This window comes from Bacillus sp. 123MFChir2, from assembly GCF_000383235.1.
Lineage (GTDB): Bacteria > Bacillota > Bacilli > Bacillales > Bacillaceae_G > Bacillus_A.
On the sequence record NZ_KB910947.1, the window covers coordinates 1 to 57,671 of the forward strand.

At 35.3% G+C, this 57,671-nt stretch carries 42 protein-coding genes and 3 pseudogenes; 34 read left to right on the forward strand and 11 right to left on the reverse strand.

Features of this window, described 5'->3' with window-relative positions:
• The first annotated feature begins 554 nt into the window (after nucleotides 1–554).
• Nucleotides 555–1,160 carry an SAM-dependent methyltransferase gene (locus H280_RS0113355; protein WP_020061636.1) on the forward strand — a complete coding sequence of 202 codons (606 nt, stop codon included), beginning with the start codon at nucleotides 555–557 and terminating at the stop codon, nucleotides 1,158–1,160.
• 212 nt (nucleotides 1,161–1,372) lie between these two features.
• On the opposite strand, the gene H280_RS0113360 is transcribed toward H280_RS0113355, so the two are convergent.
• Nucleotides 1,373–2,533: an MFS transporter gene (locus tag H280_RS0113360; protein ID WP_020061637.1), complete on the reverse strand. Its 1,161-nt coding sequence runs from the start codon at nucleotides 2,531–2,533 to the stop codon at nucleotides 1,373–1,375.
• A gap of 82 nt (nucleotides 2,534–2,615) precedes the next feature.
• Here H280_RS0113360 and yeiL point away from each other — a divergent pair, with 82 nt between their 5' ends.
• From yeiL to H280_RS0113400, 8 genes are all read left to right on the forward strand, one after another.
• On the forward strand, nucleotides 2,616–3,287 hold the full coding sequence (yeiL, locus tag H280_RS0113365; protein WP_020061638.1) for a transcriptional regulator YeiL: 672 nt from the start codon (nucleotides 2,616–2,618) through the stop codon (nucleotides 3,285–3,287).
• 157 nt (nucleotides 3,288–3,444) lie between these two features.
• The gene (gene adhP, locus H280_RS0113370) at nucleotides 3,445–4,488 is read left to right on the forward strand and encodes an alcohol dehydrogenase AdhP (protein WP_020061639.1); all 1,044 of its coding nucleotides are present in this window, start codon (nucleotides 3,445–3,447) and stop codon (nucleotides 4,486–4,488) included.
• Between the two features lie 582 nt (nucleotides 4,489–5,070).
• A complete protein-coding gene (locus H280_RS0113375) occupies nucleotides 5,071–5,604 on the forward strand; it encodes a sigma-70 family RNA polymerase sigma factor (RefSeq protein ID WP_020061640.1) in 534 nt (177 codons plus the stop codon).
• Between the two features lie 4 nt (nucleotides 5,605–5,608).
• Nucleotides 5,609–6,016, forward strand: coding sequence for a PadR family transcriptional regulator (locus H280_RS0113380; RefSeq protein ID WP_020061641.1), 408 nt, complete (start codon nucleotides 5,609–5,611; stop codon nucleotides 6,014–6,016).
• 7 nt (nucleotides 6,017–6,023) lie between these two features.
• Nucleotides 6,024–7,289, forward strand: a complete 1,266-nt coding sequence (locus tag H280_RS0113385; RefSeq protein ID WP_020061642.1) for an FtsW/RodA/SpoVE family cell cycle protein — start codon at nucleotides 6,024–6,026, stop codon at nucleotides 7,287–7,289.
• Between the two features lie 326 nt (nucleotides 7,290–7,615).
• Entirely contained in the window at nucleotides 7,616–8,260 is a 645-nt protein-coding gene (locus H280_RS0113390) for a LytTR family DNA-binding domain-containing protein (protein ID WP_020061643.1), read from the forward strand.
• A gap of 127 nt (nucleotides 8,261–8,387) precedes the next feature.
• Entirely contained in the window at nucleotides 8,388–9,902 is a 1,515-nt protein-coding gene (locus H280_RS0113395) for an acetyl-CoA hydrolase/transferase family protein (protein ID WP_020061644.1), read from the forward strand.
• Nucleotides 9,903–10,241: 339 nt separating this feature from the next.
• Nucleotides 10,242–11,723 carry a WD40/YVTN/BNR-like repeat-containing protein gene (locus tag H280_RS0113400; protein ID WP_028411230.1) on the forward strand — a complete coding sequence of 494 codons (1,482 nt, stop codon included), beginning with the start codon at nucleotides 10,242–10,244 and terminating at the stop codon, nucleotides 11,721–11,723.
• A 73-nt stretch (nucleotides 11,724–11,796) separates the two neighbouring features.
• On the opposite strand, the gene ahpF is transcribed toward H280_RS0113400, so the two are convergent.
• On the reverse strand, nucleotides 11,797–13,323 hold the full coding sequence (gene ahpF / locus H280_RS0113405; RefSeq protein ID WP_020061646.1) for an alkyl hydroperoxide reductase subunit F: 1,527 nt from the start codon (nucleotides 13,321–13,323) through the stop codon (nucleotides 11,797–11,799).
• 14 nt (nucleotides 13,324–13,337) lie between these two features.
• Nucleotides 13,338–13,901 (reverse strand): alkyl hydroperoxide reductase subunit C, encoded by a 564-nt coding sequence (gene ahpC / locus H280_RS0113410; protein ID WP_020061647.1) that lies wholly within the window; start codon nucleotides 13,899–13,901, stop codon nucleotides 13,338–13,340.
• 254 nt (nucleotides 13,902–14,155) lie between these two features.
• Here ahpC and H280_RS0113415 point away from each other — a divergent pair, with 254 nt between their 5' ends.
• The 3 genes from H280_RS0113415 to H280_RS0113425 all read left to right on the forward strand — a co-directional run bounded on the left by H280_RS0113415 (nucleotide 14,156) and on the right by H280_RS0113425 (nucleotide 17,342).
• Nucleotides 14,156–14,386 carry an excisionase family DNA-binding protein gene (locus H280_RS0113415; RefSeq protein ID WP_028411231.1) on the forward strand — a complete coding sequence of 77 codons (231 nt, stop codon included), beginning with the start codon at nucleotides 14,156–14,158 and terminating at the stop codon, nucleotides 14,384–14,386.
• Between the two features lie 474 nt (nucleotides 14,387–14,860).
• Nucleotides 14,861–16,093: an ATP-binding protein gene (locus H280_RS0113420; protein WP_020061649.1), complete on the forward strand. Its 1,233-nt coding sequence runs from the start codon at nucleotides 14,861–14,863 to the stop codon at nucleotides 16,091–16,093.
• Nucleotides 16,094–16,229: 136 nt separating this feature from the next.
• Complete coding sequence (locus tag H280_RS0113425) at nucleotides 16,230–17,342, forward strand: PRK06851 family protein (RefSeq protein WP_020061650.1); 1,113 nt, start codon at nucleotides 16,230–16,232, stop codon at nucleotides 17,340–17,342.
• A 27-nt stretch (nucleotides 17,343–17,369) separates the two neighbouring features.
• On the opposite strand, the gene H280_RS0113430 is transcribed toward H280_RS0113425, so the two are convergent.
• Nucleotides 17,370–18,587 (reverse strand): NAD(P)/FAD-dependent oxidoreductase, encoded by a 1,218-nt coding sequence (locus H280_RS0113430; protein WP_020061651.1) that lies wholly within the window; start codon nucleotides 18,585–18,587, stop codon nucleotides 17,370–17,372.
• A 145-nt stretch (nucleotides 18,588–18,732) separates the two neighbouring features.
• On the opposite strand from H280_RS0113430, the gene H280_RS0113435 reads away from it, so the two are divergent.
• Nucleotides 18,733–19,506 (forward strand): nucleotidyltransferase domain-containing protein, encoded by a 774-nt coding sequence (locus H280_RS0113435; RefSeq protein ID WP_020061652.1) that lies wholly within the window; start codon nucleotides 18,733–18,735, stop codon nucleotides 19,504–19,506.
• 217 nt (nucleotides 19,507–19,723) lie between these two features.
• Here H280_RS0113435 and H280_RS0113440 read toward each other — a convergent pair whose 3' ends face one another.
• On the reverse strand, nucleotides 19,724–21,250 hold the full coding sequence (locus tag H280_RS0113440; RefSeq protein ID WP_020061653.1) for an FAD-dependent oxidoreductase: 1,527 nt from the start codon (nucleotides 21,248–21,250) through the stop codon (nucleotides 19,724–19,726).
• Between the two features lie 542 nt (nucleotides 21,251–21,792).
• On the opposite strand from H280_RS0113440, the gene H280_RS0113445 reads away from it, so the two are divergent.
• Complete coding sequence (locus H280_RS0113445; protein WP_020061654.1) at nucleotides 21,793–22,872, forward strand: fatty acid desaturase family protein; 1,080 nt, start codon at nucleotides 21,793–21,795, stop codon at nucleotides 22,870–22,872.
• 183 nt (nucleotides 22,873–23,055) lie between these two features.
• Here the strand turns inward: H280_RS0113445 and H280_RS0113450 are convergent, their stop codons facing one another.
• The 3 genes from H280_RS0113450 to H280_RS0113460 form a co-directional block, all read right to left on the reverse strand.
• Nucleotides 23,056–23,742: an amino acid ABC transporter permease gene (locus tag H280_RS0113450; protein WP_020061655.1), complete on the reverse strand. Its 687-nt coding sequence runs from the start codon at nucleotides 23,740–23,742 to the stop codon at nucleotides 23,056–23,058.
• An 87-nt stretch (nucleotides 23,743–23,829) separates the two neighbouring features.
• Complete coding sequence (locus tag H280_RS0113455; protein ID WP_020061656.1) at nucleotides 23,830–24,615, reverse strand: ABC transporter substrate-binding protein; 786 nt, start codon at nucleotides 24,613–24,615, stop codon at nucleotides 23,830–23,832.
• A 17-nt stretch (nucleotides 24,616–24,632) separates the two neighbouring features.
• Nucleotides 24,633–25,355, reverse strand: a complete 723-nt coding sequence (locus H280_RS0113460; protein ID WP_020061657.1) for an amino acid ABC transporter ATP-binding protein — start codon at nucleotides 25,353–25,355, stop codon at nucleotides 24,633–24,635.
• A gap of 723 nt (nucleotides 25,356–26,078) precedes the next feature.
• Here H280_RS0113460 and H280_RS27030 point away from each other — a divergent pair.
• The 13 genes and pseudogenes from H280_RS27030 to H280_RS0113535 form a co-directional block, all read left to right on the forward strand.
• Nucleotides 26,079–26,381: pseudogene (locus H280_RS27030) on the forward strand (HAMP domain-containing protein); the annotation flags it as partial.
• 15 nt (nucleotides 26,382–26,396) lie between these two features.
• Nucleotides 26,397–27,323 (forward strand): methyl-accepting chemotaxis protein, encoded by a 927-nt coding sequence (locus tag H280_RS0113465; protein WP_442852824.1) that lies wholly within the window; start codon nucleotides 26,397–26,399, stop codon nucleotides 27,321–27,323.
• Nucleotides 27,324–27,475: 152 nt separating this feature from the next.
• The gene (gene argR, locus H280_RS0113470) at nucleotides 27,476–27,925 is read left to right on the forward strand and encodes an arginine repressor (protein ID WP_020061659.1); all 450 of its coding nucleotides are present in this window, start codon (nucleotides 27,476–27,478) and stop codon (nucleotides 27,923–27,925) included.
• A 638-nt stretch (nucleotides 27,926–28,563) separates the two neighbouring features.
• The gene (arcA, locus tag H280_RS0113475) at nucleotides 28,564–29,796 is read left to right on the forward strand and encodes an arginine deiminase (protein WP_020061660.1); all 1,233 of its coding nucleotides are present in this window, start codon (nucleotides 28,564–28,566) and stop codon (nucleotides 29,794–29,796) included.
• A gap of 30 nt (nucleotides 29,797–29,826) precedes the next feature.
• On the forward strand, nucleotides 29,827–30,825 hold the full coding sequence (gene argF / locus H280_RS0113480) for an ornithine carbamoyltransferase (RefSeq protein ID WP_020061661.1): 999 nt from the start codon (nucleotides 29,827–29,829) through the stop codon (nucleotides 30,823–30,825).
• 105 nt (nucleotides 30,826–30,930) lie between these two features.
• Nucleotides 30,931–32,346, forward strand: coding sequence for an arginine-ornithine antiporter (gene arcD / locus H280_RS0113485; protein ID WP_020061662.1), 1,416 nt, complete (start codon nucleotides 30,931–30,933; stop codon nucleotides 32,344–32,346).
• Nucleotides 32,347–32,381: 35 nt separating this feature from the next.
• A complete protein-coding gene (gene arcC / locus H280_RS0113490) occupies nucleotides 32,382–33,323 on the forward strand; it encodes a carbamate kinase (RefSeq protein ID WP_020061663.1) in 942 nt (313 codons plus the stop codon).
• Nucleotides 33,324–33,839: 516 nt separating this feature from the next.
• Nucleotides 33,840–34,529, forward strand: a complete 690-nt coding sequence (locus tag H280_RS0113500) for a Crp/Fnr family transcriptional regulator (RefSeq protein ID WP_020061665.1) — start codon at nucleotides 33,840–33,842, stop codon at nucleotides 34,527–34,529.
• A gap of 420 nt (nucleotides 34,530–34,949) precedes the next feature.
• Nucleotides 34,950–36,614, forward strand: a complete 1,665-nt coding sequence (locus tag H280_RS0113515) for a glycoside hydrolase family 13 protein (protein ID WP_020061668.1) — start codon at nucleotides 34,950–34,952, stop codon at nucleotides 36,612–36,614.
• 195 nt (nucleotides 36,615–36,809) lie between these two features.
• The gene (locus H280_RS0113520; protein ID WP_020061669.1) at nucleotides 36,810–38,453 is read left to right on the forward strand and encodes a PTS transporter subunit IIBC; all 1,644 of its coding nucleotides are present in this window, start codon (nucleotides 36,810–36,812) and stop codon (nucleotides 38,451–38,453) included.
• A gap of 3 nt (nucleotides 38,454–38,456) precedes the next feature.
• The gene (locus tag H280_RS0113525) at nucleotides 38,457–39,248 is read left to right on the forward strand and encodes an endonuclease/exonuclease/phosphatase family protein (protein ID WP_020061670.1); all 792 of its coding nucleotides are present in this window, start codon (nucleotides 38,457–38,459) and stop codon (nucleotides 39,246–39,248) included.
• Between the two features lie 395 nt (nucleotides 39,249–39,643).
• Nucleotides 39,644–42,286 (forward strand): YhgE/Pip domain-containing protein, encoded by a 2,643-nt coding sequence (locus tag H280_RS0113530; RefSeq protein ID WP_020061671.1) that lies wholly within the window; start codon nucleotides 39,644–39,646, stop codon nucleotides 42,284–42,286.
• Nucleotides 42,287–42,396: 110 nt separating this feature from the next.
• Nucleotides 42,397–42,864 (forward strand): annotated as a pseudogene (locus tag H280_RS0113535) (transposase); the annotation flags it as partial.
• Between the two features lie 44 nt (nucleotides 42,865–42,908).
• Here H280_RS0113535 and H280_RS0113540 read toward each other — a convergent pair.
• Entirely contained in the window at nucleotides 42,909–43,943 is a 1,035-nt protein-coding gene (locus H280_RS0113540) for a YdcF family protein (protein WP_020061673.1), read from the reverse strand.
• Between the two features lie 1,221 nt (nucleotides 43,944–45,164).
• On the opposite strand from H280_RS0113540, the pseudogene H280_RS23610 reads away from it, so the two are divergent.
• From H280_RS23610 to H280_RS0113570, 6 genes and pseudogenes are all read left to right on the forward strand, one after another.
• Nucleotides 45,165–45,445 (forward strand): annotated as a pseudogene (locus tag H280_RS23610) (DUF4179 domain-containing protein); the annotation flags it as partial.
• 265 nt (nucleotides 45,446–45,710) lie between these two features.
• Nucleotides 45,711–47,900 carry a DNA topoisomerase III gene (gene topB, locus H280_RS0113550; RefSeq protein ID WP_020061674.1) on the forward strand — a complete coding sequence of 730 codons (2,190 nt, stop codon included), beginning with the start codon at nucleotides 45,711–45,713 and terminating at the stop codon, nucleotides 47,898–47,900.
• Between the two features lie 471 nt (nucleotides 47,901–48,371).
• Nucleotides 48,372–49,139, forward strand: a complete 768-nt coding sequence (locus tag H280_RS0113555) for an ABC transporter ATP-binding protein (protein ID WP_020061675.1) — start codon at nucleotides 48,372–48,374, stop codon at nucleotides 49,137–49,139.
• Nucleotides 49,129–51,114 carry an FtsX-like permease family protein gene (locus H280_RS0113560; protein WP_020061676.1) on the forward strand — a complete coding sequence of 662 codons (1,986 nt, stop codon included), beginning with the start codon at nucleotides 49,129–49,131 and terminating at the stop codon, nucleotides 51,112–51,114. Before H280_RS0113555 ends, H280_RS0113560 begins: the two co-directional genes overlap by 11 nt.
• A 254-nt stretch (nucleotides 51,115–51,368) precedes the next feature.
• A complete protein-coding gene (locus H280_RS0113565; RefSeq protein ID WP_020061677.1) occupies nucleotides 51,369–52,040 on the forward strand; it encodes a response regulator transcription factor in 672 nt (223 codons plus the stop codon).
• Nucleotides 52,037–53,059: a sensor histidine kinase gene (locus tag H280_RS0113570; protein ID WP_020061678.1), complete on the forward strand. Its 1,023-nt coding sequence runs from the start codon at nucleotides 52,037–52,039 to the stop codon at nucleotides 53,057–53,059. Before H280_RS0113565 ends, H280_RS0113570 begins: the two co-directional genes overlap by 4 nt.
• A gap of 584 nt (nucleotides 53,060–53,643) precedes the next feature.
• Here H280_RS0113570 and H280_RS0113575 read toward each other — a convergent pair.
• Nucleotides 53,644–55,494 (reverse strand): ABC transporter permease, encoded by a 1,851-nt coding sequence (locus H280_RS0113575; protein WP_020061679.1) that lies wholly within the window; start codon nucleotides 55,492–55,494, stop codon nucleotides 53,644–53,646.
• Between the two features lie 16 nt (nucleotides 55,495–55,510).
• Nucleotides 55,511–56,272 carry an ABC transporter ATP-binding protein gene (locus H280_RS0113580; RefSeq protein WP_020061680.1) on the reverse strand — a complete coding sequence of 254 codons (762 nt, stop codon included), beginning with the start codon at nucleotides 56,270–56,272 and terminating at the stop codon, nucleotides 55,511–55,513.
• Between the two features lie 909 nt (nucleotides 56,273–57,181).
• On the opposite strand from H280_RS0113580, the gene H280_RS0113585 reads away from it, so the two are divergent.
• Nucleotides 57,182–57,535 (forward strand): YxeA family protein, encoded by a 354-nt coding sequence (locus tag H280_RS0113585; RefSeq protein ID WP_081625665.1) that lies wholly within the window; start codon nucleotides 57,182–57,184, stop codon nucleotides 57,533–57,535.
• Nucleotides 57,536–57,671 lie beyond the last annotated feature (136 nt).

The following is a 57,671-nucleotide window of genomic DNA, read 5'->3' on the forward strand; positions in this document are numbered from 1 at the left end:
AAGAGCTTTTAAAAGCAGTAATGTAAGTTTATTATTCCGCAATTATTTATAAAAATTATCATACAAATGATCTGTATATGAAAGATAAATAGATGTACAGAGCAGAGGAGGAAATCATATGGAAATCGCAATGGCAGTTTTAAAATTTATAGGTGGAATACTTCCATTCGTAGAAGAGCTTTTAAAAGCAGTAATGTAAGTTTATTATTCCGCAATTATTTATAAAAATTATCATACAAATGATCTGTATACCAAATATAAATTGATGTACAGATCATTTGTGTGAGCAAAGTCCCTTTAGTATAATGAAGGGACTTTTTTTAGGTTTCTATATACTTTTCTTGCTAATAAGTTTGATTATGGTAGTAAGATAAAATTATATTCTCAAAACAAAAAAATTATCTTTCCATATTTTTTCGTTTTGGGGGATTTAATTTCGTTAGGTTAATGGCAAGATGGTGGTCTTACTGCCCGTTAATACGGGATAAAAAACGGAAAATCAAAAAGAGCCTCGATTGTATCAAGATTCTTTTTGTAGAGAGTAGGATAAATACATGAACGAACAATATTACGACGCGGTGTTACATATAAAAACAGTAGGAGAGCAAAAAGAGTTCTACAAGTCTTTGCATTATCATCGTTATGAACCAACACCATATCATGCACTCGAAACATTATTTGCTCAATATGACTTAAAAAGCAGTGACCGAGTTGTTGATTTTGGATGCGGGAAAGGACGATTAAATTTCTATATTCATCATTTCTATCATGCGTCGGTTGTGGGGATAGAAATGAATGAAACATTTTATAAAGAAGCGATGGAAAATCGAGATCGCTATATAAAGAAGGAGAAAAAAGGTAGAGATAAAATCCACTTTCAATGTTGCTTAGCGCAAGAGTACAAGATTGATCCGCTTGATAATAAATTTTACTTCTTTAATCCGTTTTCGGTGCAAGTATTTATGAATGTTATTAATAATATATTATTCTCAGTAGAACAAGTGGAACGGGAAGTAGAGCTGATTTTATATTATCCATCGGAAGATTATATTTATTTTTTAGATAATCAAACCTCGTTTGAATTGAAAGAGGAAGTGAGATTGCCGGGATTGTATGAGCGGAATTCGAATGAGCGGTTTTTGGTGTATCAGTTGGGGTAGTAGTTAGAATTAATTATGCAGAACCGGACCATAAATAAATGAGTTTTTTCATACACAGCAAAGTTTTACTACAAAATGACTAGGCTTATCCAAAACGGATAAGCCTAGTCATTTTGTAATAGCTCTATGTTTCGGCGAGGATATGTAAATATGCCTTAATTTTTGAGTGAAGATTTACTCAGCTTTTTTAGATAAAAGAAGTAAATAGAAATTTAAATTTCTTTTCTAAGTTCCAGTTTTCTATATAAAAGTGCAAGTAGCATGGATGGAATGGTACAAACAATCATTCCGATAAAGGCATATCTTGGCTCAATTTCGTATAAATAGGCACCGAAAATTGTAAATACGGCAGTGCTCCAGCTTAGAGCCAACGCTGAATATATGCCTTGTGCTTTCGGAATCTGTGTATGTGAAATGTTTTTGACTAGGTATTTCATAAAGGCATAATGCCCCATAGCAAATGAGCATGCATGCAACGTTTGCGCGATACAGAAAACAATTACATTAGGAAAGGCAAATACTAATATCCAACGTACGGAAGAACCAAGTGCTGCCAGTGCGAGTAAGGATCCTACTGAAAAGTTATGAAACTTCCGGTCTGCGATTGAGAAAAAAATGATTTCCGCGATTACGGCAATGTTAATAATTACACCTATTAAATATTTGGGTGCATGGATTTCTTGTAAAAAGAGATAACCATAATTGTAATAAGAAGCGTGTGCCGCTTGCAGTAAAATTACTATAATGAGTACCAAACTAAAGTGCTTGATATGAAATAATTTTAACATGCCTTCTTTTTGTACTTGGTCTGATTGAGGCTTTTTAGATAGAATGACAGGTGCACGCATAAAACCAAGACACACGAATATCACTGTGCCAAGTAACAGGGCCCATAAAATCATTTCATCTCCAAGCATCCCTGTAAAGATAGATAAAATCATGCCGGCTAGGACGAATCCGATGGATCCCCATTGACGGCTTCTCCCGTAATCTTTTAATTGGTTACTTTGTACGAGTACGCCAGCAGCGCTATCTAAAGCAGGCATCAATGTTGGATAAAAAAAGTGGAATGCTAATGTGACTATAAGTAAGCTAGTAAAGGAACTTGCCGGAATATAACACAGAATAGCAATCAGCGTACTGATTCCCGCCCCATTTAATAAGGTTTTACTACTAAATTTCCCTGATAAATAAGGAAATGCAAATAATGTGGAAAGGCCTCTTGCAACTAAACCTAAGCTCATAATCAAGCTAGCTTGAGGGACCGTAATTCCTTTTGTATGAATCATCCACCCTGTCCAATAGGGTAGAAAAATTCCCCATGTCATAAAAAAACTAAAAAACTGTATACTCATCCAGCGATGTGTGTTCATGCTGTATCCCCTCCATAGTTTGCATGTTATCATGTAAATACGTAAAAATAATATGAGATATCTCATATTTTTGAGGTGGATTATGGAAATCTACAAAGGTGAGAAAAAGCGAATGCAGTTGAAGAAGAGCTCTATTAGGCATTTATTTTCTTTTCCAGTTGAAGAGTTTATGGAAGTGCACGAGTATGAACGGGATGAGTGGATTATTCAAGAAGGCATGAGAACAGATTTTCTATTTTATGTTATTGAAGGGAAAGCAAAGATATATGTAACACATCAAAATGGAAAAGTTTCCTTAATTAATTTTATCAACACAAATGAGTACATTGGTGAAATGGAATTATTTAATGAGGTGTACTATACAAAAGGAATTCAAGCATCAATGAAGACCATTTGTTTTGCTCTTCCTATTCATCGCTGCCGCACACAATTGATGGAAGATGCAAAATTTCTACGTGAATTAACTAAGTTTTTAAGTATAAAGGCAACACTTATGGCTGCAAAGTATTCACAAAGCCTTGCCTTTCCGCTTGAAAACCGGCTTGCAGATTTTATTTTGCAAACAGCTTATGAAGGGGTCTATAAGGAGAAACATGTAACGGTTTGTGATTATTTAGGTGTATCCTATCGTCACTTATTGCATGTACTAACACAATTTTGCGATAAAGGGTATTTGCAAAAGGAAGGGCGATACTATCAAATTGAACAGTACCATTCTTTATATGAACTTGCAGAGATGTTGAAGAATAAGTAACCATTTAGATAAAAGAATGACGATAGAAGATATCCCCTTTGCATAATATTTCAAAAATTGTTCGATATTTCATAATTGATGTTTCAAATTCCATGTTATGATTAATTGGTAAAGATTGACTTGTATGAATTTTGGAACATTAAAGGGGAGATCACATATGAAAGCAGTAGTGGTTAATAAAAACAGCAAAGCAAACATTGAAGTTATTGAAAAAGAATTACGTCCGTTACGCTCAGGTGAAGCACTAGTAGATGTAGAGTATTGTGGAGTTTGCCACACTGACTTACACGTTGCGAACCATGATTTTGGTAACACAGATGGCCGCATCCTTGGTCACGAGGGTGTAGGTATTGTTACTGAAATTGCAGATGATGTTACTTCACTTAAGGTTGGTGACCGTGTAAGTATCGCATGGATGTTCCAATCTTGTGGCCGTTGTGAGTATTGTGTAACTGGTAGAGAAACATTCTGTCGTGAAGTTAAGAATGCTGGTTATTCAGTAGATGGTGGCATGGCTGAACAATGTATCGTTACTGCTGATTATGCGGTAAAAGTACCAGAAGGATTAGACCCTGTTCAAGCATCATCAATTACATGTGCAGGCGTAACTACATACAAAGCTATTAAAGTATCAGACATTAAACCAAGTCAACCTATCGTAATCTACGGTTGTGGTGGGTTAGGTAACCTAGCTATTCAATACGCTAAGAAGGTATTTTGTGCGAAGGTAATTGCGGTAGATATCAATGACGATAAATTAGCATTAGCTAAAGAAGTTGGCGCTGATATGACTATTAACCCAATTACGCAAGGTCCTGCTGAAAAGATTGTACAAGAGGTGTTTGGTGGCGCTTATGCTGCTGTAGTAACAGCGGTTTCTAAAGTAGCCTTCAACTCAGCAGTTGATGCAGTACGTGCTTGCGGTAAAGTAGTTGCGGTAGGCTTACCAGTAGAAACGATGGACTTAAACATTCCACGACTTGTACTAGATGGAATTGAAGTAGTTGGTTCTCTAGTTGGTACTCGTAAGGATCTAGAGGAGGCATTTATGTTCGGTGCAGAAGGCAAAGTAGTGCCGGTTGTTCAAACTTGCTCACTAGATGAAGTGCAAGATGTATTCGAAGAAATGGAACAAGGTAAGATTCAAGGTCGTATGGTAATTGATTTTAAACAACACAAGTGTAATTGCGGGTGTAAATAACTTGTAACTACTCCGTTACTTTCTATAGATAATAAGGAGCATATTTTCGCTGGTATGATTCTCTTAATAAATATTAAAAGGTAGCTTCTTGGGAATGAGTTCAGTATTGAACTGAACTCATTCATTAAGAAGATTGGCGAAAATAACAATCGAGTTTGGGCTAGTCGTGATAGCCTATAACTTTCTCAAAAATAATAAAACCCACGTAGAAATTAAATTTTCTCTGTGGGTTTTATTCATTTAAAGGGGCTTTTGTGATAACCTCTTTTTCATCTCAGAAATATTAGGAATTCTATTTTTGGGTATTTAAAATGAATATCATGTAAATACATTTGGAAATTTATATAATAAATAATGAAGTTTATATTGTATAATGCGGAAAATATGGAAATTTTTATTTTAGCTAATTTCATGCAAGGAGAAACACAAAATTTTTGAAGATATATTGCCTTTAATGTGATCTTGAAATAAAGACAGGTTTAACAAAAACGGTATGGACATTTCCAACCGTTTTTCTTTTAAGGAATTTAAAAAACTTTTCAATGGAGTACGTCGTCTAATCAATTGAAAGGAGGAACTGATGTGGATGAATTAACAGCAGAGGTGTTTGAAGTAGAAGATAAAGAGGTACTTATAGATGAGATAATGAACAAGTATGGACAGGAGATTTTACAACTTGTTTATTCATATGTAAATAACAAAGAGGTCGCTGAGGACTTGACGCAAGATATATTTGTTAAATGTTATAAATCTCTTCATACATACAAGGGGAAATCGAAGTTAAGAACATGGTTGTGGAGAATTGCTATTAATCATTGTAAGGACTATATAAAAAGTTGGTATAACAAAAAGGTAATCGTTACAGAAAATGAATTTACTTATACTGGGGTTCAAAAAGAAAGCGTTGAACAGACTGTTATTCAAAATGATGAGGATCATAGGCTGGCTTCTGCAGTAATGAACTTACCAATAAAATATCGAGAAGTGATTTATCTCTTTTATTTTGAAGAATTGTCAATCAAAGATATTGCTATGGTAATAGAAGTGAAGGAAAACACTATTAAAACAAGACTTAAAAGAGCAAAGGAACTCTTGAAGATAGGATTGGAGGAATAATCAAATGGAAGATCGATTAAAAGGGCTACGAAAATCAATGGAGAAAACAACCTTTAAACATTTGAGTTTTTCTGATCAGCATCGAAAGCAGGTACACGAAGAAATCAATAAATCATACGAAAATGAAGAAGATATCTTTTTAGCAGTTTTACAGCTTCTCATTTATGAAAAAACAGGATACGAATTGGCACAGCTATTACGGGGGAGAGGGATTCAAAAATTCGAAGGAAATGAAGGGTTTTTATACACCTTATTACATCGCCTGGAACAGAATCATTTTATCCAATCAAGTTGGGATCATTCAGGAGCTAAATATTATCAATTAAATGACAAGGGAAGAAAGATGCTACGAAAGGTAGAAAAATCTTCTACAAAGAAACAATTTATACTAAAAGAATTGATACAGGAGTGAGGCGAAATTGAACAAAAGAGGGGATCGCTTTTTAAAAGAAGTTACCAATCATATTAAATCAAAAGAAGCAAAGAGCTTTGTGGCAACTGAACTAGATTTTCACTTGAAGCAGGCGAAGAATATGTGGATAGAGAAAGGGTTAAGTGAGGAAGTTGCTGAAGACAAAGCTGTTGAACAAATGGGAAGTCCAATCAAACTTGGACAAGAACTTAACAAACTTCATAAGCCAAAGGTTGATTGGTTCATTATTATTTTATTAGTGGCTGCTATGGGGCTAGGTTTTTTGCCGGTTGTAGCTTTTGGACATACGAATGATTTACTAATAAATAAGGTGATATTTGTTATTCTTGGTGTTGTAACAGCTTTTGGGATGATGCTGATTGATTATCGGAAATTAGAGAGACTGGGATGGCTGTTTTACATAATTGGAGTACTCATCTTGTTAATGATAAGCTATTTTCCAAACGCTATGCGCAGTGGAGAACCTTTGATACGAATTGGCCCCCTTACAATTGGAAGTTTAATGGCTGTACCATTCTTTTTTCTAGCTTGGGCTTCTTTTTTCAATAATAGTAGGTTAAAGGTTTGGTATCTTGGGATTTTGTGCTTATTTTCTTTATATCTATTCTTAACTATACCAAATCTCTCAGAAACCTTTATCTATACCATGATGGTATTCGTTATGCTTTGGTGGAGTAAGTTAGGTAAGAAAAAGGCACTGATCATTACAGTTGTATCAATTTGTTTATCTATCATCGGTGGATTATTTTTCTGGTCCTCAGTCAACGCATACCGGATGGATAGAATTTTAGGGTTTTTAAACCCAGAAAATTACGCAGGTGGTCCGGGTTATATGTATGTACGTTTAAAAGAGTTAATGTCGTCAGCAGGGTGGTTTGGTACATCTGGAAATATGGAGTTCACTCCTGCTGCACGTACCGATTTTGTGTTTGCAAGTCTGACTTACTATTATGGGTACTTACTTGCGTTGATCCTTGTCTTAATTCTTTCCCTTTTTGTAGTAAGGATAATGGTCACATCTCATAAAATAAATGATCGTTACGGTAAATTGCTTCTTGTTGGTGGAGTGACGCTTTTTGTAGTCCAGTTCATTTATAACGTTGGAATGATCCTAGGTTTATTACCGATCGCTTCTATATCTTTGCCTTTTATTAGCTACGGACTGATGCCAACTCTGTTTAATGCATTTTTAATGGGTATCGTGTTAAGTGTGTATCGACGTAAAAATTTGATATTAAGTAGTTGCATTTAAAGGTTGAATGAACGGTTTTTTGTGTATCGGCTTTGGGATTCATTGCGCAGAATTGTATCATGAGTAAATGTAAAAAGAAGGAGCACATGTTCATCATGCACTCCTTCTTTTTCGTACTGTTTGCTTCACTACTCAGGCATTAATGGGCAGTGTTAATACGGGATAAAAATGGACCTAGATCTCTTTGTTTTAAAACTTTGCGCGTGACAGAAAAGGGCCCTGACCGCCTATGCATGGCTAGATACCCTTGTCCACCGAAAAAGAATGGTTTTATGACGGTTTCGTATTAATAATAGTAGTATAATAGTGACTGAGGTGTTGAAAATATGGAAGATATAACCTTAGGATTACTACTGGATGTCGTTGGTGAATTATTTTCAGATGAAATCTCAATTGCCGTTTCGAATATAGAAGAATATATCTACTATCGGCCAAGTAAACGAATTGATTTAAAAATTAGCACCGGGGACCCAATAAAGGAAGGGACGATTGCCCATAAGGCGATTGTGACGAAGCAAAAGGTTTCTGAGTTTATTGACCGGGATGTTTTTGGTATTCCTTATCATGGAATGGCCGTACCATTTTTTAATAACGGGAAGCTTGAAGGCTGCGTGACGGCAATTTATCCGGCTTTAACGGATGGAAAGTCGGTCGTTACCTTAAAAACAACGGACGGCTGGGTCCCGATTCCTTTTTCAAAGGTCATTTATTTAGAGGCCAAAGATAAAAAGACGTATGTGAATTCAGAAGAGTTATCAGGAACACATAAATATTCGCTACAAGAATTTGAATATTTGCTTCCGAAGGATTCGTTTATTAGGTGTCACCGCTCATTTATTGTAAATGTCAATCATATTAAAGCGATTTATCCTGATACTCATTCTACTTTTTTGCTTTCGATGGATAATGGTGAGAGGGTACCAGTTAGTCAATCATACGCCAGTTATTTTCGTAAACTTCTAGGATTCTAGATTTTTCTGCTTCAGAGCCTAGATTCGCTCCTTTATCTGAATTTTCGGTATCGTATACCAAAATCCCTATTTTAATAGTGTTAATGTGTAAAATAATTATGAATATTCATTAAGAGAGGGATTACATATGGAGAACAATTTGGATAGAATCAGGGACCATCGTCTGAAGGACCGAGTAGTTACACCTGAAGAAGCGGCTTCCTGGATTGAGAGTGGAATGACTTTAGGTTTAAGTGGGTTTACACGTGCAGGTGATGTGAAAGCAGTCCCATTTGCGCTTGTGAATCGCGTTAAGGATGATAAATCATTTAAAGTAAATGTTTATACTGGAGCTTCGTTAGGTTCGGATGTGGATAAATTATTTGCTGAAGCAGGAATTTTAGGGAAAAGATTGCCTTTCCAAGCCGATCCAACTATGCGAAAGGGAATTAATGATGGAGACCTTTTATTTGTAGATCAGCATTTATCTCATACAGCGGAGCTACTCCGTGCTGATGTTATGGATATAGATGTTGCTATTTTGGAAGCGGTTGCAATTTCTGAGGACGGAATGCTTATTCCAACCACTTCAATTGGAAATTCCTTAGCATTTGCTCTAAATGCCAAGTCCATTATTATTGAAATGAATATGGCTCAATCGTCGCAACTAGAGGGGTTGCATGATTTATATGAACCTGGAAAGCAAGGGGAAAGATCTCCAATTCCGCTCGTGAAATCAGATGATCGGATTGGAACGATCGGTATTCCGATTGATGTTGAAAAAGTGAAGGGTATTGTGTTTACGAACCAACTTGATTCGCCATCGACGATTGTTCCTCCAGATGAAGAAACTGTTATTATGGCACAGCATTTAATAGAGTTCCTTCGAAAAGAAGTAAAAGTAGGCCGATTAACGAATAGTTTAGCGCCATTACAATCGGGAATTGGTTCAGTGGCCAATGCAGTGCTGCATGGAATGTTAGATTCGGAGTTTGAGGATCTAGAAGTTTATTCCGAGGTATTACAGGATGCGGTCTTTGATCTTATGGATGCTGGGAAAGTCCATTTTGCTTCTTGTTGCTCCATCACGCTTTCTGAAGAGAAAATGCAACAGGTATTTGCCAATTTTGAAAAATATCGCGACAAATTAATGATGCGCCCACAAGAGATTTCCAATCATCCTGAAATCATTCGCCGTCTTGGATTAATTTCAATTAATACTGCTTTAGAATTAGATATATACGGAAATGTCAATTCTACTCACGTATTAGGTACAAAAATGATGAACGGTATTGGTGGTTCTGGTGATTTTGCAAGAAATGCACGCTTAGCTATTTTTGTTACGAAATCAATTGCGAAAGGCGGTAATATTTCAAGTATCGTTCCTTTCGTCTCTCACGTAGACCATACGGAACACGATGTCGATGTAATCGTAACAGAACAGGGGTATGCTGACTTAAGAGGGCTGGCGCCAAGAGAAAGAGTGGAACTAATTATTGAGAATTGCGCGCATCCAATGTATCGTGACCAGCTACGAGCTTATTACGAAGAAGCACAAACAAGGGGTGGACAAACTCCTCATGTTTTAGAAAAAGCTTTCTCTTGGCATACGAATTATGCTAAAAATGGAACAATGATTGAAAAGGTACTGGAAACTGTATAAGCAAGTAATAATAAACCACAAACAGGGGATTCCATTTCATATTAAAGAATTGAAGTTAAGAGTTATAAACCATACATCTTCTATTCATATACAAGGACAGGCTTACTTAAGTGAGCTTGTCTTTTTTATTTACTTTTCATCCCTATATAGATGCAAACTGAAAAACTAACATAAAAACCCTTTTCTTTTTCAGTGGGCGAGAGCAACTGACCATGCATAGCAGCGACTTATATGTTAAAAAATCAACTTGTATTTATCTATATCAATGCCGATTCAAGGGTTATACAAATATTTGGTAAAACAAAGTATACTTAATGTCATGAATACATTTAATTGGGAGTGATTTCTATATTTAGGGAAAATGCAAAAAGGATATTTATATCATTATTAACAAATCCAATATTAATAATTGGATACGGGATTTTTTGTTATGAGTTAGCTTTATACTGTAAGTATGGAAGAATGAATTATAATATTTATATTTTGTTATTATGTATAGTGCTTTTTATATCCATAGCTACATTTACTACAATGCGAGTGATAAAAGATAGAGAATATGAATCTGAAAAATTAACTAATTCAACTGCATGGAAATACATTTCTATTATCATTATTGTTGTAATTACATCATTTTATGGATTACAGATTTATAAAAGTGCAATAAATTTAGATGGCAAACTGGCATGGTTTATAGAAAGATTAAAACACGAAAGGTCAGTTAAACTTAAACATAATAATATATATGAATCTGGAGTAGAAGGTATTTTTGGAGATATAAATAAAAAGTATCCTTTGCCAAAGAAATTATATATGGCAACTGATTTTGATCTTACATTTCATTCAGATGGAACAATTACAGCGTTTGGTACATTTGTTTATGGGAAAAATGCTGATGGGAAAGTGGAAACTTATTTAATATCTTATAATAAGAAGAAATCAGAAGATATTACTATAATACGAGATGGGTATGCAAATCCTGATTATGATGATGATAAATTAGTAGAGCCTCTAATTAAAACGGTTAAGGCTATTCCAGTTAAGCGAACGGTTAGTAAGTGGGATGAGAGTGAGTATGGATTGATTTATTATGGGAAAAGGGATTGGGGATACAATACAGAGGGAATTATTAATATTACTGAGGATGGTAAGGAGCATAGCCCTAAAGAAGCAGCTTCTGAAATCATTGGATATACTGTATCTATATTTGTCCCTGGAAAAGAGAAAGAGTTAGTACCTGCTAGATATAACTTAATATGTGACGCAAATTGGAGTAAATCAAAGACTCCTCCAAATAAAGATAGGTTTAAAGAGAAGAAACAAGATTTAACAAATGAAAAGGAACAGTTTTTCCTATCAAAAGAAGTTGGTTATAAACTAAATATGACAGATAAAGCATTAGGTAGTGCTTTTTATTCACTAAGCAAGACGATTGATGGAGGGAAAACATGGGAGGTTATCAATCCAGACCCATTCAACAGAGGAATTGGTAGTGTATCAGGAATAACCTTTATAAGTGATAAACTTGGATTTTTAGCAGCAGTTAGACCTTCTGGTAATGAGGGAGAGCTATATCGTACAGATGATGGGGGCCTGTCTTTCAAAAAGGTAGATTATCCGCCTCACGAAGTGAAGTTAGATCATACACAGTCTATAATAAGACCTTTTGATTCTCCAGGTATGCCATATGAGAAAGATGGAGTTTTCAATATGTTAGTTGGACAAGGAGCAGATGGAGACTACAATGGCGATAGTAGTGCACTTTATCAATCAAAGGATAAAGGAGAGACATGGGAATTTGTAGAGGAAGTTAAAAAGAAATAACGAGAATGGAATTGTTTTTTTCAAAAAAAGAAAGCCGCTACACTACCAATTAGGTAGCGGCTTTCTTTTTTTATTAATTGCGGATTAGATAATCAAATGCACCTAAAGCTGCATTAGCTCCTGATCCCATAGAAATAATGATTTGTTTATATGGGTTATTTGTACAGTCACCTGCAGCAAATACGCCCGGTACGTTTGTAGCGCCGTGCTTGTCTGTTACGATCTCACCGCGATTACGTTCAACTGTATCGCCTAACCAGTCTGTGTTTGGTACAAGACCGATTTGAACGAATACACCTTGAAGTTCAATGTGATGAACTTCTTCTGTTTCACGATCGATGTAAGAAATACCGTCTACTTTGTCAGTACCAGTGATTTCTTTCGTTTGTACGTTCTTTAGAACCGTTACATTCGGTAAGCTGTAAAGACGTTCTTGTAATACAGCATCCGCTTTTAGTTCTGGCATGAATTCAAGAACAGTTACGTGTTTTACGATACCTGCTAAGTCAATTGCTGCTTCAATACCAGAGTTACCGCCGCCGATAACTGCTACGTGTTTTCCTGTGAATAATGGACCGTCACAGTGAGGGCAGTATGCTACCCCTTTGTTTTTGAACTCAGCTTCACCTGGTACGCCAACATTGCGCCAACGAGCACCTGTTGAAATGATTACGCTCTTACTTTTTAGAACAGCGCCGTTTTCCAGTTCCACTTCAATAAGTTCTTTCTTTTCTAAACGTTTTGCACGTTGTAAGTTCATAACATCAATGTCGTATTCTTTTACGTGTTCTTCAAGGCTTGCTACGAGTTTAGGGCCTTCAGTGTGTTTTACGCTAATAAAGTTCTCGATACCCATCGTATCCATTACTTGACCGCCGAAGCGTTCTGCAACGATACCTGTGCGAATGCCTTTACGCGCTGCATAAATTGCTGCACTTGCACCAGCTGGGCCGCCGCCAACAACAAGAACATCGTATGGATCTTTATTAGAAAGCTCTGATGCATCAGGACCGTTACCCATCTTAGCAAGAATTTCTTCAAGTGTCATACGACCGCTGCTTAAGAATTCACCGTTTAAGTAAACAGATGGTACTGCCATGATGTCTTTGCTTTCTACCTCTTCTTTAAATGCAGCGCCGTCAATCATAGTATGTGTAATACCAGGATTTAGAACGCTCATTACGTTCAAGGCTTGCACAACATCAGGACAGTTATGACAGCTTAAGCTGATGTAAGATTCAAAATGATATGCACCTTGAATGTTTTTTACTTGATCAATTACTTTTTGTTCAACTTTTGGAGCTCTTCCGCTAACTTGTAGTAAAGCTAACACTAATGAAGTAAATTCATGTCCTAGAGGGATACCAGCAAACGTTACGCCAGTGTTCTCACCGATACGATTTACACTGAAGCTTGGTGTTCTCTCCAATTGTGTTTTTTCTACTGTAATTTTAGAAGACATAGTTGCTAGCTCGTCAACTAGAGCTAGCATGTCTTTTGATACGTTATCGGATCCTGCACTTACTTTAAGGAGTACATCGTTCTCCATTAGTTGAAGATATTGGGCTAATTGTGCTTTTATATCTGCATCTAGTATCATTTTGAGTATGCTCCTTAAATTTTGCCTACAAGGTCAAGGCTTGGTTTAAGTGTTGCAGCACCTTCTTGCCATTTAGCTGGGCAAACTTCACCTGGATTGTTGCGAACGTATTGTGCAGCTTTGATTTTGTTAACAAGGATGCTTGCATCACGGCCGATACCGTCTGCATTAATTTCCATAGATTGGATAACGCCATCTGGATCGATGATGAATGTACCACGAGCAGCAAGACCTTCTGATTCAACTAATACGTTGAAGTTAGTAGAGATTGTGCGTGTTGGGTCACCAATCATAATATACTCGATTTTACCGATTGTTTCTGAGCTATCGTGCCATGCTTTATGTGTAAAGTGAGTGTCTGTTGAAACAGAATACACTTCAACTCCTAATTCTTTTAAAGCAGCGTATTGGTTTTGTAAGTCTTCAAGTTCAGTTGGGCACACGAATGTGAAGTCAGCTGGGTAGAAGCAAACTACGCTCCATTTGCCTTTGAAGTTCTCTTCAGTAACCTGAATAAATTCACCGTTGTGGTAAGCTGACGCATTGAATGGTAATACTTCTGTTCCAATTAATAACATAATAAATTCCTCCTAAGTATATGTTCTGAGAATCATAGATTACTCAGTATGTTGTTTGGTTAAAATATAATAATTCTAATTCAATATTCATTATCATATAAAAGTTTTTATTTTGTCAAGAGAAATGTTTGATGCATGACTAGCTCCTCAGTATACAAAGTATGTGGTAAAGTTGATATAGATGGAAATTGAATCGATTCGTAAAAGGAGTAATTTCATTTACTCCTTTTATTATTAAGAAAGGACTGAACACATTGTATTTAACGATAAAAGAAGCAGCTGAATTTCTAAGTATGCCAGAAGCGTATATCGAAAGCTTAATTCAACAAAAACGCATACGTGCCGTTCATGACGGGAAGCAGTATTTATTGAATAAAGAGCAGTTTAATACACATTTAGAACAAATGGAGAAATATAAAAGGTTAGTAGAAGAAATATTAAATGAACCAATTCCAGAAGATATGGATGTGAAAGATGAAGACTAGGAAGTATTTCCTAGTCTTTATTTATATGTATAACTAAAAAAACATAAAACCCCTTTCTTTTAGAGGAGGACGAGAGCAACTGGCCGTGCATAGGAGCGGTCAGGGCCTTTTCCTGCCACATGCAAAGTTTAAAACAAAGATAGACAGCAAGTAGCGGCCATGTTTTGTTCTGCATAGCAGCGACTTAGATGTTAAAAAACGACATAAAACCTCTTTCTTTTAGAGGAGGACGAGAGCAACTGGCCGTGCATAGGAGCGGTCAGAGCTTTTTCCTGCCACATGCAAGGTTTAAAATAAAATGACAAAGCGAGTGCAAGTCATGTTTCGTTCTGCATAACGGCGACTTATATGACGGAAAATTAAAATGGATATATAGGTAAACTGTTTATTATTTTTTAATATAGGATTGTAGGTTACAGGTATATCGCTATAATGAAAATGATGGAAATTTTTTATAATCAAAGGAGTTTTAAAATGAACAAAGCTCATACACTTATACAAGAAGAAGTGAAAGCATTAAAGCTTTTTTTAAGTTTATTTTATATAATCTTCTTCTTAAGTGACATCCTGTATTATTATTTTGATCCAAAAGTACGAATGGGAGATAGCTGTATAGGTTTTCCGGAAGGTAGTTTAGGATTATGGATGTATGCTTTTATGTTTTTATTGTTATTAATCTCTATCTATTTTACAAAAAAGAAACATGTATATTTAGTAAAGTATATTATTTTTATAGGATATGTTTTTATTGATTTGATTAATAATATACTAATTTATTATGGAAATACAAAACCATTTGCTGATGGTAATACAGTAGAATCGTTTTTACTATTATTTTCTCCTATTTTTGTGAATAAACGATATTTTTGGATAGTGTCCCTTGGGCTTGTTGGAAAGTATGCCTTTTTAGGAGTTATATTACATACACTAATTGTCCTTGTCCCTATTGTGCTATGTGTAAGTTTTGCAACAATCGCATTTATTTTGTTAACACGTTTTCAATCGTATGTACGCACAATTAAAAGTATGCTTGAAGAGGCACAACAAGCTGAAAAATTAGCGGTTATCGGAAAAATGGCGGCTACGATTGCCCATGAGATACGCAATCCATTAACATCATTAAAAGGCTTTACGCAGTTGCAGCGGGAAAAACATCCTGAAGATGCAGCATACTATAACATCATGGTGCAGGAGATTGAACGTCTGAATGCGATTGTTAGTGAATTAATGGTTCTTGGAAAACCGAAACAGAGACAATACGCACTACATAATATAAAAGATATTTTATATTACGTGATTTCGATTGTAGAACAGCCAGCTTCTCAATATGGTATTACCATCACAACAGCGTTTGCGAAAAAGATACCTTCTATACAGTGTGATGAGAAACAGATGAAACAAATATTTCTTAACATTATTAAGAACGCAATTGAATCTATGCCTGGCGGCGGTAATATTATTGTGGAAGCGAATGTAGTTCATAAGCAGATTGTAGTGAGAGTGACTGACGAAGGATGCGGGATCAGTAAAGAGAAAATAGATAAAATAGGTGCGGCTTTTTATACGACAAAGGAAGATGGAACAGGTTTAGGGTTAATGGTTACATACAAAATTCTTGAAGAACATCAAGGGGAAATGGAATTTGAAAGCGAACCTGGTATTGGAACAAAGGTACATATCAAGTTGCCGGTAGAAAAAGAGAATTAAATATAAGTGAAAAAACGCTTCTTTCAGAAAGCTAGTTGTTTTTTAATTTATATTCATAGGTAGGTATTCACCTGTTTTTTCTTACTTGCATATCGTAGCTTATGTAGTGAAACTGCTTACAAGGGAGTGAAAGGCAGTGACAGGAAACATAAAAAATTATTATGCGGGCGGTAATACAGCAAGGGGATTTTACAGTTTGTATGAAGAGAACCTAACGGAATTAGACCGATTATTTATTCTAAAGGGCGGGCCTGGAACGGGAAAATCTTCACTGATGAAGGCGATTGGTCGTGAGTGGGTGAAGAAAGGATACGATATTGAGCTGTTACATTGTTCATCTGACAATCATTCAATTGATGGTGTGATCATTCCCGCGTTAAAAGTAGGGATTGTTGATGGAACGGCACCGCATGTGATTGAACCGAAAATGCCAGGTGTTGTAGAAGAGTATGTAAACTTAGGGATCGCTTGGGATTCTGCTGAGCTTAGGAAACAGAAAGGTGAGATTGTCCATTATACATCAGAAGCGACGAGTGCGTTTCAGTCAGCTTATGCGTGCTTTAAGACGGCGCTAGAGATTCATGATGAATGGGAGAAGTTTTATATTGACCACATTGATTTTGAAAAGGCAAATGAATTAACAAAGCAGCTTGTGCAGCAATTTTTTACTGATAAAACGTGTGCGAAAGAAGCGAATGTGAAGCATCGTTTTTTAGGCGCAGCAACGCCAAAAGGAGCAGTTGATTTTGTTCCGAATTTAACGGAAGATGTACCAAAGCGTTATTTTATAAAAGGGCGGCCTGGTTCCGGAAAATCGACGATGTTAAAGAAATTAGCAGCGACAGCTGAAGAGAAAGGATTCGATGTTGAGATCTATCATTGCGGCTTTGATCCAAATAGTCTTGATATGGTCATTGTTAGAGAACTTGGCTTTGCTATTTTTGATAGTACAGCACCGCATGAATATTTTCCAACTCGTGATAGTGATGAAATCATTGATATGTATGAGCTTATTATTGAACCGGGAACAGATGAGAAGTATGCAGTAGAAATTCAAGATGTATCAAGACGCTATAGAGAGAAAATGAATGAAGCGATGTCCTATTTAGCAAAGGCAAAATCTGTGCGTGATAAACTAGAGAAAATTTATATTGCAGCGATGGACTTTGAAAAAGTGGATGCATGTAAAGATGAAATTCAAGCGGAGTTTGAGCGGATTGCAGAACGTGTTGCCGAGAAGCAAAAGTGAAGAAAAGATGAGATACTTTGTTGTATCTCATCTTTTTAAAATCGGTCGTGTTTGTCTGTATAAATCAAGATTTGGACTTGATCCATTTATAATAACATCATGAATAATTCTCGCGAACACCATGCTGTACACTATGCCATTATCCCCATAAGGATAGATAAAATAGCAGTTAGGCATTTCATCATATATCCCAATCATCGGTAATCCATCATGCGTGCCGCCGTAAAAAGCACCGAAATAAAATTCAGGTTTTACATCGATATTGGGAAACAACTTTTGAAATTCTTTTAATAATGTATCTCGTTTATGGATGAGCCTCGCATCTCGTTCTTCGGCGATACCTGTATCTTCATCAAGTCCGCCGATAATAACGCGGTTGTCAGCAGTGGTTCGTATATAACTATATGGACGAGCTGTTTCCCAAATAAGTGTCTGTTTGTACCAGGAAGAAAAATCAGATACAGGGGTTGTGACAATTGCATAAGAACTGCTTAGTGTTGCATTTTTGTCTTTTTTAAACTCTAATCCTTCATAACCAGCAGCAATAATTACTTTTTTGGCAGTGATAGTATGACCGTTTTTTGTAAAAAAAGTAGTTGTATCTGTTTCTAATTTCTGCCCTGTTATTTCAGTATCTTCGTATATTTGAACTCCTTTATCTGCCGCTTGTTTAATTAGGCCGTGCGTATATTTATATGGATTAATTTCACCGTCATTATATGTATAAAGAGCAGCGTGTTTTTGGAAGGGATACTTTTGGCCAATTTGTTTTTCTGTTAACAAAACTGCTTTGAAACCATGCTTTTGTAAGTAATAAAGTTCTTTTTCTAGTTTCTTAACATCACTTTCATAGCTGGCATAGTACAAGCTATCACGTCGAATAAAATCAGCTGAAATGGGTAGATTTTGAGAAGCAGCTTCAATATCGCCAATGGCTTGTTCGCATAATTTAAAATGACGAACGGCATGTTCTTCTCCAAACGTATTTACAAGCTCAAAAAACATTTTTTCACCTAAATATTGAATGAGTCCCGTGTTTGGCAAATTGCTTCCATGTCCAACTTTTCTTTTATCAACAACAACGACGCGTAAATTTGTTTCACTTAAGAAATGTGAAAATTGTGCTCCAGAACTTCCTGCACCTATAATTAACACATCACATGTTATATCCTCTTGCAAAGAAGGGTAAGTGGGTGGGCTTGGGAGAGTTGTTGTCCAAAATATTTTACCTGTGTGTAAATCCATTTCTATACACCTGCCTAAATGAAAATCATATCTTCTCCTAAAGTTACCGAATTATTGAAGTTGTATACGTTTTGGAATAAAAAGAAGGAATCTTATTATATTTGTCGAATTTCCGGGGAAATGATCAGAAAATGAGAGTGATTTTATGAAAGAGAAAATCCAATTCGAATTAGAAAGAATCGAGAAAGAGAATGATGTGAAAATCTTGTTTGCGGTTGAATCAGGGAGCCGGGCCTGGGGATTTCCATCAAAAGATAGCGACTATGATGTGCGTTTTGTATACGTAAACCGAGTGGAATGGTATTTATCAATTGAACAACAGCGAGATGTTATTGAGTATCCAATTAACGATGCCCTTGATATAAGCGGCTGGGAACTCCGCAAGGCACTGCAGCTATTTTCTAAATCGAATCCAGCTTTGTTAGAATGGATCAGTTCACCAATTGTATACACTAAGGCATCTAATCTTTCCGAGCGTTTGCAGGAAATGAGTAGTCAGTTTGATCCAAAAGCAACGGTATATCATTATTTACATATGGCGTCTAAAAACTATCGCGCCTTTTTGCAAGGTGAAGAAGTGAAGCTGAAGAAATACTTTTATGTATTACGTCCAATCTTAGCTTGCAAATGGTTAGAAGAAAAAAGAAAATTGCCGCCTGTTGAGTTTGAAAAATTAGTGAATGGACTAGCACTGAATGCGGCACTTTTACAAGAGATAGCAAAGCTGCTTGAAAAGAAAAAAGCAGGAATTGAGCTGGATGTAGGTCCGAAAATTACGTTATTAAATGAATTTCTAGAAGAGCAGATTATCTATTATGAAGAGTACGTGAAGAGTGTAGAAAAGAGATCCGTTATCGATATTGAAAAGCTAAATGTACTGTTTCGAGATATGTTGCAAAAAAGCTGGAAAGAGCACTAATTATAAAAGTGCTCTTTCTTATATGAGAGAGGAAAGATAACAATCCATTTTAGGTTTTCGACATCCAATTCGCGGCTATACAAAATACAACATAACCGCTACTCGCATACTCCTTTTGTTTAAAACCTCGCAAGTGGCAGAAAAGGGCCCTGACCGTTACTCTGCACGGTCAGACGCTCTCGTCCTTCCTAAAAAGAAAGAGGTTTTAAATCTTTACTTACATATCCTCAATTCTTTTTAACGCCTCATCCGCCGGCCCTTCAATTACCTCTCCTTTAATTGAAAAACGTGAACCGTGACAAGGACAATCCCATGTACATTCACCGCTATTCCACTCTACTTCGCAACCTAAATGTGTACAAGTGGTATCGACAATGTGAAGCTTACCATTATCATCTTTATACGCACCGGCACGTTTTCCGTTTACATTTACAACAGCACCTTCTCCGTTTTCGAGATCTTCTGGTTTTCGAAGAGCAAACTCCAGTTTTCCTTCAATTAAATGTTTTGCTACGTCGAGGTTTTGTGTAACAAACGTTTTTAAATCTGGATGCGCATGGAATCGTGATGGTGCATAGAGTTCTTTATATGGACTATCAATTTTCATAATGGATGCTTTTAGCAGTAAAGCTGCTGCAGTCCCATTTGTCATGCCCCATTTGCGGTAACCTGTTGCTACAAAAATGTTAGGATTATTTTCATTAATGTGCCCGACATAAGGAACTTTATCGAGTGTGATTAAGTCTTGTGTTGCCCATCTGTATGGGATTTCTTCTATGCCAAAGGTTTCTTCGCCAAATGTTTGCAGTGCTTCGTAATGGTTCATCATATTGATGCCTTGTCCCGTTTTATGACTTTCACCACCAATTAACACAAGTTTTTCGCCATCCATTGTAGTGTAGCGGAGGGATCGTTTTGGGTTATCGACGCTTATATACATTCCTCCTGGATACTCTTGCTTTGTTTTCACGCCAAGGACATAAGAGCGTTCTGCGTACATTCTTGCGAAGAAGAAGCTAGTTGCATCATAAAAAGGAAAGTGTGAACAAGAAATAACGTGACTACAGGTGATTCGATGCCCATCTTTTGTAATCACTTGTTGATAAGCTCCTTTTTCTACATCAATGGCAGTTGTATTTTCATATAGAACGCCGCCATATTCAATGAACTGTTCGACAAGTGCTGTTAGGTAGCGAAGCGGATGGAATTGCGCTTGATTTCTTATAACAAGTGCAGCTTTTACAGGAATAGGAAGCGGGATCTTTTCTACATATTCACCGGGGATATTAAGCTGTTTGTATGCTTCTAATTCTTCTGTTAATTTGTGTAGATTATCGATTGAGTTTGTATATAGATAAGCATCTTCTTCTATGAAATCACATTGAATATTGTGCTGCTGTACCGTATCTTTTATAAATCGCAGTGCTTCATTGTTTGCCTCGTAATATAATTTCGCTTTTTCTTCTCCAAAGTGATTGATGAGTTCATTGTAAATCAGATCATGCTGCGTTGTAATTTTTGCCGTTGTATGTCCAGTTGTTCCGTTTAAAATATTTCCTGCATCAATTAAAGCTACTTTGACTCCTTCCTTAGCGAGCAAGTAGGCAGTTGTGATGCCAGTGATACCTGCTCCGACAATGGCAACTTCCGTTCTGATATTTTCTGTTAGCTTTGGGAAGGTAGGTAATTGAATAGAATCACGCCAATATGGTTCAGGAAATTTTGGGAGCTGATTGTATTCCAAGTGAATGCACCTCTTATTCTAATAATTTCTTGTTAGTTATTTTTTCCAACTTGGGGGAATTTCATGTATTTAAATTGAATTACTAAAAATTATTTTTAAATAATTTTTTTAGAGGGAGTTCTATATACAATTTTGCATTTTAAGAGACTTGGCAGAACGTAGAATAAATAAGATAAGTATAGTGTTTATCATGAAATGAAGTGATTAGCGAAGAGGAGATAAAAAGATAATAGGAAGTGTAAATGTTGGTAAATAAACGTTTTTTCTTTAGTAACATAGAAAGTAATTATAAAAATATAACCAACTTTTATTACTAGGTCATAAAAGTTGTTGACAATACAGAAAGCGCACTGATATGATTCATCTTGTGGAAAGGTTGATAAAGAGTAAAAAGAGAAATGTTTTTCAATGAATAATAATTGTAAGAGTGAGTGAGCATAATTTTCTTTGAGAAAGAAAATTTATAATACTAGTTATTATCAATCTGGAAGCGATAATCGATGCAAAGTGCGTAAGCGCGGCATGAGAAAGGGGCACAAGTAATGAAGGATCTTCATACGTTTGGCTGGTATGCAGCACGTGTATCACCACATTTGCCAAAAAAGGCATTTAAGCCAGTCCCAGCTCGTTTGTTTGGCGGACTAGCCTACTTATTAATTACGATAGCAGGTTTTTTGGCAATTGGCTTATTCAATTTGAATGTGTGGGCCAATCTTGGAATTGCAATCGTCTTAGGACTGTGTTTTGCATCTATGGGATTTCTTGGACATGAAATTTTACATGGTACAGTAGTAAGAAAAGCTTGGTTAAGAGATTTTCTTGGAGCAATTGCGTTTATGCCATTATCAACTGGACCAAAATTGTGGAGAAAGTGGCATAATTTAACGCACCATGTGCACACACAACATGAGGAGCATGATCCAGATGCGTGGCCAACAATAGATAAGTTTAAGAAAAGCAAATTTTTACGCTGGGTATATCGCCTTCCGTTACACGTTCGCTCTTTCTTTAGCTTTTTGTCGTTAACACTTCAATTTACAGCGCATTCGTCTCGTATGTTTTTCCTTTTTATTAAGAAATTTAAACCACAGAATCAAAAATCTGTGTGGTTCCAGCTTCTTTTGCCGTGGACAGTATGGATTAGTTTATTGTTTATTATGGGTCCTGCAAAATGGTTTTTTGCTTATGTCATTCCATTGTTAATTGCGAATTTCATTGTAATGGGGTATATTGCAACAAACCATCGGTTGAATCCAATCGTTCCTGTAAACGATCCACTTGCAAACTGTTTATCGGTAACGGTGCCGCGTTGGGTAGACGTATTACATTTTAACTTCTCATATCATACAGAACATCACTTATTCCCAGGTATGAGCTCGAAATACTATCCGTTAGTAAAAGAGAAAATTAAAGAAATGTGGCCAGAGCGCTATCATGAAATGCCGATGGAGAAAGCATTAGCTGCTCTTTGGAATACACCGCGTGTGTATTATCAAGGCAGTGAGTTAGTTGATCCACATAAATCACATGTATACGGCTCTTTAGGAAATGGATTAAATCCTGAGAATATTAAATATCGTCAGGAAAATATTGAAGAATCAAAAGCTGTGAAGAACGGCTAAAATATGGTATAAAAGCCTCTTTTTTTAGGAGGGCGAGAGCACCTGGCCGTGTGTAGAAGCGGTCGGGGCTTTTTTTACCTTAAAAACAAAGGGTGCAGGTCACGTTTTGTTCTGCATAGCAACGATATATAGAACCTTCATATTTAATAATAAAAGCACGAGCTCGTAAAGAGTTCGTGCTTTTTACATAGGGATTTCTGTTTGTTTCGCAGGTTGTGCATGATTCGTAGTTTTGCGCGCCAATCTTTTTTCAAGAAGATGTACAAAGTACGTAAATAGAAGGACAAGCGCGAGATAATAGACACTGACAATCATGTATGTTTCGAGCTGCTGAAAGTTTGCAGCAGCTTCAGAAAGTCCAGTGCCCCACAGCTCTGACATTCCTACATAGGCAACGAGAGAAGAGTCTTTAAGGCCGATAATGAACTGATTGCCAAGCGGCGGAATAGACAAACGAAACGCTTGAGGCAAAATAATACGCCGCATTGCTAAAGGGTATGGCATTCCTAAAGAACGAGCTGCCTCAAGTTGGCCGCGGTCCACGGATTGAATAGAGCCTCTAAAAATTTCTGTAATGTAAGCACCGTTATGAATAGCGAGAGCAATTGCACCTGCCCAAAACGGTGATAAGACAATAATAGATGTAATTCCAAAATAGAGGATCATAATTTGTACAACTAGCGGTATCCCGCGAATAATCGCAATGTATACATGGGCAATTCCATTTAAAAGCTTGCTGTTGGAGATACGAAAAAAAGCAAATAGTAATCCAATTAAGGATCCAAGTAATAAGGATGTTATTGTTAATTGTAATGTAATGACAACTGCTTTGAGGAACGCTGGATATGTAGATATGAAAATATCAATCATGGTTATCACCTCTGTATTGGTTTATTTTCATTACTATGATAGCGATACCCCGCAAAGGATGCGGGGTATTATTTATGTGTGGAAAATCTATTTTTCTTTTTCACCTAGAATGTTACGACCGAACCACTTTTTACTAATCTTTTCATAGGTGCCATCTTGAATGATTGCATCTAGTGCTTTATTTAATTTTTGCATCAATTCTTTGTCATCTTTGCGAACAGCGATGGCCATTTCATCAAGAGACAATGGTTTTCCAGCATCTTTTATATTTGCTTTTCCTTCTTTCATCATGCGTAGGCCTACCATTTGGTCTGTGACAACAGCATCAACTCGCCCTGGTTCTAGGTCCATAAGCGCAGTAATATCACTATCGTACTCTGTAATTTGATCTGTTTGCTTAGCAATAAGTGTTTTGAATGTACTTGCTTTTACAACACCTACTTTTTTTCCTTTTAAATCTTCAGCAGAGGAGATGGAGGTGTTCGTTTTTGTCACGAAAATTTGGGCGCCGGAACGATAGTATGGATTCGTAAAGTTAACTGCTTTTAGACGATCTTCTGTGATGGCCATACTTCCTAAAATCACATCATATTTTTTTGCTTGCAGACCTTGGATTAACGTTTCCCAAGGATTTGTGACAGGAACAGCCTTCATATTCATTTTCTTAGCAAGAGCTTCACCAATTTCGACGTCAAAACCGGTAAGCTTACTATTTTCTTTATAGTTAAACGGTTTATATAAACCACTCATCGCATAGCGAAATTCTTTCTTTCCATCGGTTGATGAAGTGCTGCTTTCTTTACTACAGGCACCTAATACTAAAGAAGCACATAATGTAATCGCTGCTATCGCTTTAAACATCTTTCGTTTCATAAAAGCACCTCCAATTGTTATAAAACATTTCGTAAGAATTGCTTTGCACGTGGGTTTGACGGAGCAGTGAAGAATTGTTCTGGGGGTGCATCTTCTACGATTTGTCCGTCATCCATAAAAATAATGCGGTCAGCTACCTCTCGGGCAAATCCCATTTCATGCGTGACGATAATCATCGTCATCCCTTCTTTGGCGAGATCTTTCATAACTTGTAGTACTTCTCCAACGAGTTCAGGATCGAGAGCTGAGGTAGGTTCGTCAAATAACATAATTTTTGGATTCATTGCGAGTGCTCTCGCAATAGCAATTCGCTGTTTTTGACCACCTGATAAAAGATCGGGTGTTACGTTTGCTTTATCTTGCAATCCGACTTTTTCTAGTAATTCGTAGGCACTGTTTGTTGCTTTTGTTTTATCTAACTTTTTGACGTGAATAGGAGCTTCTATGATGTTTTCTAGTGAGGTCATATGAGGAAATAAATTGAAATGTTGAAAAACCATACCGACATTTTCGCGGACTTTGTTTAAATTTGTATGTTTCGGCTGAATTTGTTCTCCCTGTATCGAAATTTCTCCATTATCATACACTTCTAGGAAGTTTAAACAACGCAGTAATGTACTTTTTCCTGAACCGCTTGCACCGATTAAGACAACAACTTCTTTTTCTTGTACGTTTAGATTGACGTTTTTTAACACGTTTAACGACCCGAAGGATTTTGTAAGATTTTGAACTTGTATCATGCATCCCCCTCCAAAGAAATGTAGATGTATAAAAATAACTTATTTTTGTTAATTAGTCATAAATTGTCAAAATCCTTTATTTTTTGTTAAAAATTTAAAGGGAGTCGTATATTAGTAGAAAACAGGAAGAATTATATATAAATACAAATTGAAAAAATGACATAAAAACCACTTTTTTAGGGGAGGAGACTAGAGAAACTGGCCATGAATAGAGGCGCGGTCAGTGCCTTTTCCTGCCACGTGCAAAGTTTAAAACAAAGGTAGAAAGCAAGTAGCGGCCATGTTTTGTTCTGCATAGCAGCGACTTAGATATTAAAGAATATTAATCTAGATTATTATGGTCTTAATTAATGTATTTATGTATCTTACAAAGTTCAAATCGTAGATATGTAATATTACATAAAATAACAATAGTTTATACTGCTATAATATAAGAGCAAAATGACTCCATATTATGGAGCGCATATATAACAAAATACCCTAAGATTTTATTACAAAAAGGCGAAGAGTGTTTATCATTCTTCGCCTTTTTGTATCCTTTACACATATTGTCATGTAAAGGAAGATCTTAAAAGTTGAATTATTTATTTTAAAAATCATTATATCTATTTATAATGAAAATGGGGATAACAATATATAGAGTGTATTTATATCATTTAGATGGGGGAGCTTGGGATGGAAACAGAAAAAAGGCCTTTTTCTTTTGGGTTACGTATACAGCTAATGTTGTTTATAACGGTATTAGCGCTTATTACGTATTCAACAAGTGTAATTTTTATTTATGTTGTATATGATTATGTTCATGAATATGTAAATCAAATTATATACAATATTGTTGTGGTGATATTAGGGGTTATTTGGTCAGGGGTTTTGGCGTATTTTGCAGCGGATTTTCTTATTAAGCCGCTTCGAAAGCTTGAGGAAGCTGCTCATAAAGCAGCAAATGGGGATATTCGTGAAGATGTTTCGCTTCCAAAAGCGGATGATGAAATCCGGTCTTTAAGCGTTGCGTTTAATGCGATGCTTGGAAATTTGCGGACAATGGTGAAAAATATTGATACGACATTTACATATACAAACCACCAAGTGCAGCAAATTCGTGAGCAAACAGAAGAGGCGACGAAACAAGCACAAGGTGTTTCAGAAACACTTACTGAAATTTCTGTAGGGGCAGAGCACTCAGCTGCTTCGATTCAAACAATTGTTTCTACAGTTGATGCGACAATTTCAATTGCAAGTGAAGTAGAAGAAAAAGCAAAGCAATCTAATGAATTATCTTCGCAAATGGTGCAGGCGCTTGGACAAAGTACACGTGTTTTTGTATCGCTTATTGAGGGAATTCAAATGCTTGCGAAAGAAAATGAACAATCGATGAAAAGTGTACAAAAGCTAGAAGGACATACAAAACAAGTAGGGCATATCGTTTCATTAGTGAGTGAGATTGCTAGTCAGACCAATTTATTAGCATTAAATGCATCAATTGAGGCAGCTCGAGCTGGAGAGCATGGGAGAGGATTTGCAATTGTTGCTGAAGAAGTACGCAGATTGGCAGACGAAAGCGCAAGTTCAGCCCAAAATATTTCAAGTTTATTGCATGATATGCAAAACGAAGTGAAGCGGGTTTCTATGCAAATGACGGATCAAGTGAAAACCGCAAGAGAAGAAGCAAAACGCGGGGAAGCAACGGAGCTCATTTTGAAAGACATGACAGCAAGTATTATGGAAGTAGCAGACGCGATTCAAAAAATTAGTGGTTATATGAAAGAACAAATGAATTATATTCACGAAACAGGTGTACAAACGAAGGAAGTAGCAGCAATTGCTGAAGAAACCTCAGCGGGGGCGCAGGAAGTTGTCCGTGTAACGATGAAGCAATCTGAAAATATGATATTCATTGATCAGTTATCGAAAGATTTAGAGAAGCGCGCAGTAGAATTAAAAAGGACAATTGCACAGTTTTTACTGTAGGGAAGAACGATGAATGTTCTTCCTTTTTCATTTGATACATTATATAAAAAAAGTAAAAGTATGAACGTTTCCGTAACATTTATCTATATCTCTTTCGGATGGAAATTATAGCAAGATATAATAAAGCTATAATATTAGAGGGAGTGTCTTTCATGAAAAAAGAGAAAAGACAACAACTAATTAAACAATTGGTGAGAGAGAATGAAATAGAGACACAAGAAAAATTGGTAGAATTGTTAGAGGAACGCGATGTATCTGTTACACAAGCAACGATTTCTCGAGATATTCATGAATTAAATTTAGTAAAGGGAGCTTCTTCAAAAGGGCCTGTAATATATAAGGTTTTTACAGAAGAAAACCAGCGCACAGATATACAGCTAAAGAAAAAAATAAGGGAAGTTGTTGTACAAATCGATTATGTAGAACAACTGACTGTTATTAAAACTTTACCTGGGAATGCTCATGTTATTGGAGCTTTATTAGACTCTTTAGACTGGAAAGAAAAAATAGGATGTATATGCGGGAATGATACATGCCTTATCATTTCTCCATCAAAAGTAGATAGGGAGATTTTAAAAGGTCGATTGAATTTCATTATGTAAATACGAATTAAAAAAACGACATAGAAACCCGACATAAAAACCCCTTTTTTAGAGGGGGATGAGAGCATCTGGCCATGCATAGAAGCGGTCAGTGCCTTTTCCTGCCACGCGCAAAGTTTTAAAACAAATAAAGGTAGCAAGCTATATGTCGGTCAAAATGAATACATAATTGAGAAGGCTGTTTCTAATAAATGTTAGAACAGTCTTTTTTATTTATATATAGATGCAAATTGAAAAGCTAACATAAAAACCCTTTTCTTTTTCGGTGGGGGAGAGCAACTGGCCATGCATAGAAACGGTCAGTACTTTTGCCGAATTTTGAGGTGGAGTACTACTGCCTACGAATAGTGGGATGAAATTTAACGACCCATTAAGAAGAAGTGCCTTTATTTTTGTGAGTACGAGAAAAATTTTAAATTTAAAATAGAGGCTATTATACAGCTAATATACGTTATATTTCACCTGGTTAGTTAAGTATAAGATGAAATATCTTATAAAAATACGATTACATATATGTTTTAAAAAATAATTTGTGAAATATTCCACTCACTATTGTTAGCGTTTTCACAAAGCGGTAGGTGCATTCTGTTTATTATGTACTTGTAGACATCAAACAAATTTAAAAGGAGGTACAACAAATGAAACATCCGATCCATGTTACTTCAGAAATTGGAGAATTAGAAACGGTTTTACTAAAACGTCCTGGTAAGGAAGTGGAAAACTTAACACCAGATTATTTGCAACAATTATTATTTGACGATATTCCATATTTACCAATTATCCAACAGGAGCATGATTATTTTGCGCAAACATTACGCAATCGGGGTGTTGAAGTTCTTTATTTAGAAAAACTAGCCGCTGAGGCGTTAGTTGATAAAAAACTTCGTGAAGAATTTGTTGATCGTATTTTAAAAGAAGGACAGGCAGACGTAAATGGTGCATACCAGAATTTAAAAGAATATTTACTTTCCTTTTCAAATGAAGAAATGATTCAAAAGATTATGGGGGGCGTACGTAAAAACGAAATTGAAGCTAGTAAAAAGACCCACCTGTATGAATTAATGGAAGATCATTATCCATTTTATTTAGATCCGATGCCAAATCTTTATTTTACTCGTGACCCAGCAGCTAGTATAGGTGGCGGTTTAACAATTAACAGAATGAGAGAACCAGCACGGAGACGTGAATCATTGTTTATGGAATATATCATTAAACATCATCCACGATTTGCGAGTCACAATGTACCAGTTTGGTTAGACCGTGACTATGAGTTTCCAATTGAAGGCGGCGATGAGCTTATCTTAAATGAGGAAACAATTGCGATTGGCGTATCGGCTAGATCATCAGCTAAAGCAATTGAACGCTTAGCGAAAAATTTGTTTAGTCGTCAAAATAAAATTAAGAGAGTACTAGCAATAGAGATTCCAAAATGTCGTGCATTTATGCATTTAGATACAGTATTTACAATGGTTGATTACGATAAATTTACAATTCATCCAGCGATTCAAGGTCCAGAAGGAAATATGAATGTTTATATTTTGGAAAAAGGAGAGGATAAAGAAACTCTTAAAATTACACATCGTACCTCTTTAACTGAGGCTTTAAAAGAAGCGCTAGGTTTGAGTGAATTGGTTCTTATTCCTTGCGGAGGAGGAGATGCGATTGCTTCTGCTCGTGAACAATGGAACGATGGATCCAATACATTAGCAATTGCGCCGGGTGTAGTTGTTACATATGATCGCAACTATGTATCAAATGCTTTATTACGAGAGCATGGTATAGAGGTTGTGGAAGTATTAAGTTCAGAATTGTCTCGCGGCCGTGGGGGTCCACGTTGCATGAGTATGCCGATTGTTCGAAAAGATATCTAAGCTAAATACAAGAGAAAGTAGGGACGAATGATGATGATGACAAAACCAAACTTAAAAGGAAGAAGTTTTCTTGCTGAAAAAGATTTTACAGAGGAAGAATTTTTATATCTTATTGATTTAGCGGCAGAATTAAAAGAGAAAAAGAAAAACGGTATAGCGCATCATTATTTAGAAGGGAAAAATGTTGCTCTATTATTTGAAAAAACTTCAACTCGTACTCGTTGTGCATTTACGGTGGCTTGTACGGATTTAGGGGCAAGTCCTGAATACCTAGGTAAAAATGATATTCAGCTCGGGAAGAAAGAATCTGTTGAAGATACAGCAAAAGTGTTAGGACGTATGTTTGACGGTATTGAATTCCGCGGATTTTCACATGCAACAGTAGAATCTCTAGCGAACAACTCAGGTGTGCCAGTATGGAACGGCTTAACAGACATGTGGCATCCGACACAAACGCTTGCAGATTTGTTAACAGTAAAAGAGCACCTTGGAAAATTAGAGGATATTAAGCTCGTCTATGTTGGAGATGGACGTAATAATGTGGCGAATAGCTTGTTAGTTGGCGGTTCGATGGTAGGAATGGAAGTACGCATTTGTACCCCAGAATCATTATTCCCAGCACAGGAAATCATTGATACTGCTAAGAAATATAGTGACCGGGTCATGGTAACAAGTAACGTGGAAGAAGCTGTTGCCGGTGCGGATGTTATCTATACAGATGTATGGGTATCTATGGGCGAAGAAGATAAATTTGCTGAACGTATTGAACTTCTTACTCCATATCAAGTGAACATGGAAATGATTAAAAAGACTGGAAATGAAAATATGATTTTCTTACATTGTTTACCTGCATTTCATGATGTAGAAACATTGTACGGAGAGGAAATATATGAAAAATATGGCATAAAAGAAATGGAGGTAAGTGACGAAGTATTCCGCAGTAAGCATTCAAAAGTATTTGATCAAGCGGAAAATAGAATGCATACAATTAAAGCGGTTATGGCAGCTACTTTAGGAAATATGGAATAAAGAAGGAGGAGATTCCTCCTTCTTTATCCCTCTATTAATAAAAGTTTCGCTACAATCATTCACTACTGTTGTTTATTCCTATCTGATAAAAGAGAGGTGAGTGTAATGGGGGAAGAGAAAAAATTGGGACTGTTTACTTTGACAGCGCTTGTTGTAGGCTCCATGATCGGCGGCGGAGCATTTAACTTAGCAAGTGATATGGCAAAGGGTGCAGGTGCAGGTGCAATTATTATTGGTTGGATTATAACGGGTATTGGAATGGTTTCACTTGGATTAGCGTTTCAAAATTTAACAGTGAAAAGACCGGATTTAGATGGTGGGATTTTTAGTTATGCAAAAGCTGGATTTGGTAATTTCATGGGGTTTAATAGTGCTTGGGGATATTGGTTATCCGCTTGGCTCGGAAATGTAGCTTACGGTACGTTATTATTTGCTTCACTAGGTTATTTTTTTCCGATTTTTGAAGGTGGACAAAATGTAGCATCGATTATTGGAGCAAGTATATTACTATGGTGTGTTCATATGATGATTTTACGCGGTGTACATTCAGCGGCACTTGTGAATTTAGTAACAACAATTGCAAAGTTAGTACCAGTCTTTGTATTTATTATTGTCGGGATATTTGCTTTTCATATTGATATTTTCGTAGATGGATTTTGGGGACAAGGTGCTGCTTTTTCATGGGCGGATGTAGGAAGCCAAGTTAAAAGTACAATGCTTGTCACACTTTGGGTATTTATTGGGGTAGAAGGAGCTGTCGTCTTATCAAGTCGTGCAAAAAGTCGAAGTGATGTTGGAAAAGCAACGGTTATTGGATTAATAGGAACTCTCATTATATACATTCTTCTGACACTATTATCATTAGGGATTATGAAGCAGGCTGATGTTGCAAATTTGAAAAGTCCAGCAATGGCATATTTATTTGAAAGTGTTGTCGGAAAATGGGGAGCTATCTTTATTAACTTAGGTTTAATTATTTCTGTATTAGGTGCTTGGTTAGGGTGGACGTTATTAGCATCTGAAATTCCTTACTTGGCTGCGAAAGACGGTGTATTTCCAAAATGGTTTGCGAAGGAAAATAAAAATAAGGCTCCTGCCAATGCATTATGGTTAACAAATGGCCTGATTCAAGTTTTCTTATTGACATTTGTTGTTTCAGATCAAGCTTATCATTTTGCATTTTCGCTCGCTTCTTCGGCGATTTTAATTCCTTATGCTTTTTCAGCATTCTATCAATTTAAGTATAGTTTGCAGTCCGGGGAGAAAGATCGGACAAGAAATATTGTCATTGGTTTAGTTGCAAGTATGTATGGGATTTGGTTAATTTATGCAGCAGGTTTAAATTATTTATTGCTGACTATGACATTATATGCACCAGGAATTTTTATCTTTTACAAAGTTCAAAAACAAACAAATTCAAAACAAATCTTTACTCGTGTCGAGCTTATTTCCTCGATAGTTATTGGGATTTTAGCACTGTTTGCGATTTATCAATTGGCTACAGGCGGTATTACTCTTTAAAAAACTCTTTTGAAAAGAAATAGGAGGGTTACAAAATGACAAGAAAAAAAATCGTCGTTGCACTAGGAGGAAATGCGATCCAATCTGGAGATGCTACTGCACAGGCACAACAAGAAGCATTAGAAAGAACGGCCGAACAATTGGTTAAAATCATGGAAAATAATGTAGACGTTGTCATTGCACATGGGAATGGTCCGCAAGTAGGTAACATCTTATTGCAGCAAAAAGCAGCAGAAACAGAAAAAACACCTGCCATGCCATTAGATACTTGCGGTGCAATGACCCAAGGAATGATCGGGTATTGGATGGAAAATGCAATTGAAAAGGCTTTGAAAAAGCGGGGGATCGAAAAAGATGTAGTAACGGTGATCACCCGGGTTGAGGTGGATGAAAAGGACGAGGCATTCGAAAATCCAACAAAACCAATCGGTCCTTTTTATACAGAAGAAGAAGCACGGAAGTTAATGGAGACAACAAAAGCTGCATTTAAAGAAGATGCAGGACGTGGCTGGCGACGTGTTGTACCATCCCCGAAACCGATAAGCATTCACGAACATAAAGTAATTAATGCATTAGTGGAGGACGGTGATATTGTCATTGCTGTTGGAGGCGGAGGCATCCCTGTTATTAATTCGAAAGATGGCTTAGTAGGAACAGAGGCTGTTATTGATAAAGATTTTGCTGCTCAAAAATTAGCTGAATTAGTGGATGCTGATATTCTCGTTATTTTAACTGCAGTTGATTATGTGTATGTAAACTTCAATACACCAGATCAGAAGAAACTAGAGAAAGTTACCGTTGCTGAGCTAGAGAAATATATACAAGAAAGTCAATTTGCACCTGGAAGTATGCTTCCGAAAATTGAAGCAGCCATTAATTTTGTGAATACAGATTCAAAACGAAAAACGATTATTACTTCATTGGAAAAGGTATATGAAGCGTTAGAAGAGAATGCGGGTACTATTATTGCAAAGTAAGGTATATATAGATGCAAATTGAAAAACTAATATAAAAACCTTGTAACTACTCAGTTACTGTATGAAAAAAAGGCAGAAAAGCATTTATTTAAATGGGCAAGAGGGACTGGCCATGCATAGAGGCGGTCAGTTCCTTTTCCTGCCACGTGCAAAGTTTAAAACAAAGATAGACAGCAAGTAGCGGCTTCTGCATAACAGCGACTTAGATGTTAAAAAATCAACCTGTATTTATATATATCGGAAATTTAAAATCAATTTATAGAAAAAGAATGAAGTGACTAGGCTTCATTCTTTTTCTATATAAGTAAGTTCATAAAGTATTCATTCATAAAGGAGAAAATCATTGTTTTATTATGATAAAATAATTTATGAAGGCGCTTTCTTTACGTTACATGATTCCTGCTATTTACGGGAACCCTCACCTCAAGATTCAAAGAGAAGCGAAAAAAATAGGCGGAGGATGAAGAATCCTGAGCTGACGGAAGTTTCACTTTACAGAAAGAGAGAGGACATTTCATGCAAAGACGAAATATAGTGGAAGACTTAAAGCAATTTGAACTATTTGCTAATTTATCAAATAAGAAATTGGAAAGTCTGGCACAATTTGTTTATTGGCGAACCTATAAAAAGGGGCAATTTTTATTTTTAGAAGGTGATTCAAGAGACAGAATCTATTTTATGCTAGATGGATTTGTGAAATTAGAGCGAGTGAATCAAAGCGGAAATTTGTTATATGAAGATTACATAAAGCGTTTTTCTATTTTTCCTTATTGCGGTATGTTTACAGATGCGTCATATAATTATACGGCCGTTGCAATGACGGACGTCGATGTGTACTATATTCCCACTGCTATTTTTGAGGATATGGTGAAGTCAAATCAAAAGCAGCTCATGTATATTGTTCAAGAGCTTTCTTCTATATTGAAAATAAATGAAAAGCGTGTCCAAAACATTACCATTCCAAATGCCCAAGATCGGGTCATACAAACATTAGGTTACTTGATGAACGATTTAGGAGAAGAAGCAGGAAAAGAAATTTTAATTTCATGTCCTCTCACAACAATTGAAATTTCTAAAATATCCGGGACGTCTCGGGAGACAGTTAGTGGCGTATTAAAGCAATTAAAAAATGATTGTATCGTCACAATTTTAGATAAAAAAATTACAATACATGATCCAACTTATTTTGAAGAAAGTTCGATGTAAAAAAGAATAAATCATAAAGAAATGGGAGATAAGATTAATAAGGTAAATTATTAATCTTATTTATATATAAACCCACTTTGATTTTTTAACACACAAATCGCTACTATACAGAATACAATATGCCCGCTACCTGCCTCTTGATCCATTTGTTTCAAATGGCAGGAAAAGGCCTTGACCGTCCCCCTAAAAAAGAAAAGGGGGTTTTTTATGTCTGTTTTTATACATGTGCATAAACAACTTTTTTGCGCTAGTAAATATGAAGAATTTAGCGGGATAAAAGCTTCACTTTGTTTCAGACTAATCATACATATATATATTTAGTGATAATGTAAAATTTATCGTTACAAACTCTTTATATTTTGTTATGATAGTGTTACGAAAACGTTTGCATAAACTTGTGCAAAAAGGAGAGAAGGAGTTATGAACAAAACATGGTGGAAAGAAGCCGTAGCTTATCAAATTTATCCGCGCAGTTTTATGGATTCAAATGGTGATGGTATCGGAGATTTGCAAGGAATGATCTCAAAGTTAGACTATTTAAAAGATCTGGGCATTGATGTAATTTGGATTTGTCCAATGTATAAATCGCCAAACGATGATAACGGCTATGATATTAGTGATTATCAAGATATTATGGACGAATTTGGTACGATGGCTGATTTTGATGAATTATTAGCAGAAGTACACAAACGTGATATGAAGCTAATTATTGATCTTGTTATTAATCATTCAAGTGATGAGCATCCATGGTTTATTGAATCGCGTTCTTCTAAGGATAACCCAAAGCGTGATTGGTATATATGGCACGACGGGAAAAATGGAAAAGAACCAAATAACTGGGAAAGTATTTTTAACGGATCTGCTTGGGAGTATGATGAAACAACAGACCAATATTACTTACATCTGTTCTCACGTAAGCAACCAGATTTAAACTGGGAAAACGAAGAAGTACGCCAAGTTTTATATGACACAGTGAATTGGTGGCTTGATAAAGGAATTGACGGCTTCCGTGTTGATGCGATTAGTCACATTAAGAAGGAAGACGGATTCAAGGATATGCCGAATCCGAAAGGGCTAAAGTATGTGCCTTCTTTCGATAAACATATGAATGTGAAAGGCATTCAGCCGCTGTTAGAAGAGTTAAAAGCAAACACGTTTGCTAAATACGATATTATGACTGTCGGCGAAGCAAATGGTGTGAAAATTGAAGATGCTGAGCTTTGGGTTGGAGAAGAGCAAGGGAAATTCAATATGGTATTCCAATTCGAGCATTTAAGCTTATGGGATGCAGAAAAGAAAAAAGAACTCGATATTGTAGGGCTTAAAAAAGTGTTAACGAAGTGGCAAAAAGGTTTGGAGAATAAAGGATGGAATGCGCTGTATATTGAAAACCATGATAAACCGCGTATTGTCTCTACTTGGGGCGATGATAAACAATACTGGCGCGAAAGTGCAACAGCTTTAGGGGCGATGTATTTCTTTATGCAGGGCACACCGTTCATTTATCAAGGTCAAGAAATCGGGATGACGAATGTTCAGTTCCCGCGTATCGAAGATTATGACGATGTGGCGATTAAGAACTTATATCGTCAAAAGGTTGAAGAGGGAGTACCTCATCAAGACATTATGGAGATTATTTGGGCATCTTGCCGCGACAACTCACGTACACCAATGCAGTGGAATAGTGAAGAAAATGCTGGCTTTACAACAGGTACGCCTTGGTTTGGAATGAATCCAAATTATCGAGAAATTAATGTAGACGTGCAGCAAACAGACGCAGATTCTATTTTAAATTTCTATAAAAAGATGGTTGTACTAAAAAAAGAACATGAAGTGTTTACGTATGGAACGTACGATTTACTTTTAGAAGATCACCCGCAAATTTATGCGTATACACGTACGTTACATGATGAAAAAGTTGTTGTAATTAGCAATATATCGAAGAGCGAAGCTGTATATGAAGAGACTTCATTCGAGTTAAAATGCAATCGTTTGCTTCTGAATAACTACGAAGTAGAAGCTCATAATGCAGTGACAACAATCACTTTACAACCATTTGAAACAAGGATTTATCGTGTTAAATAATAAGGGAAGATGCTTATATAGCATCTTTCCTTATATAAAAGTTAGCATTTTTTATAAAATTATTATTGCAATATGAAAACGCTTTTATTAAAATGGATTTATGAAAACGATTGCGTAAAAAAACGTTTTCACAAGGGGATAAGCAATTATTATTTATACATGAGGGACTAAGTTAGAAAAAGGAGGAACAAAAAAATGAAGAAGCTTGCATCTTTTGATTTTTGGCAAAAGTTTGGAAAAGCTTTACTAGTAGTAGTTGCGGTTATGCCGGCTGCTGGTTTAATGATTTCTATTGGTAAACTAATCGGTATGTCTGCTGGGGATGTAAATGCAGTACAAACGATTGCTAGAGTTATGGAAGATATCGGTTGGGCAATTATTGTAAACTTACATATTTTATTCGCTGTAGCAATTGGGGGATCTTGGGCGAAGGATCGTGCAGGCGGTGCGTTTGCGGCATTGTTAGCATTCATATTAACAAACCGTATTACCGGAGCAATTTTTGGTGTGAACGCTGCAATGTTAGTAGATTCAAAAGCGAAAGTATCTTCTTTATTAGCAGGAGATTTACTTGTAAAAGATTATTTTACTTCTGTTCTTGGTGCACCAGCACTTAATATGGGAGTTTTCGTAGGTATTATTTCAGGTTTCTTAGGAGCTACACTATACAATAAATATTATAACTATAATAAATTACCACAAGCATTAGCTTTCTTTAACGGAAAACGTTTCGTGCCATTTGTAGTAATCGTTGGTTCTACAATCACTGCTATTATTCTATCATTCGTATGGCCATTCATTCAAAGTGGATTAAACGAATTTGGACGCTGGATTGCAGCTTCAAAAGATAGCGCACCAGTTGTTGCGCCATTTGTATACGGAACATTAGAACGCTTATTATTACCATTTGGATTGCATCATATGTTAACGATTCCAATGAACTATACAGCGCTTGGCGGATCGTACACAATCTTAACAGGTGCTAAGGCAGGACAAGTTGTAGCGGGACAAGATCCATTATGGCTTGCATGGATTACAGACTTAAATAACTTAATTACTAAAGGTGATATGAATGCATATCATGACTTATTAAATAGCGTTGTTCCTGCACGTTTCAAAGTAGGACAAGTTATCGGTTCAACTGCATCATTAATTGGTATCGCATTTGCGATGTACCGCAACGTAGATGTAGAAAAACGTCATAAATATAAACCAATGTTCTTCTCAGCAGCATTAGCAGTATTTTTAACTGGGGTTACAGAGCCAATTGAATTTATGTTTATGTTTATTGCTCCAGTATTATATGTTGTGTATGCAATTATCACTGGTGTAGCATTCGCGTTAGCAGATATTATTAATCTACGTGTTCATGCATTTGGTTTTATTGAGTTATTAACTCGTACACCAATGATTGTAAAGGCTGGATTAACAAGAGATCTTATTAACTTCTTTGTTGTATCAGCGATCTTCTTTGGATTAAACTTTACGATCTTCAACTTCTTAATTAAAAAGTTCAACTTACCAACACCAGGACGTGCTGGTAACTACATTGAGAATGAAGATGGTACTGAAGAAGTAGCAGCAGCAAGTGTAAAAGAAGGCTCATTAGCAACAGCGGTTATCGCATTGTTAGGCGGGAAAGAAAACATTGCCGATGTAGATGCTTGTATGACGCGTTTACGTGTGACAGTAAAAGATTTAGATATTGTTGCAAAAGAAGCAGAGTGGAAGAAGAACGGAGCACTTGGATTAATTGTAAAAGATAAAGGTGTACAAGCTGTATATGGTCCAAAAGCTGACGTATTGAAATCAGATATTCAAGATATTTTAGGTATATAACAAATGAAATTATTAACATTAAATTGTCATTCGTGGCAAGAAGATGAGCAAATTGCAAAGATTCATTACTTGGCAAAAACGATTCAAGAAAATGATTATGATGTTATCGCATTGCAAGAAGTAAGTCAGTCAATTGCAGCCAGAGATGTATCTGGAAACATGAAAGAAGATAATTTTGGACGCTTATTACAAGCGGAGTTAGAGAAGCTTGGCGCGGCAAAATATGACGTTGTATGGGACTTTGCTCATATTGGATACGATGTGTATGAAGAAGGTTTAACCATTTTAACAAAGCATTCTATTAGAACGAGCGATTCATTTTTCGTATCAGATAGTACCGACACAACGTACTGGAAAACACGGAAAATTGTAAGCGTTATGGTTTCTTATTACAACCAGCCGGTGACATTTTATTCTTGTCACCTCGGCTGGTGGAACGATGAAGAAGAACCATTTCAGAAGCAAGTCGATCGTTTATTGCAGCGCGCGGAGAATAACGAATTGTCGTTCTTAATGGGTGACTTCAATAACAATGCACGTTTGCAAAATGAGGGCTATGACTATCTTATGCAAAAAGGCTTATATGACACATATCAATTAGCAGAACGAAAAGACGAAGGAACAACTGTGCAAGGAAAGATTGCTGGCTGGGATGAGAATGAGCAGAATTTACGTATCGATCTTATTTTAAGCAATCAGCCTGTACAAGTTACTTCTTCCAAAGTGATTTTTAATGGGATAAACCGTGAAGTAATATCTGATCATTTTGGTGTTGAAGTTCAAATTAACATGTAATGAAAAAGGCAACCACCGTGCAAAATACGGATTGGTTGTCTTTTTTATTACATTCGATATATAATCTTAAGAACTGAACGTAAAACCAAAACGGTCATTTTGTTTGTATGTTTCATTAAAGTTATCATATAATGATGTGTACAGTTTTTTAGGAACGTATACGGTTCATCAACGTAACATAGGATTGATTTTTTGAAAATGTATCATTTTTAGTACACGGAACGGAAAGCGTCCACTCAGAGTGGAGTGCACATCTATATATCTTTCCTGTCTTTTGGTGATGAACTAACATATACACCGTTTCAGTTAAAGTTTTCTAAAAATAATGTTATAATGGCGAAATGTATGTATGAATTTGGGAAAAAGAAAAAACATATGATTAGGTGATTAATAATATGAAACAAATATGGCGTATATATACGACAGACATAAGGAATGTAGCAAGGCACTGGGCTGCAATTGTAATCATCATAGGGCTTACGATTTTACCATCGCTCTATGCGTGGTTTAATATTGAAGCCTCGTGGGACCCTTATGGGAGTACGAAAGATGTTCCCATTGCAATAACTAATGAAGACAAAGGTGCAAATCTACGAGGGAAAGACATTAATATAGGGAAAGAAGTTGTGGATTCCCTAAAAAAAGATAAAAACCTCGGTTGGAAATTCGTTAATGAGAAGGAAGCGATACATGGCGTGAAGCATGGTGATTATTACGCAAGTATTACCATTCCTAAAGACTTCTCAGAAAAAATTGCAACGGTATTGGATGAGAATCCGCAAAAACCAGAAATTCAATATTATGTGAACGAAAAGGTAAATGCCATTGCACCAAAAATCACTTCAAAAGGTGCGTCTGGTATTGTTGAAGAAATAGGCAAAAGCTTTGTTAAAACAGCAAATGGTGAGATTTTTCAAATCTTTAATGAGCTTGGAATTGACTTAGAAACAAACTTACCAAGTATTGAAAAGATAAAGGATCTTGTTTTCAAATTAGAAGCACAAATTCCAGAAATCAATAAAGTGGTGGATACAGCATTAACAGATGCTGATAAAGCACAAGGTCTTGTAACGACAGCACAAGATACGTTACCAAAGGTTGAAAGTATTATTCAAGATGGTCAGCAGATGTCGAAAGGTTTAGATTCGTTCTTTGCAGCAAATGATCAAGCGTTGGATGAGGCACCAGCGGCGATTAAGAGAGATTTAACGTATGCGAAAAAGGCTGCCGATGATGCGGCGCAGATTACGGATTTTATAAAAGATCCATTGAAAAATGTAGATAAGGAAATGATTAAAGGGCAGATAAAATCCTTGCAAAGTACAGCAAATGGAGTAAAAGACGCTTCGCAAAAGATTTCTGGTTATACAGATAAGGCGAAAGAGTATTTAAATACAGCTGATGCAAAAGCTGAAAAATTCAAACCACTTGTTGAATACATTGAGCAAAAGTCTGCAATGGGAATTGAAGATACTAATTTACTCAAGAAACTTGTTCAAGATTCTAACATATCTGAAAAAGATACTCTTGTAAGTGAAATAGAAGTTCTTAATAAAAAGCTTAATGAAATCAACAAAAATGCAAAATTGGCAATAGAAGCAGCAAACGATTTGAATAAGAATAAGCCGGCTATTGAAGGTTTATTAAATCAAATCGATAGTTTAGCAAAAGATGTTGAAAAAGGCTCAAATAATTTTATTAATGGTACAAATGATTTAATAAATAAAGTTGATAATGGTATAGGTGGTAATGTAAATCTAGAACCGGCAAAACAAGGATTATACGACGTTCAATCTCAGCTTCAAAAGGGAATTAATATAATAGACGGAATTATTCCTGTATTAAATAGCGCAGATAAGCTTGCTGGTGATGCAGGTAAAACAACAAACATTCCTGAGACTGTAGCGAAATTAAATGATGCAAAAGGAGACATGCAAAAGATAATTAATAAAATAAATAAGGCTCTTGATGTCATTAATAGCGGGAAGATACCATCAAAAGATGATATAGATGGTATAAATGCAGCTGCTAAAGATGCATCCAACACATTAGGTGATATCTTAGCACGCTACGATTCTGAAATTGTCCCAAGTTTCAACGATGCAATTGCGAAAACGAAAAGAATGAACAAAAACGCAGCGGATGTTTTAAATACAGCCAATCAAAGTCTACCTGATGTAAAAAAATTGCTAGAGGATGCATCAAAAGGATTAGCGCTTGGCAAAGAGGACGTAGCTAAAGTAAAAGCAGAACTTCCAGAAGCTGAGAAGAAAATTAAAGAAATTGCGAATAAAATTCGCGAGTTTGAATCACAAGAAGATTTAAAGGACATCATTCGTTTGCTAAAGCATGATGTCGAAAAACAAAGTGATTATTTTGCAAATCCAGTAAATCTAAAAGAGAATAAATTGTTCCCAATTCCAAACTACGGTTCAGCAATGTCGCCGTTCTACACAGTGTTAGCATTATGGGTAGGGGCACTACTCATGGTGTCATTATTAACAGTAGAAGTACATGAGGAAGACGCGGAATATAAAAGTTATCAAATTTACTTCGGACGTTTCTTAACATTCTTAACGGTCGGTCTTGCTCAGGCATTTATCGTAGCAGTGGGAGATATATTCTTACTGGGCACTTATGTAGTTGATAAATTTTGGTTTGTCCTATTTAGCATGTTCATTGCTGGAGTGTTCGTTTGTATTGTATACTCACTTGTTTCTGTATTTGGAAACATCGGTAAATCCATGGCAATCGTGTTACTTGTATTACAAGTTGCCGGTTCAGGTGGAACATTCCCAATTCAAATGACGCCGAAGTTCTTCCAAGCAATTTATCCATTCCTGCCGTTCACGTATGCAATTCGTATTATTCGTGAGACAGTGGGCGGTATGATGTGGGGGATTGTGTGGAAAGATCTTCTCGTACTTTGCGTATGGGTTGGTGTGATGCTTGTTATTGCGTTAGCTCTGAAAAAGCCAATTAATAAGTCGAGTGAAAAGTTTGTAGAAAACGCAAAAGGAAGTAAGTTGATTCATTAATAAACAAAGGTTCCTGCCGATTGGTGGGGCACTGAAAAAGTCCTCATAGTTTAAAAAACTTTCGCTTTTTTCATATATAATGGTTGTACTAATTCTAGGTGGTGTCTCGGATGATTTCAAAACAACAATCTCTTAACCTTAGCCCATTCATGGCGATTTACGATATCGTCATACCAAAAGATAATATGCTCCGTCAATTTAATGAAATGGTTGATTTTTCTTTTGTTTTAGAAGAATTGAAGGATAAATATTGTCTCGATAACGGTCGTAATGCAGTGCCGCCCGTTCGTATGTTCAAATATTTATTGCTAAAATCCATTTTTGATTTATCAGATATAGATGTTGTTGAACGCTCAAAATATGACATGTCTTTTAAATATTTCTTAGATATGGCACCAGAAGATATGGTGATCGATCCTAGTTCATTAACGAAGTTTTATAAGCTTCGTTTAAAGGATGTAGAGTTACTTGACATGCTCATCCAAAAAACAGTGGAAATTGCACTAGAAAAGAACTTGATGCAAAGTAAATCTATTATTGTTGACGCTACGCATACAAAAGCACGTTTCAATCAAAAAGCGCGAGAAGCATACCATTGCTTCTTGCGCTTTTCTTGTGTGTGTTAAAAAAACAGATAATAAATCGCTGTAAGGAGTAGGGGGAATCCTAAGGTAGCTGCTACGACCTTAGTATGCAGTTTACGCCCCATGACAACAATTGCAATATACTCTCGAATCATCGCGTTTGGCCAATAATAAAAAGCTGTTTCTGAACCGATTCCATGGCTGTTAAGTCCAGCTTTTTTTGCATATAATCCAGCGCGGAAAAGATGGAAATTATTCGTTGTAAAGATACTTTCGTATTTGCCTTCTTTTCGTGAATCCATAATTTGTTTTGAAAATAACATATTTTGATACGTGTTAACAGAACGATCTTCTTTTATCGTATGTTCGATAGGAATCCCTTTTTCAACGGCGTATGTTTGCATAGCCTCAGCCTCGGAAATGTTTTCGTCAGGTCCTTGTCCACCAGAGAAAATGATTATAGGCGGAAAAGAAACAGCCGCTTGTTTCCAATAGAAATCAATTGCCTTATTAATTCTGCTTGCTAAAAGTGGTGGCACTTTATCGTTAATTAATCCGCTACCAAGGACGATAATGAAATCTTGATTAGGTTTTGGTCTGTTGAATTGATACAGAAAATAAGCTGTTAAGAAGTTCGACAAATGGAAAAGGAAATATACTATAATGAAAAACACTCCGAACGGAATTATTCCGAAATCACGGGTTAAAAGTTGAGTTGGCTCAAATAATAAGAATACTATTATACTGAATAAAATACTTAGTCCAGCTAGTAGCACTAAACAATTTGAAAAACGTAGCCTTTCTCTTCTCATTAAAATTCTTGCATTCAGAAATAGCCCAATCATTAAAGCAAATATACCAAAGGTTAACATAAAGCCAATAATGAGAAGAGGGATAACGGCAATGTATTGAAATTTTATATTACTAGAGCTAAAACCCAAATAAACAAACAGGATAAGGAATGAGCAAAAGAACAGATTAAATAAAAATCCGATTAGTAAACTTCTTGGATCTCTTAAATAAAAGAATAAAAAAATAATAAGTAAAATAAAGGTGATGATTTCTAAAAACATAACTTTTATGAATACCTCAACTTTCTAATAAATTCTTTCAAATTATATGTAACTACTTGAGAAGGTTGTTCTTTCCTACCCAAACCTTCCCAACGTTGTTTAGTTGCGTTTGTTTTTGTCTTGATATTTGGCGAACTCCCTCGCTTCTTTAAGGTCTCACCATATTATTTTGGGAATTTCGTACATTATCAAGACCTAAATTAAAAAAATCCCAATAGATAAAGGTCAATATATAATTTTATAGGGTCCCGCCACATGTCCATCAACTTAAGAAAAGCAAATTCCCAAAAGCGAGAAAATTGATATCCCCAGGTAAAAATGTACAAACTTTTTTGTTTTGAGGACGTTATAAAATTATTAAATTGATGGATATAGGTTGTTAACTTAAAACATCATAATTTCAATAGTCTAAAGACACCAGCCTTCCATTCATATAATAAATGGAAGGCTGTTAAAGTTATTTAATTTTAATCTTTTTTACATCTGAAAAAACATAATCTAAATAGATTGTTTCTTTAATGAAATTTACATCTATTTTCCTTAATGTTAAAAAAAACGATATTACCCTACTGTAAGTCCCAATAAAAATAAGGGGGATTTAATAAAGTTTTCTCACCTAAGTAACTTTCGTACATTATTCCTAATAGTGCTAATATCAAATCTTACGTTAAGTATTAGCGGACATAAACTACTGATTTTTAGAGATTATCATATATCTTTCAATTGAGAGATGCATTTTCCCTACATTAACATTACAATTTTGTTAGAGAGTAAAAAAATCGTATGTACAATCATTCAAATATAACTATTTCTTCACTTTATAAACAGTCATTCTGTCACCAATCAAAATACGTACAGATTCTAAATTCGGATGGTTTGCTACTGTTTCGCTGCATTTCTTCATAAGTTCTGTATAGCATTTTCATCAGCTACACTACTATCCCTAATGATTAAAGTACCTTGAAGTGGAATATACCGATACATTAGATGTAGATCCAAGTGCGAATGTTGGGAAAGTTACACGTCTTTCATATCGTCTTTTGAGATACTTTAAAATAACAAACGGCTCAATATATTTCACTTAGATTACAAAAATGTTAGGTAAATGTTAGGTAAACCAATGGCAGCTACTCCAGAAAAGGCGTAAATTAGGAACAATCAAACAAGTGTAGGAGGACAACGATGAGCAAGCCAGTTGTAGACGTAAAAAACGTTCAAAATATGGATGGGGAGCTTTCTTATGATACAAGAAAAGAATTCACAAAACATGTAGATACATGTAAAGTATGTCAAGATTTATTACTAGAAATTAGTAAATTAAATCAATGGGAAAACGTTATGTTAGAGGAAGAAACAGCACATTCACTCAAAGAAATCAAAATTGATGTAGATCAAGCGTGGAAAACATTTGAAAGTCGCACAAAACTAGAAAATGTTTATTATATAAATCAAAAACTGAACAGAAGAAGGAATTGTTTACAAATATGAGTAAACAATTAAAATGAATTTATATGAAGTGAAACTTCTGTCAGTGGAGGTTTTTCTTTTTCCACACTGATGGAAGTTTCGTTTTATCTTGTGTCGAATCGCCGATATATTTTAAAAAACGGTTGATATAGGAGTGGACATGAAAAAAGGAGTTGGTAAGCCAACTCCTTTAATCAAACTTCACCCCTTTTAATGCTTCCGCGAACGCATTATTTGGAGGTTCTTCTTGAAAACTATGGTATATTAAACGGTATATAGTTAGTAAAGGAGTTCGAATAAATGGCAAAAAGTGTAGTAATTGCTGAGAAACCATCAGTTGCACGTGATATAGCAAAAGTATTAAAGTGTACAAAAAAAGGTAATGGATTTTTAGAAGGTGACAAATACATCGTGACTTGGGCTCTTGGGCATTTAGTGACGCTCGCAGATCCTGAGGCTTATGATAATAAGTATAAAACATGGAATCTTGAAGATCTTCCAATGCTTCCAGAACGTATGAAATTAGTTGTTATAAAACAAACGGGAAAACAGTTTAATGCTGTGAAACATCAACTTACCCGAAATGATGTTAATGAGGTGATTGTGGCTACAGATGCTGGAAGAGAGGGAGAATTAGTTGCACGTTGGATAATTGAAAAAGCAAAGGTGAATAAACCAATTAAGCGTTTATGGATTTCCTCTGTAACAGACAAAGCAATTAAAGATGGTTTTAATAATTTAAAGCCAGGTAAAGCTTATGACAATTTGTATGCTTCAGCAGTTGCGCGTTCAGAAGCTGATTGGTATATCGGTCTTAACGCAACTCGAGCTTTAACAACTCGCTTTAATGCACAGCTCAATTGCGGCCGTGTACAAACACCAACTGTAGCTATTATCGCTGGTCGTGAAGATGAAATAAAGAATTTTAAAGCTCAAACTTACTACGGTATCGAAGCTCAAACAACGAATCAGTTAAAACTAACTTGGCAAGATGCAAACGGTAATAGCCGTAGTTTTAATAAAGAGAAAATTGATGGAATTGTAAAGAATCTAGATAAACAAAATGCTACTGTTGTCGAAATTGATAAAAAACAGAAGAAGTCATTCTCTCCTGGTCTTTACGATTTAACTGAATTACAGCGTGATGCAAATAAAAAATTTGGTTACTCTGCGAAAGAAACATTAAACATTATGCAGAAGTTATATGAACAACATAAAGTGTTAACATATCCTCGTACAGATTCGCGTTACATTTCATCTGATATTGTTGGAACACTTCAGGAGCGTCTGAAAGCATGCGGCGTGGGAGAATATCGCTCTTTAGCACATAAAGTTTTAAATAAACCGATAAAGTCTAATAAATCATTTGTGGATGATAGCAAAGTAAGTGATCATCACGCGATTATTCCAACAGAAGGCTATGTTAACTTCTCAGCTTTCACCGATAAAGAACGTAAAATTTATGACTTAGTTGTAAAACGTTTCTTAGCCGTTTTATTCCCAGCATTTGAATATGAACAGCTAACATTACGTACAAAAGTTGATAATGAAACGTTCATTGCACGCGGGAAAACAATTTTACATGCTGGTTGGAAAGAAGTGTACGAAAACCGCTTTGAAGACGATGATGTAACTGATGACGTAAAAGAGCAAATTTTACCTCGCATTGAAAAAGGCGATACATTGAATATAAAACTAATCATGCAAACATCAGGTCAAACAAAGCCACCTGCACGATTTAATGAAGCGACTTTACTTTCAGCAATGGAAAATCCTACAAAATATATGGAGACACAAAATAAACAACTTGCTGATACGTTAAAATCGACTGGTGGATTAGGTACTGTAGCGACACGTGCAGATATTATCGATAAACTCTTCAATTCATTCTTAATTGAAAAGCGTGGAAAAGATATTCACATTACGTCAAAAGGTCGTCAATTACTCGATCTAGTACCAGAAGAATTAAAATCTCCTACACTAACTGGTGAATGGGAGCAAAAACTTGAAGCGATCGCAAAGGGGAAATTAAAAAAAGAAGTATTCATTGCAGAAATGAAAAGCTATACGAAAGAAATTGTTGCTGAAATTAAATCGAGCGATAAAAAGTATAAACACGACAACATTTCAACAAAAACTTGTCCAGATTGCGGCAAACCGATGCTAGAAGTAAACGGGAAAAAAGGAAAAATGCTCGTATGCCAAGACCGCGAATGCGGACATCGTAAAAATGTGTCTCGTACAACAAATGCCCGTTGCCCGCAATGTAAGAAAAAACTAGAACTACGCGGTGAAGGTGCAGGGCAAATCTTCGCATGTAAATGTGGTTATCGCGAGAAACTTTCTACATTCCAAGAACGTCGTAAGAAAGAATCCGGAAATAAAGCTGATAAGCGCGATGTTCAAAAATATATGCGTCAACAGAAAAAAGAAGAAGAACCATTGAATAACGCATTAGCAGAAGCATTAAAGAAATTAAAATTTGATTAAATTAATAAAAAAGAATTGCTATCTAAAGTTGTGGTCTGTGTAGCAATGGGGCTAAATCACGCAATAAGCATTAGCGGACATGAAAAATAGTAATGACGAACCTAGATTAGCATCCATCTGATTTGTATTTTAATATACCAATATATTAAGTGGTTAAGTAATATAAAAGGTATGAAGAGAGTTTCTATTCTTTTCATACCTTTTTTATATAAATCCACTTTAATTTTTCGACATATAGATTGCTGCTATGCAGAGAAAAAGGCCCTGACTGATTCTATGCATGGCCAGTTGCTCTCGCCCACCGAAAAAGAAAAGGGTTTTTATGTTAGTTTTTCAATTTGCATCTATATAACAAAAATGTAATGTTAATGACATGTAATTAAACCGATACTATGAATGTAATTATATACAATAAATTACAGAAATGAACGGGAGTTAAAGCATTTTTATAATGAAAAGGGAGAAGTATAAATGCGAAATATATTAAGTGTAGAAAAAATTGAAAAATATTATGGTAATAAAGGTAATGTAACAAAGGCTATAGATAATATTAGTTTTAAGGTAGATGAGGGAGAATTTGTTGGGATAATGGGGCCTTCAGGAAGTGGCAAAACCACATTGCTTAACTGTATATCAACTATTGATAATGTTACTACGGGAAAAATAATAATAAATAATAGTGACATTACTAGGTTGAAATCAAAGTCACTAGATAAGTTTAGACAAAATGAATTAGGGTTTATATTTCAGGACTTTAATTTATTAGATACTCTTACCACCTATGAAAATATTGCTTTAGCGTTAACGATAAAAGGTGAGGAAAGTTCAAAAATTGATGGCAAAATAAAATCAGTGGCGAAATATTTAGATATTGAACAAGTATTAAGCAAATACCCTTATCAAATGTCAGGTGGACAAAAACAAAGGGTTGCTTCGGCAAGAGCTATCGTAACAGATCCATCTTTAGTACTTGCAGATGAACCAACAGGAGCGTTAGATTCTAAATCAGCTAGATTATTACTTGAAAGATTTGAAAGTCTAAATAAGGATTTAAAAGCTACAATACTTATGGTTACTCATGATGCATTTACAGCAAGCTATGCTCGTAGAATTCTTTTTATTAAAGATGGGAAAATATTTAGCGAGTTGGTAAGAGGGAATGATTCCAGAAAAGAATTCTTTACTAAAATTATCGAAGTTATAACCCTTCTCGGAGGTGACGATAATAATGTATTCTAAGGTTGCTGCCCATAATGTAAAGAAAAGTTTTAAGGATTATGCGATATATTTCTTAACACTAACAATGGCTGTTTGTATATTTTATAGCTTTAATTCATTAGAATCACAAAAGGCACTTATGGAAGTTGAGGCTTCAGGTAGATCGTTTGTGCCTACTTTAATGAGAGCTATCTCAATTGTGTCCGTATTTGTATCCGTAATATTAGGCAGTTTAATCTTGTATGCAAATAATTTTTTAATCAAAAAACGTAAAAAAGAATTAGGACTATACATGACTTTAGGTATGGGGAAAAGTACCATATCCAGAATGTTGGTAACAGAGACATTTCTAGTTGGCGTTATATCTTTAGTGAGTGGACTTATACTAGGTATTGGAGTATCACAGGGGTTGTCTACATTTGCATTAAAGCTATTTGATTTGCCTATGAATAAATATAAATTTGCAATTTCAACAGGTGCTATAGGTAAAACAGTATTATACTTTGGAATCATGTTTGTACTTGTTATGTTATTCAATGTATATGTTGTTTCTAAATACAAAATAATTGATTTGTTGACAGCGGGTAGAAAAAACGAAGAGATAAAATTAAAAAATCCTGTTATATATTTAATAACATTTATTTTATGCGTAGTATCACTTGGATTTGCATATGGTACTGTACTAAAGATTGGATTAGATTTTGGAAATCCTATGCTCATTGTAGCAATCATTCTTGGAATATTAGGTACATTGTTGTTTTTCTTCAGCTTATCTGGATTTATTTTATTTGTTGTAAAGAAAAATAAACAAGTTTATTTTAAAGGGTTAAATATATTTATATTAAAGCAAATGAGTAGTAAAGTGAATACAAACTTTATATCAATGGCTGTAATCTGTTTGATGTTATTCATTACAATGGTGGTTTTATCTACAGGAATAAGCTTTAAAAGAAATATGGAGGCAAGAACTATAGAATCAACACCATTTGATGCTAGTATAATGTTGGTAAATAAAGATGAAAATTACAACATAGAAGACATGTTAAAGACATTAAATTTTAAAATAAGTAATAATGAAAAATATGTATCTTATAATCAATATCAAACAGGGATGAAAGTGGATGACTTTGTACCAGAAGTACCTAAAGAGTATAAGAATAGCGATGTGGATTTCATTAAAGTATCTGATTATAATGAAATTTTAGCATTTAAAGGTGAAAAAGAAATTCATTTAAAAGATAATGAAGTTTTACTTTTATCTAACAGGTTGGATAATCCGATAAATGAAAAGTTAAAAAATAGTAATAAAATAAATATAAAAGGAAAAGAGTATGTAGTAAAAAATTCTAAAGCTATACAAGAAAACCTTCAAACTATGGGGAATTTAACTTCTACATTCATAATCGTTATCAATGATGAGTTTTTATCAGGATATAAAATTTTTACATCCGTAATTAATGTAAATTATTTAGATGGAAATAGAGAAGAATATAATAAAAAATATGATCAAGTTGAAGCGGACTTTAATCAATATAATAAAGATAAACATATAAATATTGGATTTGTATATGGCGTATCAAAGGATAGTGTTTTTGAAAAAAGCAATGGAATTTCTACCATCATACTATTTATTGGGATGTATGTAGGTATTGTATTTTTAATAACGAGTATGGCTGTATTAGCTCTTCAACAATTATCAGAAGCCAGTGATAGTATAGAGAGATATAAATCTTTAAAGAGAATTGGGTCAAGCAGAAAAATGATTGACAAAACAATTTTCATTCAGACTTTAGTCTACTTTAGCCTTCCAGTTATTCTTGCTTTAATTCATTCAGTAACTGGAATTTATGTAGTCAATAATTTTATAAATTTGTATCAAAATGCAGATATTAGTTTTTCAGCGTTCATGACTGCGTTAATCTTTATTGTAATTTATGCAGGATATTTCTACACAACATATATCGGGTATAAAAATATTGTAAAAGGTAATACTTGATTTTATAATGATGATTAAGGCTATTAAATCTTGTTACTCAAGATTTAATAGCCTTATATTCTATATAAATCCAAATTTTAAAAACGACATAAAACCATTTTTTTTAGGTGGGCGAGAGCATCTGGCCATGCATAGAAACGGCCTGCCACATATAAGATAAAACAAAGGGAGAAAGTAAGTGCAGGCTCTTCCGTATAGCCGCAATCTATATGTCGAAAGATTAAAATGGATTCATATATAGGGAGGGCAAAGTCATGAAAAAAATTATTCTTATTGAAGATGAGGAAATTATAAGAGAAGAATTACAAAATTTTTTTGAAAAATATGGATATGAAGTAAAGGCTCCCATAGATTTTAATCATATTATCGAATATGTAGAAAACGAGAATGCAGACCTTATATTATTAGATGTAAATCTTCCTGTGTTCGATGGCTATTATATATGCAGAGAAATACGTAAAACTTCAGATGTTCCAATCATAATGGTTACAAGCAGAGATAGTGATGTAGATGAACTAATAAGTATGAATTTAGGAGCAGATGATTTTATAACAAAGCCTTATAATACAGAAATATTATTAGCGAGAGTAACAAACATTTTAAGAAGAGCATCTGGAGGTTCAAAGACAAATAATATCTTAATTTATAGAGATTTTAATTTAAATCTTTCAAATGCAACGGTTACTTATCAAGACAAATCATTAGAGTTAACTAAAAATGAGGTTAAAATACTCTCATGTTTAATAAATAACCGCGGTAATATTGTAAAAAGGGATGCCCTTATGGAATACTTGTGGAAGTCAGATTATTTTGTAGATGATAGCACCTTAACTGTTAATATAAATAGATTAAGAAAAAAGCTTGAAGAGATAGGAATAGAAAATCCAATAGAAACAAGGAGAGGATTAGGGTATATAATGCCATGAGCACAGGTGAATTTATTAAGGATAAAATGGTAGTAATACTATCTAATGTACTGGTATTTATCATACTAGCAGGTATATTGATGACTGCAAATGTTGATTTCATTATCATATTCTTTGTCTTTTGCATTTGGTTTTTTCCATTAATTTCATATATGGCTATAGAACTTATAAAATGTAAAAATTATTACAATCAAGCTAATGGTATATTAGAAAGCTTGGATAAAAAATACCTATTTCCAGAGGTAGTAGAGGAAACAAACTTTATACATGGTGAAAAGCTGAATTCTATACTTAAAGAAATCAGTAGGGATATGCATGAAAATGTGAAAAATTATCGGGAAATGCAAACAGATTACAGAGAATATATAGAGACATGGGTGCATGAGATTAAGACACCAATAGCTTCTACAAAGCTAATAATTGAAAATAATCAAAATGAAGTAACTACTAAAATAGACTCTCAAATGGATCGAATCGAGGGGTTTGTAGAACAGGTGCTGTATTATTCTCGGAGTAGTGATGTTAGTAAAGACTATATTATAAAGCCAATCAACCTTGATCATGTAGTAAGGAATGTAATTAAAAGAAACTATAGGGATTTTATTCATAAGAGAATAAAATTAGATATGAAAGATATTGATGAAACTGTATATAGTGATGGAAAATGGATTGAATTTATTATCAATCAAATAATAGGAAATTCTATAAAGTACTCAAATAATAAAGAACCAATGATACGTATATATTCAATTAAGAAAGCTAACTCAGTAATATTAACTATAGAGGATAATGGAGTAGGGATAATAGATAAAGATATAAGTAGAGTTTTTGAAAAAGGATTTACCGGAGAGAATGGAAGGAAATTCAGCAAAAGTACAGGAATGGGATTGTACTTATGTGAAAAACTTTGCACAAAATTGGGATTGAAAATTAGTATTGAATCCGAGGTAAATAAAGGAACGAACGTTACATTAATATTTCCTTTGTCAAGTATGGTAACTCTTGAGTCTTCTTTATGACAGAGATGCTGTGTAACTACTCAATCACTCTATGAAGAACCGATAGAAAAGCATTTTTTTAAGTGGCCCTGAGGGACTGGCTATGTATAGTAGCGGTCAGGGCCTTTTCCTGCCACGCGCAAAGTTTTAAAACAAAGAAAGGAAGCAAGGTGTAGGTCCATTTTTATCCCGCATTAACGAGCAGTAAGACCCCACCTCAGAGAAGCGAAGAAGATAGGTGGGGGTCAACTGCCCGTAAAAGCCCGATTGGTTCAACTAACCATCAGTGAGAAAATCTTCACTGATGGAAGTTTCACTTTATCTTCATGGCAGCAATTATAGGTAAGCGTATTTTCGCTGGAATTATACCCCTTACCAAACTTCTAAATGAAATGTATGGCTGAGTAGTTACAATGCTGCTATCTTTCCACATATTTCGGATGAAACCTATAAACAAAAGAAGAAATTGATAAAGTCTAGCCGTGGTCAACAGATTTACCGTCTAGATGCAGAGTTCCGAAAAAAAGTGAAATAAACAAAAAATAACTCCAAAATCAACTTTTATTGTATGTTTTGGAGTTACTTTACGTTTAATTTTCTAATTCTTAGTCCTCTTTCGGAAGAACAATACCTTTATACAATTGAACTGTAATGAAGTAGTAAATTGTGTAAATGACTACGAAAATTACAATTGGAAGCCAAATACGGAAGTACGGATCGACTAGGAAGAGCGAGAAGATTTTCATACCAACTAGTACATGTACAATCCCGACAATCGCTGGGAATAAGAATACTAAGAATAATTCTTTATAAATTGATTTTGTTAATAATTCACGGCGTACACCGATTTTACGAAGCATTTGATAACGCGTAATATCGCTTGATGCACCAGATAGAATTTTAAACATTAAACAGCTTGCCATCATGGCTAAGAAAGCAATCCCTAAGAAGAAGCCCATAAATACTGTCCCACTCGAAAAACCGTAAATTTCAGTATACATCGCGTATTTACTTATTTCAGAACTATGCACATTTTTATATTTAATTAACTGCAACTCGTCAAGTTTTTTCCATTCTTTTGTGTATGTTAAGAAATCATCTGTTTTTCCAATGAATACAGTGCCCTCTGTACCTTTCAAGCCATCATACATTTTTTGATCGACAATTTTAATTGTTCGATCAGGATGAACATAATATGGCTCCAGCGTTTTGAAAGCATCCTCCCACTCTTTTGGAATTACATGATCAGACTTTTCTTGGCTGAAACTTGAAATAGCGCCTACTGGTAGTTCTTCAGAAGCTCTTTTCACCTTAGCAAGGTCCTTTATTCCCTTCGCATTTTTAATATCTTTTACGAAAGGACGATTTTTTTCTAGATCTTCTTTTACATAATAAACGTATTTATCATCTGTCTTATAGCGGTATTCGCTTTTCTCTTTAAATGTAATACCATCTAAGATTTTCTTTTCTTCAGCTGTCGGGTTATGAATCGTAGCATCATAAATCGCAAAAAGATCTACACTTACCTTAGCGTTATTTTTAAACGCCATACCAGCTGAAATTGCTCCCGCTCCAAGCGCAACTAACATTGCTACTGTCGCTAGTACTTTTGTTAAGCTGTTAATACGGAAGTTTAACTGCGCAAATGTAAAAGCATTCAGTCCTTTTTCAGTACGATTTTTATTACTTTTCAGCTTTTTAATACTAAGAGGTAGGAACGTTCCAAATATCATGTAAGTTCCGGACGTTACAGTAAATAACGCAATAAAAATCCCAGCTTCCTTTAACTTATCCATGTAAATCATGGAAGCATAGCCAATTGCTAATAAAATAATCCCCAATATTGCAAAGATAACAGTCTTAGCACCTTTTACAGAAACACGATCTGTGTTTGAGTCTGCATGTACAAGTTGCAGAACTGTAATACGTGATAATTTGATACTATTCATAATTGCTGAGAATACAAATAGTACAAAGAAGAAGATGCAAGTAACAGTCATTGACGGAACATAAAACGCTTGATAACCGCTTCCAGTAAACTCAAGCTGCTTCATAAGTAATTGCCCAACTCCTTGTGCAAGACCTACTCCTACTGCAATCCCGATTACTAGAGATGCTACTCCAATAATGATTGTTTCCATGAACATAAGCAACGTAATCTTCTGTTTTTTTGCTCCTAGCATCATATACATACCGAATTCTTTTTGACGAAGCGATAATAAGAATGAGTTTGCATATAGAATATAGAAGAATGTAATAATTGCTAATAAGATTGAACCAGCTTGGAATACTAATCCAATTGAACTAATAGTAGCGTTTGCCTTAAGAAAGGCTTTGTTTAACGCTAACGTTTGGAACATATAAAAAATTGAAATGGACATAACAAGACCAACAAGTAAGACGATATAGTCCTTCAGCTTACTTTTTAGTCCTGACATAGAAAGCTTAACTAACATGACTGAACCTCCTTTCTTATGCTTTTTGTGTACCTAAGTCTGCGAGTACATCTAAAATCTCTTTATAGAACGCTTCACGCGTACCAGTGCGGTGAATTTCTTTATATAACTCTCCGTCTTGAATAAATAGAATACGTCGGCAGTAACTTGCACTATATGGATCATGTGTAACCATCATAATAGATACGCCTTGTTCTTCATTTAAGTTTGTCATCGCATCTAAAAGACTTGCTGCGTTTTTAGAATCAAGCGCTCCTGTTGGCTCGTCCCCTAAAATGATAGCTGGTTCATGCACAAGTGCACGTGCTGCTGCTGAACGTTGTTTTTGTCCACCAGATACTTCAGATGGATACTTTTGAAGTATCTCTGAGATTCCTAACATTCCTGCTACTTTTTCTACTTTCGGGCCAATCTTTTTTGAAGAAACACCTTGTAGTGAAAGTGGCAAAGCAATATTTTCGTAAATTGATAGATTCTCAAGTAAATTAAAATCTTGGAAGATGAAACCTAATTTTTGAGAACGGAAATCTGAAAGTTCCCCTTGTTTCATCTTTGTGATATCGATACCAGCGATTTCAACAACACCGCCTGTTGCTTTATCTAATGTTGAAATTACATTTAGTAACGTTGTTTTCCCTGAACCAGATGGTCCCATAATTCCAACGAATTCTCCCTCTTGAATCGAGAATGACACTCCTTTTAACGCATGTGACTGGCTTTCGCCTTTTTTACCGTACACTTTTTGAACGTTTTTTACGTCTACAACTGGATTGTTCATCGTTGTCCTCCTACGCTTTTTTTTACTGTTCCTAATTTACGCCTTTTCTGGAGTATCTGCCATTGGTTTGCCTAACATTTACCTAACATTTTTGTAATCTAAGTGAAACATATTGAGCCGTTTGTTATTTTAAAGTATCTCAAAGGACGATATGAAAGACGTGTAACTTTTCCAACATTCACACTTGGATCTACATCTAATGTACCGGTATATTCCACTTCATCCACATTACAACCTGTGCCAATTTTTATATGTTTTTTTAAAAAAAATCCCTGAAATGGGGAATTAGCTTAATCTATTAGAAATGAATACATCATATTAAAAAGTAGACTTTTTGACATGGCTATAAATCTAAAATTTTTTATTTCAAAAGTACGACTTATGATTATCTGAAATGCTTCAATTAAAATGTATATAAATCCAATTTATTTGTTTTACATATAGATTGCTACTATGAAAAAAAGGAACCTGCACTTGTTTGCTCTTTTTGGTTTTCGCTGCGCATGTGGCAGAAATAGGACCTGACCGTTACTATGCGTGGCCAGTTGCTCTCGCTCACCGAAAAAGAAAAGGGTTTTTATGTTAGTTTTTCAATTTGCATCTATATATATGTTTTGACACGCTCATTGTTAAAAGAAGTTAAAACCCTTTATTTATAAGAAGTTTCTTAATAATTGGCTTCTTATTCCCAAATTTCGAGGGGGTGAGCAAAGATACTTTATTTAGAATCTGTACGTATTTTGATTGGTGACGGAATGACGGTTTCTAAAGCGAAGAAATAATCATATTTGAATGATTGTACATACGATTTTTTTACTATCTAACAAAAATGTAATGCTCATGTAATGTTTTTAACTGTCTTCTTTGTGAGGAAAGACTTAAGATAACAACATAACAAAAACACATGAGGTGAAGGAATTGAAAAAATATATCGCACTTTTGAGTATTTTAGTCGTATTTGCAATCGTATTAGTAAATTTTGATTTTAATCGTTTCGGTAAAGATGAATATTATGTTCAAATTACAACGGATGGAATTGAAAAAACTTATGACGGCAACACATCAAAATACTTTGAGTATAAGTTAACTGGATTTGATAAAGACGGTAAAGAAAAAGAATTAAAATTTGATGCTCAAAAAAAACTTCGTAAAGAAGCATTCCTACGCGTCTACTACTCTGATAAAAAAGGTGTATCAGCTTGGGAAGAATTGAAGAAGAACGAGCTTCCTGCGAAAGTGAAAGAAAAACTAGCTGCGAAATAATAGAAATAAAAAGGATTTGGCCTTAAAGGTCAAATCCTTTTCTGTTGTGTGCCCAGCATGCGCTTTCTCCCTTTGTTGTAAACATCGTCCGTGGCAGAAAAAGGCCCTGACCGGCTCCTATGCACGGCCAGTTGCT

What these genes read in the sequence shown, in the direction of transcription:
- H280_RS0113430 (WP_020061651.1), bottom strand. Translation starts at nt 18,587, where the DNA reads ATGGATTTACACACAGGTAAAATATTTTGGACAACAACTCTCCCAAGC.
- H280_RS0113500 (WP_020061665.1), top strand. Translation starts at nt 33,840, where the DNA reads ATGCAAAGACGAAATATAGTGGAAGACTTAAAGCAATTTGAACTATTT.
- H280_RS0113540 (WP_020061673.1), bottom strand. Translation starts at nt 43,943, where the DNA reads ATGTTTTTAGAAATCATCACCTTTATTTTACTTATTATTTTTTTATTC.
- H280_RS0113530 (WP_020061671.1), top strand. Translation starts at nt 39,644, where the DNA reads ATGAAACAAATATGGCGTATATATACGACAGACATAAGGAATGTAGCA.
- H280_RS0113460 (WP_020061657.1), bottom strand. Translation starts at nt 25,355, where the DNA reads ATGATACAAGTTCAAAATCTTACAAAATCCTTCGGGTCGTTAAACGTG.
- H280_RS0113420 (WP_020061649.1), top strand. Translation starts at nt 14,861, where the DNA reads ATGAACAAAGCTCATACACTTATACAAGAAGAAGTGAAAGCATTAAAG.
- topB (WP_020061674.1), top strand. Translation starts at nt 45,711, where the DNA reads ATGGCAAAAAGTGTAGTAATTGCTGAGAAACCATCAGTTGCACGTGAT.
- H280_RS0113445 (WP_020061654.1), top strand. Translation starts at nt 21,793, where the DNA reads ATGAAGGATCTTCATACGTTTGGCTGGTATGCAGCACGTGTATCACCA.
- H280_RS0113570 (WP_020061678.1), top strand. Translation starts at nt 52,037, where the DNA reads ATGAGCACAGGTGAATTTATTAAGGATAAAATGGTAGTAATACTATCT.
- argR (WP_020061659.1), top strand. Translation starts at nt 27,476, where the DNA reads ATGAAAAAAGAGAAAAGACAACAACTAATTAAACAATTGGTGAGAGAG.
- argF (WP_020061661.1), top strand. Translation starts at nt 29,827, where the DNA reads ATGATGATGACAAAACCAAACTTAAAAGGAAGAAGTTTTCTTGCTGAA.
- H280_RS0113360 (WP_020061637.1), bottom strand. Translation starts at nt 2,533, where the DNA reads ATGAACACACATCGCTGGATGAGTATACAGTTTTTTAGTTTTTTTATG.
- H280_RS0113380 (WP_020061641.1), top strand. Translation starts at nt 5,609, where the DNA reads ATGGAAGATCGATTAAAAGGGCTACGAAAATCAATGGAGAAAACAACC.
- H280_RS0113395 (WP_020061644.1), top strand. Translation starts at nt 8,388, where the DNA reads ATGGAGAACAATTTGGATAGAATCAGGGACCATCGTCTGAAGGACCGA.
- arcC (WP_020061663.1), top strand. Translation starts at nt 32,382, where the DNA reads ATGACAAGAAAAAAAATCGTCGTTGCACTAGGAGGAAATGCGATCCAA.
- H280_RS0113435 (WP_020061652.1), top strand. Translation starts at nt 18,733, where the DNA reads ATGAAAGAGAAAATCCAATTCGAATTAGAAAGAATCGAGAAAGAGAAT.
- arcA (WP_020061660.1), top strand. Translation starts at nt 28,564, where the DNA reads ATGAAACATCCGATCCATGTTACTTCAGAAATTGGAGAATTAGAAACG.
- H280_RS0113580 (WP_020061680.1), bottom strand. Translation starts at nt 56,272, where the DNA reads ATGAACAATCCAGTTGTAGACGTAAAAAACGTTCAAAAAGTGTACGGT.
- adhP (WP_020061639.1), top strand. Translation starts at nt 3,445, where the DNA reads ATGAAAGCAGTAGTGGTTAATAAAAACAGCAAAGCAAACATTGAAGTT.
- ahpC (WP_020061647.1), bottom strand. Translation starts at nt 13,901, where the DNA reads ATGTTATTAATTGGAACAGAAGTATTACCATTCAATGCGTCAGCTTAC.
- H280_RS0113465 (WP_442852824.1), top strand. Translation starts at nt 26,397, where the DNA reads ATGGTGAAAAATATTGATACGACATTTACATATACAAACCACCAAGTG.
- arcD (WP_020061662.1), top strand. Translation starts at nt 30,931, where the DNA reads ATGGGGGAAGAGAAAAAATTGGGACTGTTTACTTTGACAGCGCTTGTT.
- H280_RS0113450 (WP_020061655.1), bottom strand. Translation starts at nt 23,742, where the DNA reads ATGATTGATATTTTCATATCTACATATCCAGCGTTCCTCAAAGCAGTT.
- yeiL (WP_020061638.1), top strand. Translation starts at nt 2,616, where the DNA reads ATGGAAATCTACAAAGGTGAGAAAAAGCGAATGCAGTTGAAGAAGAGC.
- H280_RS0113575 (WP_020061679.1), bottom strand. Translation starts at nt 55,494, where the DNA reads ATGTTAGTTAAGCTTTCTATGTCAGGACTAAAAAGTAAGCTGAAGGAC.
- H280_RS0113520 (WP_020061669.1), top strand. Translation starts at nt 36,810, where the DNA reads ATGAAGAAGCTTGCATCTTTTGATTTTTGGCAAAAGTTTGGAAAAGCT.
- H280_RS0113515 (WP_020061668.1), top strand. Translation starts at nt 34,950, where the DNA reads ATGAACAAAACATGGTGGAAAGAAGCCGTAGCTTATCAAATTTATCCG.
- H280_RS0113455 (WP_020061656.1), bottom strand. Translation starts at nt 24,615, where the DNA reads ATGAAACGAAAGATGTTTAAAGCGATAGCAGCGATTACATTATGTGCT.
- H280_RS0113565 (WP_020061677.1), top strand. Translation starts at nt 51,369, where the DNA reads ATGAAAAAAATTATTCTTATTGAAGATGAGGAAATTATAAGAGAAGAA.
- H280_RS0113390 (WP_020061643.1), top strand. Translation starts at nt 7,616, where the DNA reads ATGGAAGATATAACCTTAGGATTACTACTGGATGTCGTTGGTGAATTA.
- H280_RS0113555 (WP_020061675.1), top strand. Translation starts at nt 48,372, where the DNA reads ATGCGAAATATATTAAGTGTAGAAAAAATTGAAAAATATTATGGTAAT.
- H280_RS0113560 (WP_020061676.1), top strand. Translation starts at nt 49,129, where the DNA reads ATGTATTCTAAGGTTGCTGCCCATAATGTAAAGAAAAGTTTTAAGGAT.
- ahpF (WP_020061646.1), bottom strand. Translation starts at nt 13,323, where the DNA reads ATGATACTAGATGCAGATATAAAAGCACAATTAGCCCAATATCTTCAA.
- H280_RS0113525 (WP_020061670.1), top strand. Translation starts at nt 38,457, where the DNA reads ATGAAATTATTAACATTAAATTGTCATTCGTGGCAAGAAGATGAGCAA.
- H280_RS0113355 (WP_020061636.1), top strand. Translation starts at nt 555, where the DNA reads ATGAACGAACAATATTACGACGCGGTGTTACATATAAAAACAGTAGGA.